Genomic DNA, 55245 nt, shown 5'->3' on the forward strand with positions numbered 1-55245 from the left:
GGCAGCGGCTGCAGGCACACCACGGTGTGCAGGAGTGCGGCGGCGCGCCAGGCGGGGTCGGGGTCGGCAGTGGTGGGTCGGGGGATGCGGGTCTTGTGGCGGGCGACGGCGGCGACGAGGGCGGAGTAGTCGGCGACGCTGACGTCTTCGGGGACAGCCTGCTCCTGGACGTCCAGGAGCCAGGGGACGTCGATGTGGAGGATCATCAGGCTGCGTCCGCTCCCTGATGGCGCGCGGGAGGCGGGGCCTCGTCGGGAAAGGCGTCGTCGAATTCCTTCCGGTGCGCTTCGCCCCAGGAGACGGCGTATCGAACGAACTGGAGGCGCTGCTGTTCACGCAGGGGCAGGTCGTGGACGAACTGCTTGAGAGACTTGCCCTCGGCGGCCGCGGCGGCACGGACCGCTTCGAGTTCCTCGTCGGTGAAAGCGATGTTCAACGATGGCATATCCCCATGGTACCTACTAGGTACCTGAGCGGCCAGCAGCGGCGGCTGAGCAGGCGCAGACGTCCGCCCCGGCAAGTCATGGGGAAGCGTGGGTGTGGCAAGTGGGTGATTGCGTACATGCCGGTGACCCCAGACTGTCCGGAGTCCCGAGACGAGATGTCCGGCCTGGCACGATGAACGCCTATGAGTGATCAAGAAGCTGCGCCGGCTCAGGCTGCTCCTGGGGAGAGAGCTGCGCACCCAGCGGCTGCTTGCGGGAAGGCTGGTACCGGCGCGCGCGGCCTCCGCCATGACGAGATGGCCCGCCGGAGTGAATCGGGCAGAGGGCGGCTCCAGGCCGCTTCGCCTCCGGATGCGGGGGCATACGGAAGTCCCGCGGCCCGATTCGGCGGCCGCCAAGAGGAGGCGACGATGGGCAGAGTCTGGACCTGCCCGGCACAGCTGAACCGCGTGCTGGGTGACGACATGGTCGATTACACAGTGGAATGCCAGGACGGCAGTCTGGGCAGTGTCGTCAGGGTCTCGCAGGTGCCCGGCTTCGATCACCTGGTGATCGACGCAGGGGTCTGGAAGTTCGGCAGGAGCGTCGTCGTGCCGGCGGGCATGGTGGCCGCCGTCGACGACTCCGAACGAGTGATCAGGGTCGCGTGCACCAAGGACGAGATCATGGACGCCCCGCGCTTCGAGCGCGATCAGGACACCGGCGACCTCTTCTATCTGAGGTCGCTGGGCGCGTACTACACATCCCTGGTCACTGTCCCGGAGTGAGACCTGACACGGCGCCACCGACGGGAAGTCGGTGGCGCCGTTCTGCTGTTCTCACTCCGCTGTCGGGCATGCGCCCACCGGGGCCGCATGCCCGCCGGCAGCGGTATGAGGTGCCGGCCGCTCAGGCGGCCTGAAGGCGGTCGTCCTGCTGGGGACCCGCCAGGCGGCGGCCGCCCGAGGAGTCCGCGGGTCGCAGGCCGAGCATGGTGTCGGCCACGTGCAACGCCTGGGAGATCTCCCGGGTGCCGGTCATGACGCACAGGGTGTAGGTGGCGTTCTCGACCGCTCGGACCGTGGCATCCGTGGAATGGCGCGCGTCCTCGATGCGGGCGTCGGCGTAGCGTGCCAGAGCTACTCGCAGGTCCTGAGGACCGGGTGTCAGCACAGCAGGTTCTCCTCTGGTGTTCGATCCACTCCGGATGCGGGCCGCGCGTCGTCGCGTGTGCCGCGGCATGCGTGTACCCACTCGCGGACGGAGTACGCTCCCGACTGCGTGTACTGCAGCGGGAGTCGGCGGTCCGGGCGTCCTACCGCGCTGTGAGCGCTCCGCCGTCCGGCGGGCTCTGTTCTCCTCGGTGTGCGCCCGTATCGTGCGCGTCGGCGGCTCGACCGCCTCGGGGTGCTCCAGGTCCTGGTTCACGACCCGCCTCGTCGACGAGCAGCCCCCTGACCGCCCACGGCGCCGGCGGATACCGGGTGATGAAGTCGGCGCTGCTCGCGCTCGGGGCCTGCCATGCGGTCACCGCGTGCGGACGGCGCCTTGCCGCGTCCCTCCGGTGGGTGGCACTCGCGGGAGACGGGCTCGCCGCGAGATGCTCGCACTGTTGCCCGCGCCGAGCGTCGGACGCCGGCAGCCTGCGGGTCGCAGGCCAGTTGCCCGACGGCCGAAGGTGGTCGCCCCGGCCGCCGGTGCCGTAACAGGCCCTCTCGGCGACCACTCCGTGCACCGTGTCGCGAGGGCCCCCGCCGATCCGCACCGGATGACGGCCCAGCCCGCCATCCTCCAGCATGGGGACTACCGGGCCACCGACCGCCCGGCCGGCCTGGGTGGCGTTGGCCTTGGCGCTCGGCTTCTGTTCCGAGCGATGGCGCTCGGCCTGCCCTGGCAGCCGGACACTCTGTTCGAGGCATCCGACCGGCTGAACGCCCCGCTGCGCTGTCGCTGCCGCGTCGAAGGCGGACGTTTCCGGACCCTGGTTGAGCCCGGTCCCGAGTGAGCTCCGACCACCATCCGCACATTGGCCGCGGACGACGGTTCCGGATGCGACAACCGTCGGCGTACACAATTTCTCCGCTTCCTTCACCAGAAGATCACACTTTTCGGTAGGCTCCGGGACGCTACATTCGCACCAGCGGGGGGACTCCTCATGCACATCCGTCACGCCCTGACCAGCGCCGCAGCTGCCGCTTCGGTCATCGCACTCGGCTTCGTGGCCGCCGCGCCGGCCCAGGCAGCCGAGTACTCATCGGCCCTGAAGATAAAGGGTGTCCAGTACGACGCCCCGGGCCGCGACTCCAACAAGTGCTCGGGCGGCAACACCAAGGACGAGTACCTGACGATAAAGAACTACTCGCGCACCTCGACCGTCAACCTCAAGGGCTATGTGGTCAAGGACGCCGTCGGTAACAAGTTCACCTTCGCGGCGTCCCACAACCTGCAGCCCGGCGACTACATCAAGCTGCGCGGCGCACGCGGCACCGATTCCGACGCCAAGAACGTCGTCTATCGCCAGAACTGCAACTTCATCTGGAACAACGACAAGGACACCATCTACCTGTACAAGCCCACAGGCGCCCGCGCCGACGTCCACTCGTACACCAAGAAGACCAACGACCGGGACGGCAACGGCTACATCACCTACCACGGGTGACATTCCGGGCAGCTGACGGCACGGCTCCCATGTGACGCCGTCCGCATCGCCGCAGCCGGCCGCCGGGTCGCTCCACGCCGGAGTGCGTGGAGCGGCCCGGCCACCGGGGCGATGTCCGAGATCACCTGGCGTCCTCATGCGAAGTGTGTCCGGTTCTGGCGGCGGGGACGATCCGGTGCGACGCCCGCTCCGGACCGATCCCGTCGTTCCGCACGACGCCCGGCCTCTCCCCCACCAGGTGGAAACGCGGTGGCCCGGCAACGGATGACGACAGCCGACGCGGTGCTCCGGCACGACCTGTACGATCTGCCGCGGGCGACGCCGCGTTTCGCAACGTCGGTGCTCGGCCCGGCCGCGCCCGGTGACCGGGTCGACGCGACGGGGAGCGAAAGCGACTGATGCCGGACTGGACGTATCACCCGCTGCGCGGTCCGGCCGCCGCCGCCCTCGGCAAACGTCGCTCGCAGCGAACCGCACTGCGGTTGCTGGCCTCTGTCGGCTCCCGTCCCGCGGGCGCGCGGCTGATCGCCTGGGTGGTCGGCCACCGCCCCACGCCGAAGCGGCTCGCCGGCGAGATCGCCGGCGTCCCCGTGGCCGTGCGTCTCGGTATATCCGTTCCGCCCTCGCTCGCCCGCGAAGCGGTACGCGTCATGCCACCGCTCGGGGCCGGTGTCGTCGAGGTGGCGCCGGTCTCGGCGGCCGACGCGGAGACCATACGCGAGGCCGCTGCCGGCCGGTCGGTCCCGCTCGTTGTCCGCGCCTGCGATCCGGAGGCCGAGGCCACACTCGAGCCCTATGTCGACGGGTTCACCAGGAGTGACGACCCGTACGTGGTCCATGTGTCCGCCCCATCGGTCACCGCCCCGGCCGCGGCACTCACGGAGCCGGGCATCGTCGTACTCGCCCGTCCCGGAGTGCTCGTCGCGGCCGGACCCGGCTGGTTCCAGCGGGTCACCGAGGCAGCCATGCCCACCGAGCCCCCTCCGGTGCTACGGGACGTCGGCCGCGATCCCCGCCGCTGGCCCGCCTGGTGGTGGGCGCTGCTCGTCGGGCTCGGTATGACGGGCGCCGGACTCGGCGCCGCGGCGATCACGCTCGGGCCGGTGCTGCTCTCGTACGACCGCGACTACCTCGACATGACGGTGCACGAACTGCATGCCGCCAACCACCACCTCGTGCACTTCATCCAACACGACCGGATCACCATGGCGGGCACGATGGTAGCCATCGGCGCCCTCTACACCGGCCTCGCCGTGGGCGGGATCAGACGCTGCTGGCCCTGGGCCCGCGAGATCTATCTGCTCTCGGGGGCGATCGGCTTCCCCACCTTGTTCTACTTCCTGGCCACCGGCTTCGTGGAACCTCTGCACACGGCCACCACCATCGCGCTGTTCCCGATGTTCGTGGCCGCGGTCCGTCGGACTCCGCGCACACCCCGGTGGCGCCCGGTGCCCGAGGGGCCGGAGCCGGAGCGCCGACGGGCTCTCATCGGCCAACTACTGCTGATCACCACGGGAGCAGGGCTCTTCGTCGGCGGAGTGGTGATTTCGGTGGTCGGTCTGACCGGCGTCTTCGTGCCGACCGACCTGGCCTTCCTGGGCGCCAGTGCGCAGACGCTGGAAGTCGTGAACCCCCGGCTCGTGCCGTTCGTCGCCCACGACCGGGCGGGGTTCGGTGGCGCCCTGATGGCCGCTGCGGTGGCCATCACCCTTCTCAGCGCGTGGGGCTGGCGACGAGGTGAGGCCTGGGTGTTCTGGACCCTTTCCGCGGCGGCAACGGCCGGCTTCCTGCCGCCTGTGCTGATACACGGCGCGATCCACTACACCGACCTCTCTCACCTCGCGCCTGTCTACTTCGGCATCGTCACGACCGGCACCGGCCTGCTGCTCGCGCGTCCGTACCTCTGCGCCGGAAGATCGGCGAGGCCGAAGGGCTGACGAGCCGTCCCGGCAAGCGCTCCACCAGGAGCGCATGGACGCCTCGGAAACCCTGAGCCTGCGATCAGCTGTCGCCGGGGCCGGACAGGCGACCGTCCCGCCTTCGTCCTCTTCGTCCCCTTCGGCGACAACGGCTCCGACACACCGCCCCCTGCTCGTCTCCGGGTGAGCGGCAGTCCGGCAGGGTACGTGCTCACGAGCGGACTGTCCGGCCGCCCCACCCGCTGTGGGCATCGCGTCGGGTGGCATGGGCTCCGTACTCTTGCACGGCCGACACCACTCGGCCTCTCATCGAGCAGTCCGCTCGGGGATCGTCGGAAGCACCGCGTCTGCGATGTCGAGGAGAACGCCGTCGTCCGGGAGGGCTCCGGACGAACTCCATACGGTGATGTCGTAGTAGCCGCCCCGGTCCTTACGGTCGAAGGCCACGGACAGCGTCCTGGCGAGGGGACCCTGCTCGACCGGTCCGCTGGATCCTTCACTCCCCAGGTCGAGCTCGAGCCGCATGGTGTGTTCCGAGGAGAAGAACGCGGGCCGGCCGAGGACCGTCAGCGTCTTGAGGTTTTCGCCCCCGCTCTTCATCAGCTGCACGTACTGGGCAGTCGACAGCTCGTTGTAAGTGGCCGAAAAGTTCACGGTGTAGGTGTCGAACGTGACCTCGGCCTCAGGCTGTGCGACGTTCCCGTCGGTCAGGGGCGCAGTGTTGCTGGTGCCGGAAACGGTGGTCGCGGCTTCTTCAGGCGTTCCGAGGAGCTGGGCCAGGTCGGGCCGGTTGAGTGCCTCGCACAGCTCGTCACCCGTGACAGCCTGAGGCGTCTTGGTGTAAGCCTTCGGCAGCTTCTCGTGTTCCCCGCCCGGACACGAGACGGGCTGCGGTGTGCTGTCGTCGGATGGCAGCACGCGTGGGCCGAACCACAACGCGGCTGCGAGCGCCCCGAACACGGCTACGGCCGCGACGGCCTGACCCCATGCGTTGGGCTCCTTCACGGGAGTGTCAGGGCCGGGGCGCGGCCCGGCTCCCGCGGGGGCCGGGGCTTGGACCAGGGCTTGGACCGGGCCTTGGACCTGAGCTCGGGCCGCGGCCGGCATATAGGCCGGAATGTGGGCCGGGGCCGGGGCGTGGGCCGGGGTCACAGTATCGACCACCGCCCCGTCCGGGGAGGCGGCCGGACTCTGCCTCCTCCGGCGTGCGCGCAGCGCACGGACCACCGTGTGGACGCGGATCGCGGTGAACACGAGGAACACCACGCCGAGGCAGGCCGCCGTCCCGTTGTGCTCGCTGATGGCGAGATACGTGATGCGTACGCCGAGGACGGACCCGACCAGGATGAGTAGGGGCTCACGGACCCAGAAGGGCAGGAGACGAAGGAGGAAACCGAGCACCCGGTGATCTCACCAGAGCAAGACCGCAACCGCCGTGACGGAAGCCACAGTTCCGGAAGACTCGGCAGACGCTTGTCCTGCCCCCCCCCCAGGACCATGCAGCGCAAGACCACACGGTTCGTCGGTCAGCCCGAACTCGTCGCCCCCGCAGAACAGGTCGTCAGCGGCAATCCACTATCGAATGGGCCGCCCCCAATCGAGCACGCGCGGGGGCCGGGCTCCCCCGAGGGAGTGCGGTCGGCCGACGAAATCTGAGGCCACGGCGACACGAGCGTGCTGCCGGTCGAGAACACGGGCCATTCGCTCCCACCGGAACTGGTGCCGACCCTCACCGAACCCTTCCGGCGCGGAACGGAACGCGTACGCACAGACGAGCACGCCGGCGTGGGCCTCGGCCTGGCCATCGTGCACAGCATCGTCGGCGCCCACGACTGGACCCTCGAGCTCGCCCCCCGCACCGCCGGGGGTCTCCTCGTCACGGTCGGGCTCGCCGGCACGCTGTAGGCGTCATTCCCGTGTGGCGGGGCCGGTCAGCCGCGGGTCGTCCCGTTCTCACCCGCCGCCTTGCACCCAGGGCCCTGAATGTCGCTGCACCTGAAACCGCTCCGGCTCTCGGCGGACAACTGCAAGGCTGCGCTGAGCCGGCGGTCGGCCGTAGGAGCTGTCGGCACCCTGACGGCCATCCACCACGGCCGGAACGTGAGGGGCGCGGGAAACAAGGGTGTGCTTGTGGCCGGCCCTCGGTATCCTGCCTCGTCCTGACGGGCCAGAGAGGTACCCCACCATGAGCAGCACCACGTCGTCCTTTCCCGAGCGGATCGAACTGTCGGGCGAGGGCCTCGTCCTCCGCGACTGGACGGAGGCGGATTTGACCGCGATGCCGGAACTCTTCGACCACCCCGACATCGCTTACTGGACACCGATCGTCTCCCCCTTCGACGAAGCGGCCGCCCGCGCACGACTGCGCCGGGACCGGCAACTGCGGGCGGAGGGCGCTGCCATCTTGCTCGCCATCACCGTCGACGGCGCAGCACCGCTCGGCGAGGTGATGTTGCGCCGAGCCCCCGAAGGCACGGAGCTCGGTTACGCAGTCGGCCCGGCGCACCGCGGCCAGGGGCTGGCGGCACGGGCGGTGCGGGTGATGGCCGCTTACGCCTTCGAGCAGTTGGGGGCGGGGCAGGTGATTCTGGAGCTCGAGGCCGAGAACGCCGCCAGCGTTGCCGTCGCCACCAGGGTGGGCTTCGTGCCGCTGGACGTGCCGCTGATCACGGGTGAGGAGAAGGGAAGGCCCTACGCCCTGCAGACGTGGGGCCTGGACCGCCCCTGACCCCTGGGGCGCGTATCGAGTCGTGATCAATCGGTGGGTTTCGCCCTCGTAGATCTTCGTTCCGGTGGATCGCCTGGCGTGGGCGGTGCCTGGGACGCTCGCACCGGCCGGAATACGCACTCGCGGCAGCCGGTTGCAGCGCAACGTGCACCATCCTCAGGAGCCGCCCAGCGGCATACACCCATTGCTTGCCGGGCGCTTCAGCCCCTACCGGTTCGATCCGTCTGCGGTGGTCGACGACCACGCCCTCGGGCTGCTGCTGGAAGCCGCGCGGTGGGCACCGTCGGCGGGGAACTCCCAGCCGTGGGGCTTCTCCATCGGCCGGCCCGGTGAGCCGGAGCACGACCGGATGCTCCCTCACCTTGCGCCGAGCTCGGCCCGCTGGGCGACGGACGCGAGCCTGCTCGTCGTCACGGTGACGCGCCGGTACGTCGATGACACGCAGCTGCTCTACTCCGAGTTCGCGGACCACGACCTCGGCCAGGCCATCGCCCACATGACTGTTCAGGCCCAGGCCATGGGACTGGCCACGCACCAATTCCGGGCCTTCGACCTTGAAGGGCTCACCAACGAGCTGGACCCGAACCCAGGCTGGGTGATCGTCTCCATGGTCGCGGTGGGCACGGCGTCCGGCGGACCTCCGGAGGGCCGTGGCCGACGCAGCGTCGAGCACTTGCGCTCCGCTCCCTGGTCACCGGCAACCGAGTCGTGATCATTGACCGGCCCGGGTGAGGTCCCTGATCCAGATCATCGAGGCGCGCAGGTGGAGGCCGGCGAGCTAGCTGTCCGGGGTGGCCCTCCGGCAGGGCCTCGAAGACGCCGGCATCAGAAGCGGTTGTGGACGGTCGACCAGGCGCCGAACTCCTGCGGCACCTCCCGCCACTGCCCGTCGGTTCTGAACCGCCGGATGACACCCTCGAACTACTGTCCCAGCCGCTCGGGGTAAGGGCCGTACTCACCGATCGGAAGGTACGGCTTGATGAAGTAGCCACACGCGCTCAACTCCCCTCGCCTCCCTGTGGTTCCGGGGCAGCGGCAGGGCCGGTGATGCGGCTGGAGCAGGTGGACGATTGCCTCCGGGGAGTGGTGAGCGGATGCTGGTCCTGACGTGCACGCACGAATGAGGAGCTTGGCCAATGACCAGCGACCATCGCATAGGACCGCCGAACAGTGGAAGCGAACGTGACATGCTGCGGTCCTTCCTCGACTACCACCGCGCGACCCTCGCCATGAAGTGCCAAGGACTTACCGACGAGGAGCTGAGACAGCAGTCGATGCCGCCGTCGACACTGTCGCTGCTCGGTCTGGTACGGCACATGGCGGAGGTGGAGCGTGCTTGGTTCCGTCGGGTCTTCACGGACAACGACGCGCCCATGGTCTGGTCCGACGAGATCGACTTTCAGGCAGCGTACGACGCGAGCGCGTCCACCCGAGGCGAGGCGTTCGCAGCCTGGGAGGCCGAGGTGCACGAGTCGCGCCGTATCGAGCAGGAGGCCGGGTCGTTGGACCGGACCGGATATCAGCCGCGATGGAAGGAGGAGGTGTCCCTGCGGATGGTGATGTTGCACGTGCTCCTGGAGTACGGCAGACACAACGGGCATGCGGACCTTCTGCGCGAAGGTGTCGACGGAACCGTTGGCGCCTGAGTCCGCAGGTGCCACCGACAGCAGGCCACCACACCTGACCTGTGCAGGGTGCCGCCACCGTGCGGCCGGGGCTTCAGCTGTTGGTCAGGCTGCGTCCGAGGAGGGACAGCAGGCGGTCCCAATGGCGCTGCAGCGCGGAAGAATCGAAGGCGTCGGTGTCGGCCATGGTGAAGCCGTGGACGGTGCCGGGGTATGTCTCGGCGGTGTGACCGAGTCCTGCGGCGTCCAGAGCCCGGCTGAGCTCGCTGATGGCTGCGGACGGAAGGTCGTCGGAGAGGCCGAGGTGCACTTGGGCGGTGAGCTCGGGGACGAGGCGATGCGGGCTGTCGGGCGTGTCGGTCACCACGAAGCCGGGGTGGAATCCGGCGACGGCTGCCACCTGGTCGGGGTGGGCCGCTGCGGTGCGCAGCGCCAAGGCGGCGCCGATGCAGTAGCCGATCACTGCGACCGGTCCGGCGCCGACCTCGGGCCGGGTGGCGAGGAACGCGAGATAGGCGTCGGCGTCGCGCCGGACCCGGTGTTCGGTGATGTGCGCCTTGAGCAGGGGCATCAGCTGGGCGATGACTGCGGGCCGGATCTCCTCTCCGATGTGCTCGGGAAGCGGGATCACGGGTGCCGGGCCGTGCCGGTAGTAGAGGTTGGGGACGAGCACGTAGTAGCCGTGGTCGGCTAGTTCACCGGCCATTTCCTTCAGTACGGGCCGCACGCCGAAAGCGTCCGGGTAGAGCAGCACCCCTGGGTGCCGCTCACCGCCGTCGGGGAACGCGGCGAAAGCGTCGGCCGGGCCGTCCGGGGTGGGGATCTGCAGTGTCTTGGTGGGCAAGAGCTTCCTTCCTCGGCGCTCACACAACTAGCGTTAGCCGCACTAACGTTCACGGTGCGAGTGAACGTACATCGTTAGTCCCACTGTCGCAACGGTAGGCTTGGCGCCGTGACCAGAGCCGAAGCCACGGACATGCCCGACGAGACCGCGCTGAGGACGCCGGACAGGCTCAGGCGGCGGGCGAGCAGGCTGCTGTCGCAGCTGACCTTGCGGTCGGACCGGCTGGTCACCGAGGGCCTGGCCGGGGCCGACGCCCGCAAGTGGCACTACGCGGTGCTCGCCTCGCTGCAGGAGTACGGGCCGTGCAGCCAGGCCGACCTGAGCAGACGCTCCGGCATCTACCGCAGCGACATGGTCGGTGTGCTCAACGAACTGGTCGAGCGTGACCTCGTCGAAAGGGCACCGGATCCCGGCGACCGGCGCCGTAACGTCATCACGCTCTCCGCCCGAGGCCGCCGCCATCTGCGCCTCCTCGACGAGGTTCTGGACGACCTCCATGACCAGCTGCTCGCGCCGCTCCGTCCGGCCGAACGCGACCAGTTCGTGCAGTTGCTCACCCGCCTGTTGGACCACCACACCCAGGCCCCCTGAGGAGGAGTCCTCGGGATGAGGATACGGGGTGGTGGCACGGGCGATCGTGCGGAGGCGCAGACAGCCCTCGGCGCCGCTCTCGCATACTGCTGACGTAGGCCGGTCACCCACCCTTACGCACCCCGTTGCGTTCTTGTCCGAAAACGGTGCACGCCGCGGCGGGGCTGTTCGCCGACCGCCGCAGGTCGGCCTCGACGAGAGCGCCGCCTGACGCGAACAGGGGGCCCGCCGCCTGGGCAAGGAGCCGGCCGTGACCGACCCCTGGCCGACCTGCTTGCTCACGTACCGTGGGAGGGCGGCCGCAGGGTTGCGGTCGGCGCTACGCGTGTGGCACACCCGATGGGACGGTTCCGGCTCACAGAGCTGCGATGTCGAGCACGAGTTTGCCCGTGGTCGTGCCCGACTCGATGCGTCGGTGCGCCTCTACCACGCGTGCCAGTGGCAGGACCTCGGTCCGTACCCGCAGATCACCTGTCGCCGCGGCCGCCACCGCGCGGCGCAGCGCCTGCCCCGTCTCCGCGGGTTGAGCGGCGGAGAATGCGGCCAGGTTGAAGCCGGAGACGGTCTTGTTGGTGAACCACAGTTCATTGGCCGGGATTCCGACGTCTTCGGCGCCGGAGGCGTTACCCATCACCACCAGGCGTCCCATCGGGGCCAGCCGGTCCAGGCCGGCGCGACGTGCGGGGCCGCCGACCATGTCGACCACGATGTCGAACTCGCCGGCGTCGGCCATCTGGTCGCGCTGGACGACCTCGTCATAGCCGAAACGCTTGGCGATCTCGATCTTGGCCTCGCTGCCGACGGTGCCCACCACGCGGCCCGCACCCAGGAGACGGGCGGCCTGGCCGAGCTGGCTTCCCACGCCACCGGCCGCCGCGTGGACCAGAACGCTCTCTCCGGGCTCGACCCGGGCCACCCGGTCGAGCACGAGGAACGCGGTGGTGCTGTTGGAAGGCAGAGCCGCGGCGACGTCCAGCCCGATGCCGAGGCCGTCCAGCGGCGCGATCAGCTCGGCGGAGGTGACCACCACCTCGGCGTAGCCCCCACTTCCGACGATCGTGAGCGCGGCCACGGGCTGCCCCGCGGTCAGGCCCTCCACGCCCTCGCCGACAGCTCGTATCCGGCCCGCCACCTCGATGCCCGGCACGAACGGGAGCGGCACGTCGACCACGCCGCGCCGGTAGAGGATCTCGGCGAAGTTCGCGCCCGCGTACGCCACATCGATGGCGACCTGGCCCGGCCCGGGCTCGGGTATCGGCAGGGTGGCGGGGCGGAGCACGTCGGCCTCACCGAACTCGGGGACGATCACTGCGTTCATGTGCGTGCGGTCGCTGTTCATGTCCCCGATCCTGTGGCCACGGCGGCACGACGGGCAGTGTCCGCTCATCCTGGGTGTGGCACCACCAGTCTGTGCTGCTGCCGCATCAACGTCTGCAGCCGCTGCTGGGTGCCGGTGCCGGGACGTGGGCTGTGCAGGATCAGGTGGTGCCCAGGGTGCTCGGGCAGTGGCAGCAGCGTGGCCTCGAAGATCATCGTTCCGGCCTCGGGGTGATCGACCGCCTTGACCGCGCTGGTGTGCTCGGCAACATCGTGGCGGGCCCACAGTTCGGCGAACTCGGGGCAGACCGCGGCCAGATCGGAGGCGATGCGGCCGAACTCCGAGTCGTCCGGGTAACGTGCCGCGTCGGCCCGGAAGGCAGCGGCCACATCGGGGGCGGTCTCCGCCCAGTACCGGTGCAGGACCCGGTAGCGGGCGTTGGTGAAGAAGGAGACCAGGCAGTTGTGGTCGCTCTCGCGGTAGCCGAAGACCACGCGGGCCGCGTCGTTGACGGCGGTGAAATTCCAGTGGCGGTCGCGAACGTAGCCGGGCCTCGGTGCCCAGGCGTCCAGTAGCCGCTGCACCTCGGGTGAGGGGGCTGCCGAGGGCGCGGAGGTGACCTGTGGCGGGATGAGCCCGGCCAGACGGTACAGATGGGCGCGCTCGGCGGGGTCCAGCAGCAGAACGCGGGCGATCGCGTCGATGACTTGCGCGGACACCTTGATGTCACGCCCCTGTTCCAGCCACGTGTACCAGGACACTCCGACGCCTGCCAGCACCGCGACTTCCTCACGGCGCAGGCCCGGCGTGCGCCGTCGGCCACCGTCCGGCATGCCGACGTCGGCCGGCGAGACCCGGGCTCGGCGGCTGCGCAGGAACTCCCTCATCTCGGTGCGGCGGTCGTCGCGGGACAGAGACGAATGTATGGCGGCCATGGGCCAACCTTAGGCAGTCGCCCCGCACCACCGCGAAGGCCTTACCGCGTCAGCCCGCCGGTGCAGGAGTACAGGAGTACAGGAGGAGGCGCGGAGAACCGGCAACCGACCCCTTCATCGATGTTCGGGACCGGGCATCCCGGGACGACGAGGGGCTGCCGGACCATCCTGGTACGTCAATACCGCCCCGCTCCCGCGGCGGCATGCGGCGGCAGTGGTGCGGCGTGGGCCCTTCGGGAACAAGTTCGAGGTGGCGCCTGTCGCGGCCGTCAGTACCGCTCGCAGAGCCGCCGCACCGGGGTCCGGCCGGGCGCCGGAGTACATGCTGAGCTGCCTGGATTCACCACCGCCGCCATTTCGCGGCCTGCGGGACGCCGGTCAGCGGGTTCCTTTCGACGGAGGCGCGCTCCGCGCCGGACGGACGGCCGGTACCCCGGGTGCAACGGATGGAAGAGGGCTCACCGATACTGCAGTGGCACATGCTTCGCGGTGGGGTTCCCGCCGCCCGGCATTCCAGAGCCCCACAGTGGAAGGCTGTCACGGTGACCACCGTCGCATATCAGGGTGAACCCGGATCAAACTCGGCGACCGCAGGCCACGCCCTGTTCCCGGAAGGACAGGAGCTCCCCTGTACGAGCTTCGACCAGGCTCTGGACGCCGTCACACTCGGCACCGCGGACGTCGCGGTGATTCCGGTGGACAACTCTGCGGCCGGGCGCGTCGCGGACGTGCACCATCTGCTGCCGGAATCGGGGCTGTTCATCGTCGCCGAATACTTCCTCGCCATCCGCTTCGATCTGATGGGTGTCCCCGGCGCCGCCCTCGATCAGGTGGAGTGCGTACGTAGCCACGTGCATGCCCTGGGGCAGTGCCGGAAGGTACTGCGGGAGGGCGGTTGGCGCACCCTCGTCAGCGATGACACGGCCGGGGCGGCGCGTGAGGTGGCGGAACTGGGTGATCCGCGGCACGCGGCGCTCGCCCCGCCTGCCGCGGCTCGGCTCTACGGGCTGGATGTCCTGCGGTCCGAGGTCGAGGACGACCCGGAGAACACCACGCGCTTCGTCGTCCTCTCCCGGGACTCCTCCCTCGCCCCGGACACGGGCGAGGCGATGATGACGAGCCTGTTCTTCTGCGTGCGCAACATCCCCAGCGCCCTCTACAAGGCGCTCGGCGGCTTCGCCAGCAACGCCGTGAACCTCACCAAGATCGAGAGCTACCAGATCGGCGCCGGGCTGAACCCCAGCCGGTTCTACGTGGAGATCGAGGGGCACCCCGACGAGCCGCATGTGGCACTCGCCCTGCAGGAGTTGCGCTTCTTCTCGTCCGAGGTGCGCACCCTGGGGACGTACCCGGCGCATCCGCACCGGCTGCGGGGCCAGGCCGGCTGAATCGCCGAGCGTGCGGTTCGGTGGCGCGGAGCAGTCAGACGAAGTTCGAGGCGTCGAGCCATGCCGACCGCAGCGGTGGTTCCTGCCGTCACCCACACCGGCGTGACATCGGGCCATGCGCCGTGACGGGCCGTTTCGGCAGCAGTGGACGCCCGAATCGCATCCGCGGCGGCGACGGGCCGACGGCGCGGGTGCACTCGCGTGCGCGGGGCTGGGGACCGGCAGGTCCTGTGGCGCGCTGATCCTTCGGTGTCGTGCAGCGCCACGGCACGCGCATCGTTGCTCGGAGACGACGTGACCGGGCCTCAGGCGGTCGAGGGGCCGGACATGCCTGGGCGTAGTCGAAAAGGAACGATGGTTCGCGGCCTGAACCCGGCGGTTCGGGGCAGGAGCGATGCGACATTCGGGCTGGGCGGAAGCTTAGGCGGGGGACATGAACGCAACGACGACACTCGACAGGACCGAGCGGGACGAGCAGGAGTTCGGCAGCGGTCGGGTGGCGGCCGGCACGGCCTACGACATGGAGGCCGGAGAGATCGCCGCCGCGCGCTCTTTCACCCGGGAGTTCCTGACGGACGTGCAGGCCGCACACGGCGTGCGTGTTCCCTCACGGGCGTCTGAGATCGCGCAGCTGGTCGTCAGCGAGTTGGCCACAAATGTGTGCAAGTACGCGCCGGATCCGTGTCTGCTGGACCTCGAAGTGAGCGGCGGCATGCTGATGATCACGATGTGGGACTCCGGTCCGGTGCTTCCCGCAGCACGGCACACCGACCCCGGCCGCGTGGGACAACACGGTTTGGAGATCGTTCTCGCCGTCTGTCAGAGCTTCGAGATGCGACGCGAGCCTGTGGGAAAGCGGATTCGTGTGCAGATCCCGTTGCTGGACGAGCCCCACAACGAGCCGGTCGGCCGGTCTCCCTGGGGCCTTTCGTAATCAGCTCACCTGCCTTCGGGCCGGCGGGGCGACCGCGCAGCACGAAGGCAGGTGAGCCGGCACACAGCGCCTACCCCGGTGTGGTGGGCACTGTGGTGTCAGGCTGCGGTCTGCGGTGTCGAGGAGTGGGTGGCGCGGTGTTCGGCGTTGATGCGCTGGGCTTCCTCGAGCTGGTCCTCAAGGATCACGATGCGGCAGGCAGCCTCGATCGGGGTTCCCGCGTCGACGAGTTCCCGGGCCCGGGCCGCGATACGCAACTGGTAGCGGGAGTAGCGGCGGTGTCCGCCTTTTGAACGCAGCGGGGTGATGAGGCGGGCGTCCCCGATGGCACGCAGGAAGTTCTGGCTGGTACCGAGGATGTCGGCGGCGCGGCCCATGGTGTAGGCGGGGTAGTCGTCGTCTTCCAGACGGCCGAAGGAATCGTCTGCTGTCATTGCACCTCTCTGTGAAACACGCTGGAGGGGCCCCGGTGCCATACGGCACCAGGGCCCCGAAGGAACTGCTACACCATCTGCCGGCCCTCGTGCTGCGCCGGCCCATTTGCTCCGCAGACCCGACCTGAACGGCGTCGGGGGTACGGGGATCGCTGTTGCTCGACCGGAGACCACCTCACTATCGATGTCCTGCGGTACCCGGACATAGACCCTGCCCGGGCGATCCTGATGGTGTGTCACTCCTCCGTTTCTTCCTCTGGACCAACTACTTGCAACCAGTACTGCGAACTACCGAACTGCTGGTGAAACGAACTGCTCGGTGGCCTGCGGTAGCGCCACTCTTCGGCAGCCAGCCCCGTCGCCCGTCCTGCATCAGCTCTGGCTTGGAACCCCACTGCCGAACGTCCCGGTACGCGCGCCCCACAGCCGGCGCCTTTACCGAGGAACCACTTCGTACTGCACTGCGGGCACTGGATCCTGCGTGTGGCGGCCCCTGATCACCGCGGGCCACCCGGTCCGGTCGTCAGTCCCGTCGCCATCCTGCAACAACTCCGGCTTCGGAACTCCACCACCGCACCGACCTGCGAACTACGGGTACTGCTGCCCGGCAGTGCATCCCTGCCGGGCCCTGCTTTCCTTCTGGCTACGAGAGAAACCATAACCACACCGCCACCCAATGTCTACTCCCTGCGGAACAGATTTTACGGCCCCTGAAGAGGAGTAATCCACTGGCGGACTAGGGCGGCGGACAGAAGAGGGCCGCGCTCACGCCTCGCGACAGCCACCCGGCTCTCCTGACTTGCCTGCAGGTCGCCGCGGAAGCACAGTCGTCGGTCGAGGCCGCCACATCGGCCGCCGGCTGCCGCGAGACCCTCATGCCAGGTCGGCACCGAGGAATCCACCTGCCTGTCGTCCATCAAGTGCCTCTGTGACGGAGCACGGCATCAACCGATGGCCTCCCCCGTGCCCGGCGAACGACCGCATCCCACATCAAGGGCGAGACCGCGTTCGACACCCGATGAACAACGAGCTCAGTCGCCGAGGATCCGCTCCCACAGGAGCCCGTCCCGCCAGCTCCCGTCAAGAAAGATCGAGGAGTGCGCGACGCCGTACGGGCTGAACCCGTTGCGGCGCAGCACCCGCTGCGACGGCAGATTCTCCAGATTGGTGGACGCCTCCGCACGGTGCAGACCGAGTTCGTCCGTCATCACCCGGAGTACAAGCCCGACGGCGTGCCCGGCGTGCCCTTGGTTCTGGGCGACGCCGGCGATCCAGTATCCGACGGAGCCGCGGCGCAGGTGCGGCTGCGGCAGGATGCCTCCGACGGTCACCTGCCCGATCACCTGGTCGTCGGCGAGCACCACACCCGGCCAGACCGCGCCGGCCCGGTATCCGGCCAGCAGGCTGTCGATCCGCTCCGCCTGGCCCTCCGGGGTGAAGAAGCCGGCCGGCTGGGCCGGTTCCCACGGCCGGAAAGCCTCGAAGTCACGCACCCGGTGCGCGGCTATCGGGGCGGCGTCGGTGGGCTCGATCAGGCGGATCCTGGTGCTGCTGCGCATGGGCTGATCCTCGTCGCGGTACGTCGGATGAGACGGCAGCCTATGCGTGGGGGGCCTTCGTCGGCGCACTCCCACCCGCCGGAGGATCGAGACGATCGCGCAGCTCGGCGTCGCCGCGTGGAGCAGGCCCCGGCTGGGCCTTACTCCTCCTTTCCGTGCACGGCTCCAGACTCCTCCTTTCCGTGCACGGCTCCAGGCCCCGCTCCCTCATCAGCCTGATCGGCGAAAAACCCAGGCACGCACCGCAGGTCCCGCCGCCTTCCCTGAAGACACTGCCGGCTGAGTGAGGCCGCAGGTTCGGCTCCACAGGCTTTCGCCGTGATCCAGGTGATGTGCAAGCGGCCAAGTCTGCGCGATCAGGCTGCGGCCGGCGCCTCAGTACCCACCCTGGGAGCGAGCGCAAGACCTGGGCCAGGGGCAGCACGCACCCGTGGCAGCACGCACTCTGAAAGGTGCAACGCCGACAAGCGGTACGGCCCTCGAGCCCGTGACTCGAGCCGTAACCAAGATGCCATTGATGCGTTGACTCGGTCATGCACCTTCGACGCATCACTACTGCCCTGGGCGTGTTCGCGGCGTCAGCCCTCTTGGCCGCATCCGGGCCCACCTCTGCCTTCGCCGCTGAGGGTGTCCTCATCGTCAACGGCAACGCGTACGACGATCCGAGCGGCTGTTACCCCATCGACTGGTTCCCGACGAGCGTGACCAACCACACCGATGCCATCGCCGAGGTCCATGCGGGCCCAGCCTGCAGTGGCCAGGTGGAATGGCTGGTCCACCCGGGCGAGACGTACCACAGCGAGTCTGCCCAGAGCATTTTCGTCCTCTGACATCCGGGCGCCGCTTCCACGTGCAAAACGTGGACACGCGGCCGGGGGCAGTCCTCATGACAGTGCCGCCCTCCGCATACCCGGCCGGCCACCACGAGGGATGCAGTCGGACGGGCCGGCCGGCCGGGCATTGCAATTGCCGTACCCGACTCATCACTGTCGGCACACGACTGCAGCGGAACTGCAGCAGAAATGAGGCTCTTTCACGCGCTGAGGTCTGCGTATTCTCCTCGTGACGTCTTGGGCAGGCGACAGGAAGGGAAACTCAGATGAGCGGAAGCGGGGGCGGAGCCGGGGCGCCGTGGAATCCGTACGGAGGAGGACAACCGTCGCAGCCGGGTCGGCCACCCGACCCGCCGGCGGGCCCGTGGCCTCCGGATCCGGCTCGTCGGCTGACTTTGGGACGCCTGTTCAATCCGTTCGCCGTCGGGCGTGCGGTGTTCACTCCGTCCCGTCCGGACCGTGTGCACGACCCGGCGGTGAAGAGGGTGCAGGTCCTGCGGACGATCGTCGGCCTGGTCGCCGTCACGTGGATGCTGTTGTCCTACGGGCTGGCGTCGGACGCCGACGCCGTGGTGGATGACCGCTTCGACCAGATCCGTACCACCCTCATCGTGCTGGGGGTGACTTTCCCGGTCGCGGTCGCCGCCTTCGTCGTGGCGGCCCGCCCGCCCAACCGGCGCCTGTTCCTACGCCGCGTGGGCAAGCCCGCCGGGGCGCTGCTCGCGCTGGTCGTCGCACTCGCTGTGCCGCGACTGATCACAGGGCTGGGCTACGTGGACGAGGAGACGAACTGGACGGCGTCGGCGGGGCGGGTGGCACTGCTGTTCGCGCTGGGTGCCTTCCTGTTGTGGCTCGCACCTTTCGCTCTTTACGGCATCGCACAGTCGCTCGTGCACGTCTTCCGGACGGCGGACCTCCACGAGACGGTTCCACCGCTGCTCGCGACGTTGCTCGTTTGGGAAGTCGCCCTCTTCGACGTGTTCCGGGGCGCATACGACAGCGTGCCGTTCGGGGTGCGGGTGGCCTTCACCCTGGGAGCCCCGCTGTCCGTCACCGCCGTGGCGATGTGGGAACTGCGGCGGCTGCGTACACGGCACGGCATCACCCTGCGCCGAGCGCTGCTTCGCTAGGCCTTCTCGGTCGGGTCATTCCGGGCTCGCGTGCCCTGGAACCGCACCTCGTCCGACCGCCCGCACCGGCCCTGACGGTGTGTGGCGCCGGCGGTGCACGCCTGGGCATCACGGCCGGGAGAAGCCGCAGGAAGCGGGGCCGAGCCGGGCTCCTCCGGGGCTTGTCCCAGGGCGTGACCTCGTCGCCCACACCGGTTTCTCCTTCCTGCTTCCGACGTCGGCCGTGAGCCTCTGAGCGTGTGTTGCACTCCGACTCGTCGGGCAGTAAGTCTCTGGGACCGACCTGTGTCCGGCGGCTCACGGCCTCGTAGGCTCAAGAACATGCACAGCACCCTGACCGCGCACGCCCGGTGCCTCTACGGAGACGAGTACCGACCCACGCCGAGGTGCAGCTTCGAACACCGAGAGCACTACTTCGTCGAGGAACTCACCTTCGCCGACGCGGATGCAATCCTCGCCATGCTGCGTGAGTTGTGCCCGCACATGGTCGACGGCCGCCTGCCGGTCTGGGTCCGCAACCTGTCCTACCGGCTGGTGCTGTTGCAGCGACCCGAACAACCGGCGCTGATGAGAGAGGCTGCCGAGAGCCTGTGGCTGCACGGGCCCGACTGGGACGACATCGCCACGGATCTGAGGAGGCGGGCGGACGCTCTGGAAACGGGCTGATCACGGCGTGCGCCAGAGACGCGTCGCGCCACGGTGACCGTGGGAGGTCGGCCACCCCACGCCGTCACGTGCGCGGCCGGCCGGAGGATCCGCCGTGATCGCAGTCCGTGGTCGTGGGCACCGCCTGGGACCCGAGAACGGCCCGAGCGACTTGCAGGATCTGCCTGTAGCTCGCCGACAACGAGTGTCGGTGGCCCCGGATAACATGCAGCGCACGTCAAAGGGACGGTCAACGGAAGGGCCTTGTGATGGGTGGCAACGAGTGGACCTCGACCGGGCCGTACCAGGCGGATCTGGCAGTGGCGTTCCGCCAGGCGCAGGAGCAGGAACTGGCCAAGGACGACCACGGGTTCCCCGAGCGGAGCATCGTCGAGCTGTGGGAGGACGACGACTGGCTGGAGTACATCCTGACGGGTGGCACGTGCTCGGTGCTCGACTTCTACACACTCATCGATGCGGAGGCCGGGGACGAGTTCGCCATGGTGCGGCCGCTGACCGAGGTCGAAGTGCGTAGCTGGGCACGCGATGGCAGACCTACCCATGCGCAGTGGGACGCCGCTCTCCGCGCCGAAACCCTGCCCTTCCCAGGCCGTGGAACCGGCCGGTGCACGATCCTCTACCGCGACGGCGAGCCGACGGAGATCGGGTACTGGGGGTGTACGGCGGACTGAAGCTCGCCCTGGACGAGCGGGTGCGGAGCCAGGTCACGAGGGCCGCGATGGTGACGTCGGAGGTCGAGCGAACGGAGCCGCGCCTGTCGTAGCACGTGGCGGCGACGCGGGGGTACTTGAGCTTGTTGATCGTCCACTCGGCGATGTCACGTCGCACGTACCTCATGCTGCAGCCGGGTGGTCGTCCGCCGCGTGCACCGTGGCGCAGGCGGGCGGCGTGGCTGTCGGTGTTCTCCGGGGACGGTGTGCCGAGGACCGGGCGGCGCAGGTACGGTCGCACAGGCCCGCTTTCCGTCGACGTGTCAACCGCCTCGCACCCACGGCCGCAACTTCTCCGGATTGCGGACTGCCCAGATGCGGGTGACGCGACCGTCGGCGACATCGAAGGACGCCACGGTCGTGACGACACCGGCATGCTGAGCCACCAGGCCCGGCACACCGTTGACCGACCGCTCCAGGAGTTCGAGCCCCGGAGCCTTGCCGGCGATGGCGATCATGTACTCGGCGATGCGTGCGCCGCCTCCGATCGGGCGCAGGGCGGTGCCGACCATGCCTCCGCCGTCGGCGGTCATCACGGCGGCCGGGTCGAGGAGGCCGACGAGGGCCGCGATGTCCTTCGTCTCCCATGCCTCTTTGACATGCCGCACCACGTCGGCCTGCCCCGCCGCCGTCACCGGAGCGTCGCCCACGTGCACCCGCCGCCGGGCAGAGGCCGCCAATTGCTTACAGGCCGCAGGGGTCCGGCCGAGGATGCCGGCGATCTCGGCGAAGGGATATCGGAAGACGTCGTGCAGGACGAACGAGACCCGCTCGGCGGGTGTCATCGCATCCAGGACGACGAGGAAGGCCATGGCCACCGATTCATCCAGGACCATCTGGTCGGCGGGGTCTGTTCCGTGGCCGCCGCCCCACTCGGCGCGGTCGGGCAGCGGCTCGGGCAGCCACGCGCCGACGTAGCGTTCACGCCGGGCCCGCGCCGAGCCGAGCACGTCCAGGCATATGCGGCCGGTCACCGTCGTCAGCCAGGCGCCAGGGGACACGATTTCCGCCTGCCGGCTTCGCGGCAGCGCGTACCAGCGCGCGTAGGCCTCCTGCACGGCATCCTCGACCTCGGCCAGTGAGCCGAGCAGCCGGTAGGCGACGTTGATCAGTTGGCGCCGCTCATCGGCTGTCTCGCCGGTGCTCGTCTCAGCCGTGCCCATGCCCCGGCCGCCTCCTCGCCTTACCTTTCGCAGGCCCGCGTCGTCGGGCTGGTGAGACCTTACCGATCTACTGCCCCCGGGGCGGAAAAGGGGACCGTGACATGGCCACCCAGGCGACAGCACAGCGCAGCTTCTCGTTCCTGCGGATCGCGATCATGCTGCAGACCTTGACCATCTTCCTCCAAGCGGTCTCCGCCGGACTGCTGCTGACCTCGTCCTACGGGGAGACACTGCACAGCGTCGGGGCCCGTGTGATGTACGGGGCGTCGATGCTGTACGTGCTCGCGGCGGTGCTGGCGTGGAAACCGGGCGGCGGCTCGCCCCGGCCCGTCCGGCACGCGGCCGGCTTCCTCGTCCTCGCCTCCGTCCAGGTGGGGCTCGGCATCGCGCACGTACCGTCGGTCCACCTCCCCCTCGGTGTCCTGATGTTCGGGCTGAGCGTGCTTGCGCTGGCCCGGCGCTGAACGCGTCGCGGCCTCGGCCTGGTTGCGCGTCCGACGTCCGCCCTGAGGTCGGTAGGTGGTGAGCGCAGGTGCCCCGGTGTGTTCCGCAGGGGTACGTGAGCCGTGAGCCACCTCATGGTCCAGGGATGTGAGCCGCGCTCCCGGAGCGGAGCCCACCTTTCCCTCACCGGTGATCGCGAGGTGCGCAACAGCCTCCTGATGGTTCGGTCCATGGCGTGCTCCGGATACCTGGATTCGAATACCGGCCCGTGGTCTCCGTCGGATACGCGCCTGCTCGAGACGTGGGCGAAGCCGCCTCACCCGGCGCGTCAGGCTGCTTCGCGCACCTCACCAGGGCACTGGGCCGGCGTCTTCGGCGAACGTGCCGGTCGGACCGTCGTCGGGCAGGGTCGCGAGCTCGATGGCGATCGCCGCGCCCTGGTGGGGGGTACGCACGCCGCGGAAGCCGTTGAGGTCCGTCGCGACGAATCCGGGGCAGCCTGCGTTGATCAGGATGTTCGTACCGCTCAGCTCCCGGGCGTACTGAAGGGTGACGGCGTTCAGGAACGTCTTCGACGGCGCGTACGCCACGGCCACCGGGCCTGTCGTCTGCTCACCGGCCACTCCTGCCTGCCGGGTGAGGGAGCCGACGCTGCTGGACATGTTCACGATCCGCGGCGAGGGTGAGCGGCGCAGTAGTGGCAGCATCGCATTGGTGACCCGGATGACACCGATCACGTTGGTCTCCACGACCGTCCGGATCGTCTCGGGATCGACCCGGGTGGGCTCCTGCGGCATGTCACCGGTGATGCCGGCGTTGTTGACGAGCACATCAAGCCGCCCGGCATGCTTTTCGACCAACCGTGCGGCGGCGGTCACGCTCCCGTCGTCGGTGACGTCCAGCGGTACGCCGAACGCGTCGATGCCGGCGGCGCGTAGTTTCTCCACCGCAGCTTCCCGTCGTCGACCGTCACGGGCGCCGACGCCGACGCTGAAGCCGAGGGCACCCAGTCCCGCCGCGATCTCGTACCCGATGCCTTTGTTCGCGCCTGTGACCAGCGCAGTCTTCCGTTCATTCATGGGCACCATCCTGATCCGGACCTCGGCGTGGGGTCCAACACCGATCAGGTGTTCAGCCATACCGACCAGGTATCGATCCCGGGATAGCATGACTACGTGGAAACCCGGGAACTGCGGTACTTCGTCGCTGTCGCGGAGGAGTTGCACTTCGGGCGCGCCGCACAACGGCTCGGGATCGCGCAGCCGCCCTTGTCGCGGGCGATCCAGCAGCTCGAACGACGGCTCGGGATGGCGTTGCTTAACCGCACCAGCCGCACCGTCACGCTGACCGAGGCCGGCTCGGTCCTGCTGACCGAGGGACGGGCAGCCCTCGACGCGGTCGATGCCGCCGAGCGCCGGACCCGCCGCGCCGCCTCCACCGGGGCCGGCCGTCCCGGTCTGGTCCTGGCCGCAAAAGCGGGGGCGTCCAGCGAGCTACTGGCGAAACTGCTCGACGCCTACGCCGCCGAACCCGGCGCCGTGCCCGTCGACGTCACGCTGTGCGGCCCGGCCGAGCAGGAAGGGCTTCTGCGTGACGGGCGTGCCGACGTCGCCCTGCTGCACCGGCCGTTCGACTCGACAGCCGGTTTCGACACCGAAGATCTCAGTTCGGAAAGTCAGGTCGTCGTCCTGCCGGCCGGACATCCGCTCACCGTCCGGGCCCACGTGCACATGGCCGACGTCACCGCCCTGCCGGACCTGCCCCTGCCGCGCTGGCCCGACCCCGACGGGACCTACCCGCCCGGTCCCGGCCCGCGGGTCCGGGACCACGCACAGCTGCTGCAACTGATCGCGCTCGGCCGCGCTTGCGCGATCTCACCGGACTCCTGCCGGGCCCAACTGCACGGTGACCTCGCCGCAGTGCCCGTCCTGGACGCGCCGACTGTCACCACCGTGATCGCCTGGCCGCCGCACAGCCGTTCCAGGGCTGTGGCGGAGCTCATCCGGACGGCGACACGTCTCCGGCATTCCAGCTCAAGATCGTGATATTCGACAATGCGATGCGCGACTTGCCGGTGGTCATCGCTTGCGTCGGCCCGGGCAGCTTGACGGCGGTGTCACCAGGCCGGGCCGACGACCCGCACCACCGCGGCGAGCGGTACCGAGGTGGCTGACCGACACCGGTAGCAGGCGAGTACGCCGGTGGCGCGGTGGCGGATGAGAAGATGGTGGCTGCCGGAGGGTGTCACGCCCGAGGCTGCATGCCACCCGGGCCGGCCTGCCCGGCCCACGCTGTGACCGGAGCCGGCCTTCTTCTCATGCCGATGATCAGCGGTGGCCACGACGGTCGTCCCCGCAGCCGGTCCCCCGGCACGATCGCGCTCTACGGCCGGAGCACCAGGTCGCGCTGGTACCAAGTACCTGGCTCGCCGCCGAGGTGGGCCGGGTCGGCGGGGCCTACGGGGACGAACCCGGTCTTGGTCAGCACCTTCCGGGACGCGACATTGCGTTCGGCTATGGCCGCTCGCAGTGTGCGCAGCCCGTGCCGGGCCGCCGCCAGTCGGCACAGTTCCAGAACGCTCGCGGTCGCCGTACCGCGGCCGGCGACATGCTGCGCGACCCGGTAGCCGAGTTCAGCGCTGTGATCCTCGATGTCGACCAGGTTGAACCTGCCGAGTACCGAGCTGTCCTCGGCGACGAGCACGTGGAATGCGCAGATGCCCGCCTCCTGCTCAGCCAACAAGGCGTTGTACCGGCCGGTGAACCGGGCGAAGAAATCGTCACCGCGGTCGGGTACCGAGGCAGCGAAGTAGGCGCGGTTCGCCAGCTCGAAGGCCAAGACCGCCGGGGCGTGGCCGACATGCAGCCGCTGCAACTCGGGCATCCCCCGACCTTACCCAGGCGATCGACCCGGGTCACCTGGTATGCGCCGGTGGCAGACAGCTCCGAACCCAGGAACGTTACGCGCTACGCCGGCGGAACCGGGGCCCGGTGGATCACGGGCGGATCCGTAGGCCGGGATGTTTCAGTGGATCCGGGCAGCCGGCGTCCGAATAACGGCATCGCGCCGGGACACCCGCTGTCGGCGACTCCGTCGGCCGGTGCGTCAACTTCCGTCCGACCCTCTGCTTCGACCGGCCACGGTCTCACGCGGCCTGCTGCGGCCCGCCAGAACGTCGGCGGCCCGGCCGCGGTACGTCCGGAAACGGCGTAGGTACGAGCGAGCCATGGGGCCGGGCGGGACCCCCCGGGCGAAGGCGCGCATGTTGCGTTCACCCGCGTTGTAGCCCAGCGCGAGGAGTTCGTCGCGGGTGTAGCGGCTCACGTGCCGCTTCGGGAGGCTCCGGTCGAGGTCCTTCAGATGCAAGGCCGCCGCGTGGACGGCAAAAGCCGGATCATCGCGGAGGTCTTGCCACCGCTGGTCCAGGTCGTGTGTTCGACGTACCTGTTCGAAGGTCGCGCGGTGCATGTTGGCCAACCCGAAGGAGGCCCCCGGCTTCCACCACTGCCACAGCCGCTCCAGCAGCGGATGGTGCGGCTTGTACGCCTCCAGGTGGAGCACGGTCATCACGAGCAGGGGCGGCACTCCGGCCTCCCCGGCGCTGTCCACCACGTACGCGGTGTAGTCGGCCGGGTCGTAGTCACCCGGCCGCAAGGGTGGCCTTCGCACGCCACCGTGGTCCGCCGATGGGGACCGGTGCTTCGTCGCCGTCGAGCGCTCGGCCATGTCACTCACCTTTCCCTGCCTCCCGCCCTTGCCCGGACGACAGGACGTCCATCAACTGAGGTGCGCATGCCCTCGCGACCAGGGCTCAATCCGACGCGTATCGGCCGCCCGGCGAGCGCGGGGACGCGCGATCCTCGCCTTTTCACGCCAATGGCGACGCCCGGCCGCCGCCGACCGGGGAGCGGTGATCGCCACCTGATCACCGCCCACCACCGCGACCACGGGAAGAGGTATCCACACACCCGAGGCCGGAAGCGCAGCGCTCAGCCCCAGGCGGGGGCCGAGAAGACGCTGGCCGAGTTGTACCCCGAGTGCGGGAGGGCGGGCCAGCCGGCGGGTTCGTGCTGGGTACGGTGGAAGTCCGCGGCCACCAGCGTGGCCAGGTTGAAGTACGCCTCACGGGTCTGCGGCCTCATCTTGGCCAGGTCGACCTCCGCCCCCGCAGAGAGGTGCTCGTCGAAGGGGACGACGACCACGCCACGGCAGCGAGCACGGAAGTGAGCGACGACGTCGTCCAGCTTGATGATCTTGCTCATCTTGCGGGCTTCGGACACCACGGTGATGCTTCTCTGGACCAGGTCCGCGTAGCCGTGGGCGTTGAGCCAGTCCAGGGTGGTACTCGCACTCGCGGCGCCGTCCACGCTGGACGTGGCGACGACGATCAGCTGATCGGCAAGGTCGAGCACGCCGCCCATGGCGCTGTGGAGCAGACCGGTGCCTGAATCCGTGAGGATGATCGGGTAGTGCTGTCCGAGGCAGCCGACCACCTGGCGGTAGTCCTCGTCGTTGAACGCGGTGGAGAGGGCGGGGTCCACATCGTTGGCGAGGACCTCCAGGCCGCTCGGTGCCTGCGACGTGTAGCGGCGTACCGCCATGTAGTTGGGGAGGTTGGGGATATCCGCCACCAAGTCGCGGATGGTCGCGCTCGTCTCCCTGCGCACCCGGCGACTGAGCGTGCCGGCGTCGGGGTTGGCGTCGATGGCCACGACCCGGTCCTGGCGCTCGGTCGCGAGCATCGAGCCCAGGGCGGTCGTGGTGGTGGTCTTGCCCACTCCGCCCTTCAGGCTGATGACGGCAATCTTGTAGCAGTCCATCACCGGGGTGCGGAGCACGGCCAGCTTCTGCTGCCGTGCCCGTTCGGCGCTTTTCCCGCCGATACGCAGCTTCTTGAGACTGCCTCGTACGCCGCCGTCCTGGTTGCGGAGGAGACGGTCGGAGGAGAGCTCGACCGAAGAGCTCTGCCCCAATGCGCCACCCTGCCCTGCGGAAGGCGCATAGGCGGCTCGCGGCCGGTGGTTGACCGGCGGACCATCGACGAACCGTGACGGCTGGTGTCCCCCGGCGTACGGGCGTGACGAACCGGCCTCGCCTGTGGCGTAGGCTGCCGACGCGCCGGCAGGCGCCTGTGGCCGGAATTCACCGGGCATCATGTCGTCGGCTGTCCGTGTCAACGGCCGCGCGTCCCTCGGTACGGCGTTCTCGGACTCGTTCACGGCATACCGGTCCTGTGCTCTGTGGCCTCCGGAGACATCCATACCGTCCCGGCTCCCCTCAGGCACAGGGCCACCCATGCTGAATTCACTGCCGTTCGTCATACTGTTCGATCCTTTCGATGATCTTGAGGAGTTCTTGGATACGGCCTCGGCGCGTCGGTGACTTGATGCTTCCGCCATCGATCTACCGTGTTCCTGTGGTCGGCGGCTCGAGTCCTCGCGGGAGCGGGCCTGGACGGCAGACGCAGAAAACTGGGGCTCGTCGGCAGTGAGCCACTGCTGGGCTTCGGAGACCACACCGTTCGACCTGCCGGTCCCAGCCGGAGGGCCGTCGAAGGGCATGACCTCAAGCCTGCGCGGGCGACTCAGTGGTCCGTGCCCGGAGGGGAGCAGCTCGGGAGCGTCCACCCTTTTCGGCCAGGGAGGCTTGACGCTCTGCAGTTGCGGCGGCTTGGCGACTGCGCGGACGTCGCCTCGGACCAGCATGCCGCTGCTGTCGACCGAGAGTTCGTGCTCTATGAACTGTTGCACGGTGAGCACCCGCTTACCCGTGCTCGAGGGAGACGGTGGTCGCCTCAAGGTCATGGCCTGTCCGTGGCCGCCCCACTCGCGTGCCGCCAAGGCGCGGCGCTCGGCGGTCTCCATGGCGTGCTGGACGTCAGGCGGGATCTCGATCCGGCTCCTCACCCGGTACCGCCCGGTCGCCAGGTCGTCCGAGCACTGCAACTGGACCTTCAGAGGGCCCACGAAGGAGTAGTGCTGAGACTCGGTGTACTCGCGCACCTTCTCGACCAGCTCTTCACCGAGCATCAGCAGACACGTACTGTGCAAGGCGTGATCGTCGGGGTTGAGCTCGATCACGAAGCTGTTGGGCACAACAGTGCGGTTCTGGTTCCAGATCCTGGCGTTGACGTCACACTCACGCCGGAGCGCACCGACGAATTCCAACGGCTGCACCGCAGACTTGAACGCTTTGGCGAAGGCGCCGTTGACCCACGCCTCGAAGCGCTGCTCCAACTTGTTCAGCGTTCCCACTGTCAGCCTTCCAGTACGGATCGCCCGCCATCTGAGCGAAAGTGCATTCACTGACTGGGTCTCTTTAGCCAGGTTTCGCCCATTTCTGCGGTGTGTCTGCGAGATTCACTCATTCGTCTCCGGAGTCGCCCTCTTCGGCCCATGCGAATGCCGACGAACCGACACCTGAGCGAACACGACGCGCGCAGCCCAGGCGGGGTCACCCGGATCGCAGGAGCGACCGTCAACCGCCCGTAGCACCCGGCCGGCACGGCCTCACCCGAAGCCCGGGCCCGGCCGTGCCACCGAGTGGTGGACGCGGCGCGGCCGGGGCCCGAGGTGAGGCCTGTCTTCTTTCCCCGAACCGCCGTGGCACCACGTGGCGCCATTTTGCGCGGGATGGCGCCAGCGGGCGCCACTCCGCGCATCCAGGGGGCCCTACAGCCTGCTTTGCATCACAGCGGACGCGGCTCTTCTCATCGCGTTTTCGCAGATGAGGAGACTCGCTGGGGCTCAGACCCCCACCTGCGAGCCACCCGGGGCTTGCATGTGGCGTCACACTGGTGCCATTATGGCGTCATGGACCTCACCCCGTATGTCGACACCCTCCGGCGGGAACTCGCGGTGGCCGCCGAGGCCGGCGGAGACGATGCCCGCGCGCTGGCAGAGCGGCTCACCGCTCCCCTGGAGTCGGCGGCCCGGCTGACCCTGCTCAATGTGCTCTCGGCCGCTATGGACGAGGTCACCCGCGAACTCGCTCCCGGGTCGGTCGACGTACGGCTGCGCGGGCTCGACCCCGATTTCGTGGTGACGCCGCCGCCCACCGGCGGCGACGCCCCCGCGGAGCCGGCCACATCCGTCGAACCGTTCAGGGCCTCGGCCCCGGCCGATGGCGACGAGGGCGGCACGGCCCGCGTCAACCTGCGTCTGCCGGCTCACCTCAAGGCCCGCGCCGAGGAGGCCTCGGCCCGCGAGGGTCTGTCGGTCAACGCGTGGCTGGTGCGTGCTGTGTCGGCCGCGGTCGACGGTGACACCCGGCCGCGTACGACGGAGAAGGCCCGGACCGTCGGACAGAGCTTCACGGGCTGGGTGCGCTGACCGCGCGCCCGTCCGCACCACTTCCCCTGTACGCGTTCCCTCCGAGCGGGGACGCCCTGAAGACCCAAGAGGACGGGACAGCCATGCCTTCTTTCGACACCCCCGAACCGATCTCGGCAACGGCGCACGTGGAAGCCGGTTCGATCCAGTTCACCGCGGGCGACCGTAGCGACACCGTGGTCGAGGTGAGGCCCCGCGACCCGAAGCGGGAGCTGGACGTACGGGCGGCGGAACAGACCGAGGTCGCCTGCGCGAGCGGCGCCCTGACCGTCAGGACGCCCAAGCCCAATCTGTTCGGCCGCACCGGCATCGTCGACGTGACGGTCGAACTGCCCACGGGCTCGCGCATCGACATGACCGGCGCCTGGGCCCAGGTGCTCGGCGAGGGCCGGCTCGGCGAGGTCCGTGTGAAGACCTCGTCCGGCGACGTCCGCTTGGAGACGACCGGGCCGTTGAAGCTGACCGCGTCGCACGGCTCGCTCAGCGTGGACCGGGTCGAGGGCACGGCCGAGATCACCACCAGCTCCGGCAGCCTGCGCGTCGGCCTCGTGAACGGCCCCGCCGTCCTGAAGAACTCACACGGCACCACGACCGTCGGCGCCGCGACCGGTGAGCTGCGGGTGAGCGGCGCCAACGGTGACATCGAGATCCGGCGAGCCGAGGACTCGGTCACCGCCACCACCGCTCACGGCGCCCTGCGCGTCGGCGAAGTAACCCGGGGAACAATCCAGTTGGAAACGTCCTACGGGGCCATCGAGGTCGGCGTCCGCGAGGGCACGGCCGCCTGGCTCGACGTCAGTTCGGGCTCCGGCCAGGTCCGCAACACACTCACCGCGTCCGAGCCCCCGACGAGGACCGCGGACACCGTCAAGGTGCGCGCCCGCACCCGGCACGGCAATATCGACATCCGCCGCGCCAAGGCCTGAGCGCCACACCCCCCGACCGGCCCGTTCCCACCCACTTCAGCCCTCGAAACGGAGAGCTCCGTGCCCCTTTCTGTCATGCCCACATCCAACCAGGGCGAGGGTCACCAGTCACCGGCCGCCGTCTCGGCCCTCGGTCTTCGCAAATCCTACGGTGACAAGACCGTCCTCGACGGCATCGATCTGCGCATCCCGGCCGGGTCCGTTTTCGCGTTGCTCGGACCCAACGGTGCCGGCAAGACCACCGCCGTGAAAATCCTGTCCACTCTCATCACCGCCGACGGCGGCCAGGCCCAGGTCGCGGGTCACGACCTGGCCGCCGACCCGCAGGCGGTGCGTGCCGCGATCGGTGTCACCGGCCAGTTCTCCGCCGTCGACGGACTGATCACCGGCGAGGAGAACATGCTCCTCATGGCAGACCTGCACCACCTGCCCAAGAACGAGGGACGCCAGGTCACCACCGAACTCCTGGAGCGCTTCGACCTGACCGAAGCAGCGAAGAAACCCGCCTCCACCTACTCCGGCGGCATGAAACGCCGCCTGGACATCGCCATGACCCTCGTCGGCAACCCGCGGATCATCTTCCTCGACGAACCCACCACCGGCCTCGACCCCCGCTCCCGCCACACCATGTGGCAGATCATCCGCGCCCTGGTCTCCGAAGGCGTCACCGTCCTCCTCACCACCCAGTACCTCGAAGAGGCCGACGAACTCGCCGACCGCATCGCCGTACTCCACAACGGAAAGATCGCCGCCGAAGGCACCGCCGAAGAACTCAAACGACTCGTCCCCGGCGGCCACGTCCGCCTGCGCTTCACCGACCCCACCACCTACCGCGACGCAGCCCGCACCCTCACCACCGCAACCCGCGACGACGAGGCCCTCTCCCTCCAACTGCCCAGCGACGGCAGCCAACGCGACCTGCGCACCATCCTCGACCGCCTGGACACCACCGGAATCGAGGCCGACGAACTGACCGTGCACACCCCCGACCTCGACGACGTCTTCTTCGCCCTCACCACCACCACCCTCCCCAACCAGCCCAACCATCCCAAGGAGACCGCCCGATGAGCACCCTCCCCCTCGCCGTGCGCGACTCCTCCACCATGCTGCGCCGCAACCTCCTGCACGCCCGCCGCTACCCCTCCCTCACCCTCAACCTGCTCCTCACCCCCGTCATGCTCCTGCTGCTCTTCGTCTACATCTTCGGCGACACCATGAGCAGCGGCGTCGGGGACGGTGCCGGCCGCTCCGAGTACCTCGCGTATCTCGTCCCCGGCATCCTGCTCATGACCATCGGCGGCACCACGATCGGCAGCGCGGTGTCCGTCGCCATGGATATGGCCGAGGGCATCATCGCCCGCTTCCGCACCCTTGCCATCCACCGTGCGTCGGTACTGATCGGGCACGTCGTCGGCAGCGTGCTCCAGTGCGTGATGAGCGTGATCCTCGTCGGGACCGTCGCCGTGGCCATCGGCTTCCGGTCCACGGACGCCACCGCCCTGGAATGGATTCTCGCGGTCGGGCTCCTCATGCTCGTCTCCCTGGCATTCACCTGGATCGCGGTCGGTATGGGCCTGTCCAGCGCGAACGCCGAGGCAGCCAGCAACAATGCGATGCCGTTGCTGGTCCTGCCGCTCCTGTCCAGCGCCTTCGTGCCGGTCGACGCGATGCCGGGCTGGTTCCAGCCGATCGCCGAGTACCAGCCCTTCACCCCCGCCATCGAGACCCTGCGCGGCCTGCTCCTCGGGACCGAGATCGGCAACAACGGGTGGCTCGCCCTCGCCTGGTGCCTGGGCCTGACCGTACTCGGCTACCTCTGGTCGACCGCACTGTTCAACCGCGACCCGAAGTAGAAGCCAGGCCGGCGACAGCCCTCGGGCCGCGGTCCCCGTCTCGCCCCACCAGGGCGGTGTACTCCGACGCCGGACGTAGACGTACGCCGCCCCTCGGCATGCGGCGAATGCCCAGGCGGTGTCCGCCACGCGCCGGTCATACCGCTGGGACGGAAGGCGCAGCAGGGGCGGCGCCGTCGACGGTGAAGGCGGGGAGTGGCGGTCTCTTCCGTACCCTGGGGGCATGCGTATGCGCCCCACCCTCAGCTGGACCCCTACCGAGGTCCTCCTCCCGGGCACCACGGATCTGGGGCCGGTCACCGACGCCCTGGGCGCCGGCGGTGTGCTGGTACTCAGCGGAGCGGGCATCTCCACGGAATCAGGCATCCCGGACTACCGGGGCGAGGGTGGGAGCCTGAGCCGGCACACCCCGATGACCTACCAGGACTTCACCGGCGGTGCCCAGGCCCGGCGCCGGTACTGGGCACGCAGCCACCTGGGCTGGCGCACCTTCGGCCGTGCCCGCCCCAACGCCGGGCACCGGGCCCTGGCCGCGTTCGAGCGCCACGGCCTGCTCTCCGGGGTGATCACCCAGAACGTCGACGGCCTGCACCAGGCCGCCGGCAGCGAGGGCGTCGTGGAGCTCCACGGAAATCTGAACCGGGTCGTGTGCCTCTCCTGCGGCGCCTACAGCCCACGCCCCGAACTTGCCCAGCGGCTGGAGAGGGCCAATGCGGGATTCGACCCGGTGGCCGCCGCTGTCAACCCGGACGGTGACGCCGACCTCACCGACGACCAGGTCGGGGACTTCCGCGTCGTGCCCTGCGCACTCTGCGGTGGCATTCTCAAACCGGACGTGGTGTTCTTCGGCGAAGCCGTACCCCCGCAGCGTGTCGAGCACTGCCGCGAACTGGTCCACGAGGCGTCCTCCCTGCTGGTCCTGGGGTCCTCACTGACCGTGATGTCCGGGCTCCGGTTCGTCCGCCAGGCTGCCCAGGCCGGAAAACCCGTTCTGATCATCAATCGGGACCCGACCCGGGGTGACCGGCATGCCCTCACCCGCATCACGCTCCCCCTGGGCACTGCGCTCACCACCCTGACCAGCCTGCTCGGCATACCCTGCGACGACGAGGCAGCAGAACCCGGATGAGGTCGGCTGCGGAAGGGTGCCGCCGGGGAGTCCGTCCCCGCTCCTCCCCGGGCCGACGTGATCCGAGGCACCGAGCCTGACCCGCTCGCAGCGCCTGGTCCGTCCCGACCCGCCTTCCTCTACGAGGGGGACGGGGTCGGAGACGCCCCGGATCCGGCACGGCTGCACTTCTCCGGGCACGCGCTCTCCCCCACGCCGAGCAACAGCCTGGGGCCCCGGCCGTCCCGCGGGTGGTGGCCTGACGCCGGTCCGAGGTGGCACAGGGCGGTCCGTCGACCCGCGGGCCAGTCTCGTCGGAGGGCTGCAAGGTGCCGTCGGCGTGCTGCTGCTCCAGGTCCTGGACGGCGGCGGGGGTGACGGGCCAGGACTCGTGGCCGCGGAGGCCGGTGGCGGTGGCCACGGCGATGAGGGTCGGCTCCGCTCCGGCCGCGTGCTTGCCTGTGTCGGTCAGGGCAGCGCTCCACGTGCGGCCCGCGAACGCCGGTGATTTCACCGATGGCGTCCGCGCCACGCCCCCCGACTCTTGTGGGGTCAGGCACCCGCATCCCCGCATCCCCCTCAGGAGTGCTCCATGCGTCGTCGTTCCCCCCGCCGGCTTCTCGGCGTTCTCGCGACGAGCCTCGCGGTCGCGTTCACCCTGTTCTCCTCGGCATCGACGGCCGGCGCAGCCCAGACGACCACCGCCACGGCCGCCTCGACGTCACGGGCCGCCGACGCTGCCGCTCAGCCGCTGTCGACCAGCACGCCGGTCGTCTTCGTCCACGGGTACACCGGCAACGCCTCCAACTGGGTCACCGCCATGAGTGTCTTCCAGCTGAACGGCTGGTCCAGCTCCAAGCTCTTCGCGTACGAGTACAACTCCTACGGCAACAACATCACCAACGCCCAGGGCCTGGCCTCCTTCGTCAACAACGTGAAGTCCCGGACCGGCGCGAGCAAGGTCGCGATCGTCAATCACTCGATGGGCGGCCTCGTCAGCCAGTACTACCTGAAGGTGCTGGGCGGCAACACCAGCGTCAGCCACCTCGCCTCGATCGCGGGCGCCAACCACGGGACCACGTTCGCCGGCGCCTGCCTGATGTACACGACCTGCCAGCAGATGTACCCGGGCTCGTCGTTCATCTCCCAGATCACCGCAGGTGACGAAACGCCGGGAGCCACCAAGTACGCGACCTGGTACTCGGCGTGCGACGGCGTCATCCTCCCGTACACCAGCACCCGGCTGAACGGCGCGACGAACAACAACGTGGTCTGCCAGACCCACATCGGGTACCTGGCCGACACGCTCGTGCTGGGCCAGGTCGCGCGCTTCGTCGCCTCCTGACCATCGCGCGGCACCCACGTGTCCCGTCCCCGGCATCACACATGCCGGGGACGGGGCATGTATGACGCCCGGGCACCGCTCGGCACGGGGCAGGTGCGCGCGACCCCGGCCCCGTCGTGATGCCGCCCGACCCGCGTCACGGCCATGACGTGGGACGGGCAGGCCTCATGTGCCGGCGCCCGCTCCGCGCGCGTCGGAACCGGTGCCTCTTCGAGGTACGGAAAGGGCTGCCAATTGCGCACGCACCCGCCTGCCTACTGCGGCTCGGTCGCGATCTGGATCAGGTTGCCGCAGGTGTCGTCGAGTACCGCGGTGGTCACGGGGCCCATTTCCAAGGGCTCCTGAGTGAAGTGGACACCCAGGCCACGCAGGCGCTCGTACTCCGCCTTCACGTCATCGACGGCGAACTGGGCGAGCGGGATGCCGTCCTCGACGAGCGCGTCGCGGTAGGTCTTGACGGCCGGGTGGCCCGCGGGTTCGAGGAGGAGTTCGGTGCCGTCGGGCTCGTCGGGCGAGACGACGGTCAGCCATCGGTCCTTCTCGCCCAGCGGGACGTCGTGCTTCTTCACGAAGCCGAGGATCCCGGTGTAGAACTGTTCGGCCTTGGCCTGGTCGTCGACGAAGACGCTGGTCAGATGGACTTTCATGGGGCGCTCTCCTCCGGTTCGGATACGTCGGGCACAGGCCATCGTTCGGCGATCTGCCGCAGCGGGGCCGTGTTCAGGTCATGGAACTTGTAGCGGCCCTCTCGCCTGGTCCCCACGAGCCCAGCGGCCTCCAGAAGGGCGAGGTGCTGGGAAACCGCCTGGCGCGAGATGCCGAGCTGGTGCTTCATGCTCAGCCGCGAGCAGATCTCGAACAGCGTCTGTCCGGACTTCTCCGCGAGCTCGTCGAGGATGGTGCGGCGAGTGGGGTCGGCCAGGGCTTTGAAAAGGTCGTCGGCCACCACCTCATGATAGGCAAGCTAACACTTGCCTATCAAGTGGAAGCGCTGTGCGCCCCGACCTCTGGTTGATCGTCCGGAAGCATGCTCTCGTGCCCGCGTGCCCGACGGAGCCTGTGAGCCGTCAGGACGCGCGGGCACCTGGGTGCACTCACCGCTTCGGCCTCACCTACCTGGCGTTCTCCGGTCACGCCCGCTTCCACCGGCGGGCATTGAGCCGGGCGGCCTGGCGGGTCAGGTGGTCACGCTCGGCAAGGTCGGGTGCTCGCCGAGCCGCCTCGGCGTACAGGCGTGCCGCCGTCACCAGGTCACCGTCGCGCTCGCGGAGGTACGCCGCCACAGCGGTGTGGCGGGGCAGTGAGTCGTCCAGTGCCGCGAGCGCCGCGAGGCCGGCGCGTGCTCCGTCGGCCTCGCCGACGGCCACCGCGCGGTTGAGCCGGACGACCGGGCTGTCGGTCAGGCTCGCGAGCTCGTCGTACCACTCGACGATCTGCACCCAGTCGGTCTCCTCGGCGGTGGGCGCGTCGGCGTGGAGTGCCGCGATGGCGGCCTGGGCCTGGAACTCGCCCAGCCGGTCGCGGGCGAGGGCTGCCTGCAGAATGGTGACGCCCTCGGCGATCGACTCGGTGTCCCACCGGCCACGGTCCTGCTCGGCCAGCGGCACCAGACTGCCGTCGGCCGCCGTCCGGGCGGCGCGCCGGGCGTGGTGGAGCAGCATGAGTGCGAGCAGCCCCGCCGCCTCGGGATGGTCGACCTGGGCCGCGAGCTGCCGGGTGAGCCGGATGGCCTCGACGGCGAGATCGACGTCACCGGAGTAGCCCTCGTTGAAGACCAGGTAGAGGACCCGCAGCACGGTGGCGACGTCACCGGGCTGGTCGAACCGCACCCCGGAGACAGTGCGCTTGGCCCGGCTGATGCGCTGCGCCATGGTCGCCTCGGGCACCAGGTAGGCCCGGGCGATCTGGCGGGTGGTCAGCCCGCCGACGGCACGCAGCGTGAGCGCGACCGCGGACGACGGCGTCAGCGACGGGTGGGCGCACAGGAAGTAGAGCTGCAGCGTGTCGTCCACCGCGGGCGCGGGCCCCGGGCCCGGCTCCTCGTCGACGAGGTCCTCCCGCCGACGGCGGGAGGCGTCCGCGCGGGACGCGTCGAGGAACCGCCGCCAGGCCACGGTGATCAGCCAGCCCTTCGGGTCCCGCGGCGGATCGGCAGGCCAGACGCGGACCGCCTCGACCAGCGCGTCCTGCACCGCGTCCTCGGCCGCCGCGAAGTCGGCTCCGCGGCGGACGAGGATGGCGAGGACGCTCGGCGTGAGTCTCCTCAGCAGAACCTCGTTCACCTCGGACTTCACTCCGTGACGGTGGGCGGCGCGGACAGGAACGGGCGCACCTCGAGCCACTCGTGGATCGGCTTCCCGCCTGCTCCGGGGGCGGCCGAGAGCTCTCCGGCCAGCTCGACGGCGCGCTCGTAGTCGTCGACGTCGATCACCATCCAGCCGGCGATGAGGTCCTTGGTCTCGGCGAACGGGCCGTCGGTGACCGGCGGGCGCCCCTCACCGTCGTACCTCACCCACGCCCCCTCGGGGGCGAGCGCCTGAGCGTCGACGAACTCGCCGGTGCCCTCGAGCCGGGCCGCGAAGTCGTGCATGTACTGCATGTGCGCCGAGATCTCCTGCGGCGTCCACCGGTCCATCCGCACGTCGTTCACCGCAGCCGGGGCCCCACGGTAGTGCTTGAGCAGCAAGTACTTGGCCATCGTGGTTCTCCTCGGTGGTGGCGCGACCCCTTGTGGTCGCGTTCACAGCAGGGACGGAGCCGGCAACGGGTTCTCGACATCTCCGCCAGAACTTCTTTCACTCCCTCGGCCCGCCCTGGGTGGGCGTCCCGCAGCGTCCCGGTCCACGGCGTGACGCGAGGCCGAAAGGAGCGAGACCTTCCCCGGATCAGCAGCGGCCGAGCGTCTGATTCAGGCATCGTCCTCGCCTGCGTCACTGTACGTGCGGTGCTTGTGGAGCGAGGTGCACTCGGGCCGACCGGTGGGTTGTTCGGCGCACCTCTCGACGCCGCCCGCGCTTCACAGGTTCCTCAGCTCGGGGGCGCGTTGCTCGCGCAAGGCGCCGGTGCGAGCGTCGTCGGAGCCGCGCCCGCCGAACGAGCGGCCGTGTGCCATCGCTATCGTGTGCGATGCGACGTACATGGCCGTCAGAGCTCGCGTCGAACAGTGAAGTGGTGGGTGCCATGAGCGATATGTGGAACGGCGAGAAGGTACGCCTGCGAGGTGTCGAGCCCGATGACTGGGTAGGGTTTCGCGACCTCGCCCAGAACACCCTCGACGTGCGCAACGCCGGCGTCGTCGACCCTCCGCGCTCTGCCGAGAGTTTCCGTTCCTGGACCGCTGAACGGGCCGGGCGTCCGCCAGGGGGTGACGCGTTCCGCCTGGTGGTCGAGACGCTGGCTGATCACGCGTTCGCAGGTGCTGTGACGGTCGGAGAGACCGACAGGCGTGCGGGGCGGTTCAGGACCGGTATCGAGATCGTCCGCGATCACCGCCACAAAGGTTATGCAGCCGAGGCAACCGAACTCGTCCTCACCTACATGTTCGCCGAACAGCGCTACAACAAGTGCGAGGTCGAGGTCTACGCCTTCAACGACGCCTCCCTGTCCCTCTACCGCCGGCTCGGCTTCGTCGAGGAGGGACGGCTTCGCCAGCATGAGTTCTTCGCCGGCAACTACCACGACGTCGTGCTGCTGGGCATGACGGCCGCCGAACACTGGGCCACGCACCAGCAGCCTTCGGTGCGGTGACCCCTCGTCACTCCGCGGGCGCTCCGTGCACACGCTTCCCAGGCGCGCCCTGTCACTCGGGGCGGAGGCCGGCACGCGGCAGCTAGCGGTGGCCACCTTCGCGTAGGACGCCAACTCGTATCGGTGCGTGGCCAGGTGCAGCTCCAGGCACCCGGCCCCCGTGCCTTCTCTGTGCTCCCTCAGCCGGAGTGGAGGACCCTAAACCGATCAGGTGCCGCTGGATCTCGGTCGACGACCTGGATCGGCGCCCACACCCACTGCCACACGCTGATGCCTGGCGTGCGGGAGAACCGGATCTGCCCACGGGTACCCTCGACGGCGACGCGCGGCCATTCGGCGGTGCGCGCCTGGTCCGCGCCGTGGGAACGCAGCACATCGGCGAGGACGGCGACCGTGTCGTAGCCCTCGAAGGCCACGAAGGAGGGCGCTTCGGCCAGCCGCTCGCGGAGGGCCTTCCCGACGCGCGCGCCGAGTGGGGTGAGGCGCTCGGGCAGGTAGCGCAAGAACGGGATCGCGGCACCGTCGGCACCCAGCAGCGTGGCCCATTCGGCGAACTCGGGTTGCCCGGCCGGAGCACCGATCATGAGGTCGGCGAGGCGCTGGTCGCTGCGGACGGACGTGACGATCGACACCGCCGGCTCCGGGTGGCCGACGAGCAGGAGGAGGGCTGTCGCGCGATTGTCGGCGAGTGCGTCGCACACGCCCGTGGGGGCGAGCGCACTCATGTCGAGTTCGACGACGGTGCCACCGCGTGGAGCGAGGTGGTCCCGCAGTATGCGTACCCCTGACGCCCAGTAGACACTCGGCTCGACTGCCACGGCGATGCGCGTGTGACCCGCGCCGAGGAGGAAGTCCGCGTAGATCCGCCAGCCTCGGGACTGCGCCGGGGCGAGGCGCGCGACCCATTCCGTCGGCTGTTCGGTGAGCGCGTCGAGAACCGCGGACGAGCAGAGGAACGGCAGGCCGAGGGCGTCGGCCCTGGCGGCGACGGCGCGGGCCACGACGCTGTGATACTCCCCCGCCAAGGCAGCCACGCCCAGGCGTGCCAATTCGTCCACGGCCGCAGCGGCCCTTCGTGCGTCAGCCGCGGTGTCCCGGACCACCAGCTCGAGTGGTCTTCCGGCGATCCCGCCGGCGTGGTTGACCTCGCGAACGCCCAGCTCGAGGCCGGCGAGCAGGTGTCGGCCTGCCTCGACCCAGCCGGGCCGGGTCAGCGGAACGAGGGCGCCGATCCGGACGGGCGGCCCGCCGGGCCGGTCCACCCCTGGTTGCGACGGTGACGTATTCACGCGTCGGCGTTTCCCGCCCGACGCTTCGGCTCCCGTGCGTCCGGATGGCGGAGTGCTGATGCCGGGTCGTACGCGTTCGTCTTGTCCCGCCGCGGCGGGCGCACCTGAGTGACCATGCCTGATATTGCATCCACCTCCGCGGCACCAAGGCAACCGATTATCCGTTCGCCGAGTTGCCGGACCGCAGGCCGCCGCACGGTCACTGCCGCAGCGTGTTCGCAACTGACGGCCGCGGTCCGCTTCGTGGAGCACGATGACCCCATGGCCCACATCGCGTTGTTCCACTCCGTTCTCGGCCTGCGCTCCGCCGAACTCCTTGCCGCCGAGCGGCTGCGTCGCGCCGGGCACGAGGTCGTCACGCCGGACCTCTTCGGCGGCGAGACCGCCTCCACACTCGACGAGGGATTCCGGCTGGCCGACCGGATCGGCTGGGCGGCGGTGATCGAGCGTGCGCGCCGGTCCCTCAGGGGTATGCCGGACGAGACCGTGCTCGCGGGTGTGTCCATGGGAACGAGCGTCGTCGCCGACCTCTGGCCCGAGCGTCCCGCTACCGGGGGTGTCCTCCTCCTGCTCGCTGCTGTCGACCTACCCGTGACGCCCGTAACCGTGCGCCCGGGTCTCAGGGCGCAACTGCACGCCGCGGAACCGGACGACTTCGCACCACACGAACGCGTTGGCGCCCTCTCCCGGGCGGCTCGGAATGCGGGTGTCGACCTGGAGGTCTTCCGCTACCCGGGCGTCGGCCACTTCTACATCGCCCGTGACCTGCCCGACCACGACCCGGTCGCAGCCGAACTGACCTGGCGCCGTGTGCTGGAGTTCCTCGGCTGAGGAAGGCCGGCAGGAGGCGCCTGGTGCATCCGGCCCCTTGCCGGCGGGAGCGCCGGCTGCCGCGTCAGCGTCTAGCATGCGTGCCATGCCGGACGCACTGCCTCACTTCGAGCCGTTCACCCTCCGGACCGCACCCGCAGCGATCGAGGACCTCCGCACTCGACTGAGCCTGACACGCTGGCCGGATGCGCCCGAGGACGCCGGATGGTCGCTCGGTACCGACATCGCCTACCTTCGTGAGCTCGTCGCCTACTGGGCGGACGGGTTCGACTGGCCGGCGCAGGAGGCGGCACTCGCTCGGCTGCCCCGCTTCCGCGTCCGGCTCGGTGGCCTCGGGGTCCACTTCGTGCACGCCCGGGCTGTCGCGCCGGCCGCCCCCGCACTGCCCCTCGTACTGTGCCACGGCTGGCCGGACTCGTTCTGGCGCTACTCGAAGGTCATTCCTCTCCTGACCGATCCCGGCGGGCACGGCGCCGACCCGGCGGACGCGTTCGACGTGGTCGTACCCGACATGCCGGGCTACGGGTACTCCGACCGTCCTACCGGCCCGCCGCTCGACTCCATCGCCGTCGCCGGTCTGTGGGCCGAGCTCATGGGTGCCCTCGGCTACACGCGCTTCGGCGCGGCGGGCGGGGACGTGGGCAGCCACGTGAGCCGCTACCTCGCACTCGACCACCCCGGCCGCGTCGTGGCTGTCCACCGCATGGACGGTGGCCTGCCCGTTCCTACCGGCGATCTTGCCGATCTCTCGCCCGACGAGCGCACCTGGTTCGAGGATGTGACGGCCTGGGGCGCGAGCGAGGGGGCCTACGGCGCCCTGCACCGCACGAAGCCCCAGACCGCTGCCGTGGGGCTGACCGACTCGCCGGCCGGTCTCGCCGGGTGGATCGTCGAGAAGCTCCGGGCATGGAGCGACTGCGGCGGCGACGTCGAACGGAGTTTCACGAAGGACGAGATCCTGACGAACGTCACGCTCTACTGGCTCACGGAGACGATCGGCTCGTCGATGCGGATGTACCACGCGAACGCCGCGATCCCGCGCGAGCAGCTCGCCCGCCGGGTCGAGGTGCCGTCCGGATTCTCGCTCTTCCGCGGTGACATCCTCCGCCCGCCGCAGGCGTGGCTGGAGCGCACGGCGAACGTCGTCCACCTGACGGAACCCGCTCGCGGTGGGCATTTCGCGCCGTTCGAGGAGCCCGAGCTCTACGCGGAGGAACTGCGTGCGTTCTTCCGCCCCTACCGTGCGGCGGCCAAGGGCTGAGGGAGAGGATTACCAACAGCTGGCCGAATTCGGCCGGGAGTTCCGCCCCGTCCCCGCAGGGGTCGACGACGTCCACGCGAACCTGAGCGTCCGCAACCTCGGCTTCGAGGAGTACGCGGCCTGTGGTCACGGTGATCCCGAGGGGGTCCCACCGGTCAGTGTGTGCCGGCAGGCGACGGCGTAGCGCGTCAGGCGCAGGAAATCGGGTGGCGCTCGTCGAGGCGGGGCGTTAACTTCCGCCGAGGCACGGTGAAGTCGGGGACGCGACCGCGAGGAGTACGAGGCATGAAGACCGAGGACGCGTCGACCGGCCGTCTACGCTTGCTGCTGGACCAGTTCGACCAGGCCCGGGAGATGGCCCAGGTGCGGCTGACGGGGCTCTCTGACGAGGAGTACCTGTGGGAGCCGGTGGCCGGTTGCTGGTCGGTCCGGCGCCGGGGCGAGGCGGCGACGCCCAGGGCGTTCGGGCCCGGCGAGTGGGTACTCGACAAGGGAGCCCCGGACATCCCGGCGAACGAGTACGCCGAGGTCGCACGGCAGGCCGCCGACGGTATGACCGTCGCCAAGATCGCCGACGACTGGAGCGTGGGCGTCGAGCGGGTGGAGCAGATCCTCGCCCACACCGGTCCGCCCGACCCCGATGAGACGCCGGTCACGACCATCGCATGGCGGCTGGCGCACCTGCACTCCTGTTTCGCGGGCCAGTGGGAATGGACCTTCGGTGAACGGCGGCAGGACCCGCACCTGCTCGTCGACTTCACCCCGTCCGCCTCCCAGGCACTCGACCGCTTCTGGGTGCTGATCGACCGCTGGCGCGCCGACGTCGGCGACGTCACCGACGAGCATCTCGACACGGTCGGCTTCTCGCAGTACCCGTACGGCTCCGACCCCGATGATCCGTTCGTCGATGTGCTGGCGGGGGCCAACCTCGAATTCATTCACCACATGGCCGAGATAGCGCTGCTCCGGGACCTGCGGCGGTCCCGCTTCGCCGCTCCGGGCTGACGGCGCGGGCGCCCTGTTGAGGGCCGCGCCGGGACTCCGTCCAGGGAACCGTGTGCCCCATTGCGATCGACGTGAGCGAGGACCCTCTCACGTCGACTGACGGAGGCCGGGGCGGGCCTGCCTCGCCCCGTCCGCGGGTTCGAATCCCGTCGGCACCGCAGCCGACCGGTACGCCGTGCGGCGCTCGCCGACCTGACCGACGGCACGAAAGGTGCCAGAGGCCCACCCTCAGCACCGCCCTCCCGCGTCGGCCGTTGCGCGCCGACAGGTCTCGGTGCGTACCGGGACACCTGCCCTGCCCTTCACCGTCGTCCGGGAGCAGGGCGGTCATGACCGCCCTGCTCCCTTACGCTCGCGCACCGTGTGCCGCCTCAGGACACGTTGTCGCCCTGGGTCAGCGTCTCCCAGGCTACGAACAGGTTGTTCGTCCCCATCGGGCGCCGGGCCAGGGTGTACGCCTCGGTGTTGCTCATGGCGTTGCCGAGTCGGTTGTGCATCGCGTTGTAGCCGACCTCCGTGACCGGCCCCAGACCGCGATTGACACTGCCGCCGCACAGCCAGGACGGCGGGGTGTTCAGCTCGTACGTGGCGTGGAAGCCCAACGCGTGCCGGATCCGCTCCCCGAACTCCGGGTAGAGGTCCTGGCCCTGGATCCGGGAGGTCTCGGCGACCTGAGTCATGGCCGCGATGCCGTAGCCGGTGTGGACGAAGTCGCGGCACGTCTCCTGGGCGAGCCCGTTCACGAAGGTGGTCTGGTTGTGCCAGTAGCCGATGATCTCGTCACGGGTGTCACGCCCGTCACCCGGCTTGGTGCGCGGCAGGGGGCCGTCCGAGGTGAGGTAGACGAAGGCGGGGACCCGGTCGCGGTAGAGGGAGACGGCCCGGTCGTAGATCCCCTTGTCGTCCAGGAAGACCCCGATGCCGATGACGGCCTGGGTCATGCTCAGCTCCCAGTTGCCGTTGGAGTCGGAGCCGTTCTGGATCTCCGGATAGTAGACGTTGCGGAGCATGGTGCCGAAACGGCCGGAGTTGGGCCAGTTGCCGTGGACGTGCTTGATGATCTCAGCGGCCTTGGGCCAGGAGGATGCGGCCCAGGCGGTCTGCAGCGGGGCGTTGCTGTTGGTGTGGTCCCGGACGGTCGCCGACCATGCGTCCATGATCTGGATCGCCTTGTCGGCGTGAGCGGCGTTGCGGGTGACGTACCAGGCAAGGGCGTGGGTGTACGCGGCGATCGCGTCCTCGCGCTCGTCCGTGCAGCCGTAATCGGGGTTCGAGTACGACCCGCACTCGACGACGGCACGCGGGTGGGGGGTGTACGAGAGGGAGGCGTACCGCGAGCCCATCATCTGGCTGTAGGCCGCAGCCTGCGGAGCGGTGCCGGCGTTGACCCGGGAGCGCATGGTGTCCAGCTGGGTACGGCTGACGCCCACCCCGGGGTGGGTGAACACGGCGGGGGCGGCCTGCGACGGCGGGACGGCGGCGACGTTCGCGCGGACGGCCGCGTTCGCGGTGCCGGCGGACGGCGCGGCCGAGACCGGCACGGCGAGGACGCCCGCCAGCAGCGCGCCAACGGCTGCGACGAGTACGGATGTGAGGGATCTGCTGTGCATGGGGGTTACCTCTCCACCGACGCGAGTTCCTGTATGTGAACACTCTCCGCGGACATGAATCGGAGGTCGTTTCAGGAAGTTAACGGCGCATCATGCACACGTCAAGGTCTAGACCTGGCCGGGTACGGAACCTCGGGCTGGGGAGGGGCTGTTCACCGACATCCTGGCGTCCAACGGCCTGGCCCGTGCGCTCTACAGCGACGTGGACGCCGACCCGCACAACCGGACGAACCTCGCGCAGCTCAACTTGTCGTAGGCAAACTCGTCCTGGCCTACGAAGGCCTCGAGATGGCAGCCGAACCCGGCCTCACCCTCACCATCCACACCGCCGAGACGGGCTCCCCCTCCGCCGAAGCTCTCCGTCTCCTCGCCTCCTGGTGGGCCACCCGGGAAGCGAGCCCGTCCCCCACTTCGCAGCCGGGCCGGTAACCAGGTCGGACGAACGGCGTCAGTCCCTGTTGCCCAGGATGTCGCGGGCCTCGACGCGGATCTCCCTGACCGCCCGGTGCAGGACCCGTGGCCGTCCGGCGGCAAGGGCCATGCCCACGGCTTCGCCGGTGGTGTCCCTCACCGCGTGTGTCGGGGTTGTCTGCACGGCATCCCCGTCCACCGTACGGACGGGGATGCTCGCCGCATCGCCCTGTGCCTCCGTACGGATGAATCCCCGACCGGGCGGGAATAGCGGGCGCGGAACGCTGTTGATCACACCATGACTTCTGAGACGCGCGAGACATTCGGACGGATCGGCATCTGGAGCGGTGCCCTGCACAGGTCGCGAGTGGACGACGCGGGCAAGGGAGCGATCGCGGAGGCGGTCGCGGAGCTCGAAGAGCTGGGGTACGGCACTCTGTGGATCGGGGGCAGCCCCTCCCCCGACGACGCCGCGGCAGTCGTCGCCGCCACCCGTACGGTCACCGTGGCCACCGGCATCCTGAGCATCTGGGACCACCCCGCCGAGGAGGTGGCGGCGCGCATCGCCGCCATCGACGCCGCTGCGCTTGGGCGCTTCGTCCTCGGCCTCGGGGTCAGCCATGGACCGATGGTGCCGCAGTACACGAGGCCGTACAGCGCGATGGTCGCCTACCTCGACGCCCTCGACGCCGCCACCCCGCCCGTGCACGCCGGACGACGGGTCCTCGCGGCGCTCGGCCCGAAGATGCTGAAGCTCGCGAGCGGCCGGGCGCTGGGCGCGCACCCCTATCTCGTCACCGCCGAGCACACGGCGGAGGCGCGTGAGGCGCTCGGCTCCGATGCGCTGCTCGCGCCGGAGCTGTCGGTGGTGCTCGACGCCGACCTCGACCGTGCCCGCACCACCGCGCGGAACATGCTGGAGATGTACCTCCAGCTGCCCAACTACACCGACAACCTGCTGCGCCTGGGGTTCGCGGAGAGCGACTTCCAAAACGGCGGCAGCGTCCGGCTCCTCGACGCCCTCTTCGCCCTGGGCGACACCGAGCGTGTGAGGGCCCGGACGCGGGAGTACCTCGACGCGGGCGCCGACCACGTCGCACTCCAGGTGCTCACCGCGGACGAGGGCGGTGCCGGTCTGCCGCGGTCCGAGTGGCGTGAGCTGGCCGGGGCGTTCGCCGACGAGCTGTAGTCCTGGTGGGCCTCGGGGCGATGCCGGGAGGTGCGGCGGTCCCCGGCGCGAGCGGAGTCACCAGCTCGTCGCCGGGGACGGCGCGGGTGCGGCCGGGCACTCGTCATCGCCCCACGGCCCGGAGGCGCCGGCCGGCGACAAGGCCGGCGACAAGGCCGGCGGCCAGCGTGGCGCTCACGGCCAGGCCCATCCCCAGTACGGCGCCGCCGAGTCCCACGGCCGGTGCGCCGAAGCCCAGGGCGAGCACCACGGTTGCTCCCGCGACCACCACCAGGGCGTGGCCCACGGTTCCGGTCGCGGTGAGCCGGTGCAGTGCGGCGAGCGTGAGCAGCGCGATCGCCACGGGCACCGCGACCGCCAGACCGGCCCCGCGGGTGGAGAGGTGTCCGTGGTGTTCGGTGGCGTCCAGGGCCGTCTCCAGGCCCGCGCCGATCGCTGCCAGCGCGGCATAGACCGCGTAATGGCCATAGCCCCAGGCCAGGGCCGTCCGCAGGGTGGTCAGTTCCGCTTCGCTGCCGGTGAAGTAGAGCCACCACAGGGCGAAGACCAGCAGCAGCCCTCCTACGGCGATCAGGAACACGGGTGCGGACAGACCATGGCCGGCCACGGCGGTCCGGACGGCGGCGAGCGAGCCGAGAATCACTTCGCCGAGCACGATGATGGTGAAGAGGCCGTAGCGCTCGGCAATGTGTGCCGGGTGCCAGGTGGTCGGACTGCCCCGGTACTCGGCCCAGGCCGGCACGGCCAGCTCCGCCAGGACCAGGACCAGGAAGGTGGTCCAGGCCCATGCGTCAGGCGTCCACAGACGGGCGATCCACCCAATCTGCACCACGGCGATCCCGGCGGCGTACCTCAGGGCGGCGCCGCGTCCGTCCGGATGCTCGACGGCGGCCCGGAGCCACTGGGAGATCTGTGCCGCCCGCATGATGACGTAGCCGACCACGACGACGGTGAAGTCGTAGTCCTCGAACACGGCGGCCACGCCCGAAGCCAGGACGAGCACGCCGGCCATCTGCAGCAGTGTCAGCAGACGGTAAGGCACGTCATCGGTGTCGTACGCGGAGGCGAACCAGGTGAAGTTCATCCACGCCCACCAGATCGCGAAGAACACCGCCGCGTACGCCGCGAGGCCGGGACCGACGTGGCCCTCGGCCAGTGCGTGGTGAAGCTGAGCCGCAGCCTGGGAGACGGCGACCACGAACGTCAGGTCGAACAGCAGCTCCAGCGGCGTCGCCGCCCGATGTTCCTCACCAGGGTCCCGTCCGCGCATGATCCGCCGCAGCGGTCCGGCCGGGGCGGTATCGGCACCGTGACCGCTCATCGCGCCTCTCCTTCCTGTGCACGCCGGCAACCGGGTTCGGGCGGTTGCACGCGAGCTTCTCCCCCGGCAGGGCGGACCGAACTGAAGGGACAGCAGTCGGCACCGGTGGTGCGCGACGACGAGGAGGACGGGGCACCACCGCACCGGAGGCCACTGTATCCGGACGGGGGCAGAGCGGTTCGGGCGCATGCCACGGCCTGAGCGGTGGTGCCTCGGAGGCCGCCGGGACGGACGGACCGGGCGGCGCCTGTTCGAGCAGAAACCCGGCACCTCGCCGACGCCCTGCGCAGCAGGCCGCTCCGGGATCGTCACCTCGGTACACCGGCCCGCGTGCACGTCTCGGTACGGGCGTCGGTACGTGGGCGAGGAAGAGGAAGAGCGGGTCGAGGGGATGAGGCCGGCGGGCCGAGTCACTTGCGCGCCTGCTCAGCTCTTGAGGAAGTCCAGGAGTTCCCGGTTGAACCTCTCCTTGTCACCCTGGACCATGGCGATGCCGTGCGAGCCGCCCTCGTACACCTTGAGGGTGGCGTTGCGGACGAGCCCTGCGGTCTTACGGCCGGTCGCGTCGATGGGGACGATCTGATCGTCGTCGCCGTGGACGACGAGTGTGGGGATGTCGAACTTCTTCAGGTCCTCGTGGAAGTCAGTGGCTGCGAAGGCGTCGACGCAGGCGACACCGCCCTCGATGGTCTCCTGCATGGCCATGGCCCAGAAGGCGTCCTTGTTGCCCTGGGTGACCTTGTTCCCTGGGCGGTTGGCGCCGAAGAAACCCTCCGCGGTGTCCTTCCAGAACTGCGAGCGTTCGGTGACGATGCCCTGCTTGATGCTGTCGAAGACGCTCTGGGGGACGCCCTCAGGATTGTCCTGGCCCTGGAGCATCAGGGGCGTGATGGCCGACAGCAGTACCGCGGACCTGATCCGGTCCGTGCCGTGACGGCCGATGTAGCGGGCCAGTTCGCCGCCGCCCATCGAATGCGCCACGAGCGTCACCTCACGCAGGTCGAGGGCGTGGACGAGGTCGTTGAGGTCGTCGGCGAAGGTGTCGAAGTCGTAGCCGTCCCATACCGGGGTGGAGCGTCCGTGACCGCGCCGGTCGTGGGCGATCCCGCGGAAGCCGTTGTCCGCGACGCACTTGAGCTGGTCCTGCCAGGCGTCCCCGTTCAGCGGCCAGCCGTGGACGAAGACCACCGGGCGTCCCTGGCCCCAGTCCTTGTAGAAGATCTCGACACCGTCGCGCGTGGTGACCGTGGGCATGGGTGGGTCCTTCCGGATGGTCGGGGCCGGACCGGTCCACGGCATGAGTGGGTCGGCCCGGTCGGACGGAGCCTCGGGCGGCACGCGGTCCCGGACCCCTCAACCATGTTGGAGGCGGACCTGCACACCGGCAACACGAACCATCGGGCGTCCGTACCGACTCCGTCAGCCGCGACACCACCGGCTTCCTCGCACCGGAACGGCAGGAGTGGGACGCGAGGCAGACCTCGGCCACGGGGTGATACCGGATGCTGCGGTGATCGGCTGCTGCGGCTTCCCGGAGCAACCACCCGACGGATGATGGGAGCGGTCGGGAAACGGCGTACGAGCCGGGCGCGGGGAGCTTTCACGTACGCGCGTCCTGTCCCCGCAGAGCGGTATCAACGGTTCGGTATCACTTGCACCCCGTGGTGCGAGCCGTCGAGTTCACGCCATCGAAGCCCCGGTCAGGGGCAGTTGCCCCGAGCCATCGGGTCCATGCGGTGAGGAATGACTGTGTCGGAATGGTGTCCACTGGGGCCCTGCCTTCGTTGATGTGGGTAGCATCAGCCGCTATACCCGTTTCACACACATCGAAGGACGAGGCACTCATGGCCAAAAACGCTCCATCGGCAGGCGTCACCGCAGACTACGCGCAGAGGGTCGCCGATGATCTCGCGGCGAATCGGAGCGACCAGGAGCGAGTGCGCGCGGAACTGACCCGGCTGCAGGACGAACTCGTCCAGCTGCAGGACAGTGAGCAGGTGCTGAGCAAGATGCAGGAGGTACTCGGCGGTTCCGCGAAGGCTGCCCCGACGGCCCCCAAGGCCCGCAAGTCCGTCTCCGTGCCCGCGGCACGCCGCCCCAAGGGCAAGTCGGCGCCGCAGAAGGTGTCGCGCACGGCGAAGGCCGAGGCCGAGACGGAGCGCAAGACCGCCACGAAGAAGAAGGCGCCGGCCAAGTCCGCCGCCGCTGAGCCGACTTGGCGTGAGCTGATCGCCGACCACCTGGCCGCCCAGCGGGAGCCGAAGTCGGCCTCCGAGGTCGCCGCCGCGCTGACCGAGTCGCACCCGCAGCGCAAGGTGCAGGTGACGGTCGTGCGAAACACCCTGGAGCAGGGCGTCGCGCAGGGTCTTCTGGAACGCTCCAAGCAAGGGCGCTCCGTCTTCTACAGCCCGGTCGCCCCGGCTGCTGCCGCCTCCCAGGACGAGGCCCTGGCGCCGGCTCAGTAACAGAGGCCCAGGCTCCTCGATCACGGTCGGGGGCTGTTCGGCAACGGACCCGTCCCGCGTTCCGCGGCCGGGTCGGCACCCGTGGCACGGCCCGGCTCTGTCCGGGGCGGGCCGCCGGTCACCGGCACCGGAGCATCGGCCCGGACGGACGCGGCCGGACACCTCCGCCCGCCGGCCTGCGCGCAGCGGCGCGCCGGCTGCCCGACCGCTGCTCGACCGGACACGCGGGGACACCGGACGAGTAGCTGGGACGCACGGTCACCTCATGGGCTGTCACCGTCCCAGTCGAACCGGCGCGGGTCATCGGTGCGAGGCCCGTACAGTGCCCGCCCGCCGGCGTAGCGGCCCAGTTCCGTGCGCAGGGATGCGCCCTCATGCAACTGCTCCGCGCTCCAGCCGGTGACGTCGAGGAGCAGGCCGTCCAAGGGACCACCCACGAGTTCGACGTAGAACCGCCCGGGCCGCGGGCCGGGGTCGGGATCGTCGTGGTCGCCTCCGTAGACCCTCTTGCGCATGATCTGCTCGTCCATACCCCGTAGCTTCGCACCCGCCACTGACAACCCGGCGAACCTCGCAGGCCGGCCGGGACGGACCTGGGCGTGGACGGGCTCCTCCCCCGGGCTCGCACGGGCGCAGAAGCCTTTCGTGACTCGGCCACGACGGCCGCCGGATGTGTCCCCTGTTCGCGGGCGGGCTGCGCTCACCGCCCGTACGCGCTGCGGCACAGGCCCACGACATCGGCGGAGGCGACTCCACGGCCGGCCGCGCAGACGGTCTCCATGTCGTACGTCCGCTCCGGCCGGGCTCGCCGGAGCGATTCCGGCCGGTGCGCCTCCGGGCGTGCGGTGGCGTATCGCCGCGGCCCCACACGGGTTTCACGAGGGGCGGGCGTCACGACTGCGGCGTCGCTCCGCCCTGGGGCACGCCTCGCCTCCTTCTTCCGCCTGTGCTCCTTCCGCCGCTCCTCGGCGCTTCCCAGGGCGTCGTGGACGGCAGGGGGCGCGCCCGGAGCGGCCGAGCCCTGTGCGGCGGGCACCGGCCGGGGCTGTGCGGAGGCGACCGCGCCGGGCGTGTGGGGTGGGGCCGGCACGGACACACAACCGGTCGTGCACGCGAGGACAACGACCATCAGCACCATCGACCGCAGTTTCATGCCCTGGTCAACGACGCTTCGCCCACCCGGACACGTCGCAGGGGCGGGTCCCCCGGGGCATCACTCGGTCGGGCAGGCCGGCTTGGGCGATGCGCAGTGCGTGGGCGATCGTGCGGGTCACGGACTCCTGCCGCGTGTGCGTGCGCCACGCCCACTCCTCGACCGCTACGCGCAGCACTCCGTTGAGGACGGTCGCCTGCACGCGCGGCTCGAGATCGTCCGCAGGACGGTGTCCGGGGCGACGTCAAGGCGTTGGGCGCATCGCGTCGCGAAGCCGGCCAGTAGTTCGTCGGCCGGTGGGTCCAAGCTCCGGGGGCAAGGAGTGATCACTGGGTACCCTCCTGCGCTGTGCTGAGGGGGTCACGGTCCTCGAAACGGTATTCTGGCTGCGGCGAGAGCGCCGTCGCGGACGGGCTTTTCGGGAACGTCGGGGATTTCGCCGGCATCGCCGTCGCGCGGGTCGGTGGTGAGTGCTTCAGGACTTCTTCGTCCAGGCGTTCCCGGCCGGTGTCGATGACCTCGCGGCATCCGTCTTCGATGGAGTTCGTCCAGGAATCCGACGCCGGCGGTGTGGTGGTGCGTCGTGCCCTCGGAGGGCATGCCGGGGCCTGCGGTGTTCAGAAGCCGCCGACCGCTCTGGGCTCCGTGCAGGGGCTGAGCCATTCGGACCTCTGTCGCGCAAATGAATCGCCCCCATCCCGCTCTCGTCGACCACCCTCCTCTGCCCGCTTCCGAAGCCTCAGGGTACGACGTCGGAAACAAGTCCTGCAGAGAGCTTCCGTCCGGTTGCCCGGCGCGTCTACGCTCACTGCCTATGGGAGCGCTCCCATAATCGTCGGAACAGCGTTATGCGCAGTATCGAGGGTCATCCAGCCAGGTAGAGGCGCATTGCCCACTGTGTAACCGCCTGCGAGGCCGGTCTCTCGCCGGGCGGTCCCATATGGAGTGATCGGTCATATACGTGCGTTGAGGGAGAGTGCGATGAACATGCGAAGAGCCTTTCGGGCTTTCGGCGTTGTCGGAATGCTTATGGCGGGTTCGGTGGCCGGATTCGGCGGCCCGGCCTCGGCGGTCACCTCGCCGGCGGCCGGTCAGTCCGCCGCAGACGGCAGGACATCGGCGGTCGCCGCGGCGCCGGAACTGCACGTGTCGGGCAACCGCCTGGTCACCGGGTCCAATTCCACGTTTCGCCCACTGGGCGTCAACCGGTCCGGCGGGGAGTTCGGCTGTGTCCAGGGCAAGGAGATATTCGACGGGCCGACGGACCAGGCGGCCGTCGACGCGATGAAGGCATGGAAGATCAACACTGTCCGGATCCCGCTGAACGAGGAGTGCTGGCTGGGCACCGGGAACTTACCTCCGACAGCGCCCAGCGCGGCGGCGTACCAGCAGGCGGTCAAGACCTACGCGGACCTCCTGGTGGCGAACGGCATCAACGTGATCCTCGACCTGCACTGGACTTGGGGCGAGTACACCGGCCCCGGCGGAGGCTGCCCGGACGTCGCGGCCACCTGCCAGAAGCCGATGCCGGACGCGCGCTACAGCCCCACGTTCTGGTCCGAGGTGGCCACGATGTTCAAGGGGAACGGAGCGGTCATCTTCGACCTGTTCAACGAGCCGTACCCGGACGCGGCCAACAACTGGTCCGACGCCACGGCCGCATGGACCTGTCTGCGTGACGGCGGCACCTGCGCCGGAATCACCTACCCGGTCGCCGGCATGCAGACCCTCGTCAACGCGGTACGCGCCACCGGTGCCACCAACGTGATCATGTCGGGCGGTCTGGAGTGGACGAACAACCTGAGTCGGTGGCTGGAATTCAAGCCGGCCGACCCCACCGGCAATCTGATGGCCTCATGGCACTCCTACAACTTCAACGGCTGCGTGACCACCTCGTGCTGGGACAGCAACATCGGAGCGGTCGCCGCCCAGGTGCCGGTCCAGGCCGGCGAGATCGGTCAGAACACCTGCGCCCATGACTACATCGACCAGGTGATGGCCTGGGCGGACGCCAACAAGGTCGGGTACACGGCCTGGACCTGGAACCCTTGGGGTTGCAGCGGTGGCAATGTGCTCATCGAGGACTGGAACGGCACACCGACCAGCACCTACGGTGAGGGGTTCAAGGCGCACCTGCTCAGCCAGACCCCCGGTGATCCCGGCGGTGACACCGCTGCGCCCACCGCTCCGGGGACTCCCACCGCCTCCGAGGTGACGGCCACCTCCGCGACCTTGAGCTGGGCGGCCTCCACGGACAACGTGGGTGTCACCGGCTACGACGTCGTCCGTGTCACCGGCGGCACCGAGACGCGGGTGGCCGGCTCGGCGTCCAACCGGGTCACGGTCACAGGGCTGTCCGGCAACACGGCCTACACCTTCGCCGTTTACGCCAAGGACGCGGCCGGCAACCGCTCCACCCGCTCGGCCACCGTTACCGTTACCACCACCGGCACCCCGGCGGGCACCTGCTCCGTCGGCTACCGCCTGGTGGGGGACTGGGGAAGCGGCTTCCAGAGCGAGATCACCATCCGCAACACCGGCGCCGCCGCTGTCAGCAACTGGAAGCTCGGCTTCACCTTCGCCAACGGCCAGACCATCAACAACATGTGGGGCGGCACCCCCACCCAGACAGGCGGCTCCGTGAGCGTAATCCCCGCCTCCTACACCGACACCATCACCGCCGGCGGTTCCGTCACTCTCGGTTTCATCGCCAACAAGGGCGCCACGAACACTGCCCCGACCACCTTCACCCTCAGCGGCAGGACCTGCACCACAGCCTGAGCACAGCCGCTGCCCCGCAACCGACATCAGTTGTGCCCCCGCAGTTGCCCCACCGCAACCCCCGGAAACCGAGGCCCGGCGGTATCGGACAGGGCGCACCCGCCGGCCCGGCCACAACCGCCGGGCCGGCGAATGCTCCCTGTAGGGTGCCGAAATTGCAGCACGGCCGGGGTGGCGTGAGCGTGCTGGAGGCCTGCAAGGAGGGCCCGAAGACGTCTCCACGGCTTCTACAGCCACGGCTTCCCCAAGCTTCTTCCCTCTCGGGCCGCTGCAGAACGCGAGCGCCGTCAACTACGTCCACATCCTCGACGAGCAGGCCACTCACGTCGCCGAGGTGGTGGCGGAGTCTCGCAAGCGCCTGGCCCGGTGCGTCGAACCGACCGTCGAGGCCCAGGAGAAGTGGGCGGCAACGATCCGCCGGAAGGCCGCGGCCCTGCACGACTTCCACGCCGAGTGCACCCCCGGTTACTACAACAACGAGGGGATGCCACGCCTGCACAGCGAGTCGTACGGCGAGGGGCCGGTCGCCTTCCACGATCTGCTCCGGCGCTGGCGCGCGGGCGACGGTATGAACGACGTCATGGTCGAGGCACGATGACCGGGGCGCGGGACGGGAGCGGACCGGTGGGAGGGGCGGCCATGCGCACCGGAGGGGACGGCGCACTCGTCCTTTCGGCCAACGCGAGGGAACCCTGCTGCGGCTCATTCCTTCCCGGCGCGGATAGGGATGGCCGCTCTCCACCGGTACGTGACCGGGTCGCGGCGGTGCGTCCCCGACCCGGGGACGGCGGTTGCGCGCCCCGGCCGGAGGAGCGGTTGTGCGTGCCGGGTGCCGGGTACGCCCGCGCCGCCCGGCACCTACGGCCGTGCGGTGACGCCGTCTTCAGGTCCGGCGGGAGTGGGCCTTCACGTCCTCGCCGGGAGTGGGTGCCGCAGCAGGTAGACGGCGGCGGAGGAGACCAGCACGGCCATGCAGGCGATGAACACCAGCCCCGCTCCTTCCAGACCGACGGGGCCCACGAGGATCCCCACACCGATCACCGGTACGGAGATGCCCGTGTAGGCCACCACGAACAGCGTCGAGATCACCGCCGCGCGCCGGTCACCGGGAGACGCCTCGGCCACCGCGGACAACGAACCGCGGAACGCCAGCCCCTGCCCGGCGCCCCCGACGAGCGCGCTCAGCACCACCAGGGGCAGCAGTTCCCACCACAGGGCACCGGCGAGCAGGGCCAGCCCGGCCAGGAGCAGGGCGCAGCCCAGCGGCAGTGATCGCCGTACACCGAGGGGGCCGACGGCGGACTGTCCGGCGAT

At 69.7% G+C, this 55245-nt stretch carries 56 protein-coding genes and 4 pseudogenes (2 of these 60 only partly in view); 33 read left to right on the top strand and 27 right to left on the bottom strand.

Going from position 1 to position 55245, the window contains the following annotated elements; all coding sequences use genetic code 11:
- Together QFZ58_RS03375 and QFZ58_RS03380 are read right to left on the bottom strand one after the other, a co-directional pair.
- Positions 1-206, bottom strand: partial view of a toxin Doc gene (locus QFZ58_RS03375; RefSeq protein WP_307123391.1) — the 5' portion only. Its footprint begins 169 nt before the window's first position; 206 of the gene's 375 nt are visible here — the first part of the coding sequence; its start codon is at positions 204-206; the stop codon falls past the left edge of the window.
- The gene (locus QFZ58_RS03380) at positions 206-445 is read right to left on the bottom strand and encodes a hypothetical protein (protein WP_307123392.1); all 240 of its coding nucleotides are present in this window, start codon (positions 443-445) and stop codon (positions 206-208) included. The genes QFZ58_RS03375 and QFZ58_RS03380 overlap by 1 nt, the downstream gene beginning before the upstream one ends.
- Positions 446-856: 411 nt before the next feature.
- Here QFZ58_RS03380 and QFZ58_RS03385 point away from each other — a divergent pair, with 411 nt between their 5' ends.
- On the top strand, positions 857-1213 hold the full coding sequence (locus QFZ58_RS03385; protein WP_307123393.1) for a hypothetical protein: 357 nt from the start codon (positions 857-859) through the stop codon (positions 1211-1213).
- A gap of 121 nt (positions 1214-1334) precedes the next feature.
- Here QFZ58_RS03385 and QFZ58_RS03390 read toward each other — a convergent pair whose 3' ends face one another.
- A complete protein-coding gene (locus QFZ58_RS03390) occupies positions 1335-1598 on the bottom strand; it encodes a DUF5133 domain-containing protein (protein ID WP_307123394.1) in 264 nt (87 codons plus the stop codon).
- A 982-nt stretch (positions 1599-2580) separates the two neighbouring features.
- Between QFZ58_RS03390 and QFZ58_RS03395 the strand changes: the two genes are divergently transcribed.
- From QFZ58_RS03395 to QFZ58_RS03405, 3 genes are all read left to right on the top strand, one after another.
- On the top strand, positions 2581-3084 hold the full coding sequence (locus QFZ58_RS03395) for a lamin tail domain-containing protein (RefSeq protein ID WP_307123395.1): 504 nt from the start codon (positions 2581-2583) through the stop codon (positions 3082-3084).
- A gap of 264 nt (positions 3085-3348) precedes the next feature.
- A complete protein-coding gene (locus QFZ58_RS03400; protein ID WP_307123396.1) occupies positions 3349-3483 on the top strand; it encodes a hypothetical protein in 135 nt (44 codons plus the stop codon).
- Positions 3483-5021: a hypothetical protein gene (locus QFZ58_RS03405; RefSeq protein WP_307123397.1), complete on the top strand. Its 1539-nt coding sequence runs from the start codon at positions 3483-3485 to the stop codon at positions 5019-5021. The genes QFZ58_RS03400 and QFZ58_RS03405 overlap by 1 nt, the downstream gene beginning before the upstream one ends.
- Before the next feature lie 288 nt (positions 5022-5309).
- Here the strand turns inward: QFZ58_RS03405 and QFZ58_RS03410 are convergent, their stop codons facing one another.
- A complete protein-coding gene (locus QFZ58_RS03410) occupies positions 5310-6404 on the bottom strand; it encodes a DUF6215 domain-containing protein (RefSeq protein WP_307123398.1) in 1095 nt (364 codons plus the stop codon).
- Positions 6405-6671: 267 nt separating this feature from the next.
- On the opposite strand from QFZ58_RS03410, the pseudogene QFZ58_RS03415 reads away from it, so the two are divergent.
- The 3 genes and pseudogenes from QFZ58_RS03415 to QFZ58_RS03425 all read left to right on the top strand — a co-directional run.
- Positions 6672-6908: pseudogene (locus QFZ58_RS03415) on the top strand (ATP-binding protein); the annotation flags it as partial.
- 280 nt (positions 6909-7188) lie between these two features.
- A complete protein-coding gene (locus QFZ58_RS03420; RefSeq protein ID WP_307123399.1) occupies positions 7189-7731 on the top strand; it encodes a GNAT family N-acetyltransferase in 543 nt (180 codons plus the stop codon).
- A 145-nt stretch (positions 7732-7876) separates the two neighbouring features.
- On the top strand, positions 7877-8443 hold the full coding sequence (locus QFZ58_RS03425) for a nitroreductase family protein (RefSeq protein ID WP_307123400.1): 567 nt from the start codon (positions 7877-7879) through the stop codon (positions 8441-8443).
- 61 nt (positions 8444-8504) lie between these two features.
- On the opposite strand, the pseudogene QFZ58_RS03430 reads toward QFZ58_RS03425, so the two are convergent.
- A pseudogene (locus tag QFZ58_RS03430) lies at positions 8505-8733 on the bottom strand (transposase); the annotation flags it as partial.
- Between the two features lie 134 nt (positions 8734-8867).
- On the opposite strand from QFZ58_RS03430, the gene QFZ58_RS03435 reads away from it, so the two are divergent.
- Complete coding sequence (locus QFZ58_RS03435) at positions 8868-9377, top strand: DinB family protein (protein WP_307123401.1); 510 nt, start codon at positions 8868-8870, stop codon at positions 9375-9377.
- Positions 9378-9450: 73 nt separating this feature from the next.
- Here the strand turns inward: QFZ58_RS03435 and QFZ58_RS03440 are convergent, their stop codons facing one another.
- Positions 9451-10200, bottom strand: coding sequence for a dienelactone hydrolase family protein (locus QFZ58_RS03440; protein WP_307123402.1), 750 nt, complete (start codon positions 10198-10200; stop codon positions 9451-9453).
- A 108-nt stretch (positions 10201-10308) separates the two neighbouring features.
- Between QFZ58_RS03440 and QFZ58_RS03445 the strand changes: the two genes are divergently transcribed.
- Positions 10309-10791 (top strand): MarR family winged helix-turn-helix transcriptional regulator, encoded by a 483-nt coding sequence (locus tag QFZ58_RS03445; protein WP_307123403.1) that lies wholly within the window; start codon positions 10309-10311, stop codon positions 10789-10791.
- Between the two features lie 355 nt (positions 10792-11146).
- Here QFZ58_RS03445 and QFZ58_RS03450 read toward each other — a convergent pair whose 3' ends face one another.
- Together QFZ58_RS03450 and QFZ58_RS03455 are read right to left on the bottom strand one after the other, a co-directional pair.
- Positions 11147-12130, bottom strand: coding sequence for a zinc-binding dehydrogenase (locus QFZ58_RS03450; RefSeq protein WP_307123404.1), 984 nt, complete (start codon positions 12128-12130; stop codon positions 11147-11149).
- Positions 12131-12174: 44 nt separating this feature from the next.
- On the bottom strand, positions 12175-13044 hold the full coding sequence (locus QFZ58_RS03455) for a helix-turn-helix transcriptional regulator (RefSeq protein WP_307123405.1): 870 nt from the start codon (positions 13042-13044) through the stop codon (positions 12175-12177).
- 542 nt (positions 13045-13586) lie between these two features.
- Here QFZ58_RS03455 and QFZ58_RS03460 point away from each other — a divergent pair.
- Together QFZ58_RS03460 and QFZ58_RS03465 are read left to right on the top strand one after the other, a co-directional pair.
- Complete coding sequence (locus QFZ58_RS03460; protein WP_307123406.1) at positions 13587-14432, top strand: prephenate dehydratase; 846 nt, start codon at positions 13587-13589, stop codon at positions 14430-14432.
- Positions 14433-14865: 433 nt separating this feature from the next.
- Positions 14866-15366 (top strand): ATP-binding protein, encoded by a 501-nt coding sequence (locus tag QFZ58_RS03465; protein ID WP_373428512.1) that lies wholly within the window; start codon positions 14866-14868, stop codon positions 15364-15366.
- A 98-nt stretch (positions 15367-15464) separates the two neighbouring features.
- Here the strand turns inward: QFZ58_RS03465 and QFZ58_RS03470 are convergent, their stop codons facing one another.
- On the bottom strand, positions 15465-15800 hold the full coding sequence (locus tag QFZ58_RS03470; protein ID WP_307123407.1) for a MerR family transcriptional regulator: 336 nt from the start codon (positions 15798-15800) through the stop codon (positions 15465-15467).
- 1031 nt (positions 15801-16831) lie between these two features.
- Positions 16832-17359 (bottom strand): GNAT family N-acetyltransferase, encoded by a 528-nt coding sequence (locus tag QFZ58_RS03475; RefSeq protein ID WP_307123408.1) that lies wholly within the window; start codon positions 17357-17359, stop codon positions 16832-16834.
- A gap of 533 nt (positions 17360-17892) precedes the next feature.
- Between QFZ58_RS03475 and QFZ58_RS03480 the strand changes: the two genes are divergently transcribed.
- From QFZ58_RS03480 to QFZ58_RS03495, 4 genes are all read left to right on the top strand, one after another.
- On the top strand, positions 17893-18189 hold the full coding sequence (locus QFZ58_RS03480) for a hypothetical protein (RefSeq protein ID WP_307123409.1): 297 nt from the start codon (positions 17893-17895) through the stop codon (positions 18187-18189).
- Positions 18190-18668: 479 nt separating this feature from the next.
- Positions 18669-19322 (top strand): hypothetical protein, encoded by a 654-nt coding sequence (locus tag QFZ58_RS03485; protein WP_307123410.1) that lies wholly within the window; start codon positions 18669-18671, stop codon positions 19320-19322.
- A gap of 321 nt (positions 19323-19643) precedes the next feature.
- Positions 19644-19988 carry a hypothetical protein gene (locus QFZ58_RS03490; RefSeq protein WP_307123411.1) on the top strand — a complete coding sequence of 115 codons (345 nt, stop codon included), beginning with the start codon at positions 19644-19646 and terminating at the stop codon, positions 19986-19988.
- A 248-nt stretch (positions 19989-20236) separates the two neighbouring features.
- Positions 20237-20659, top strand: coding sequence for a hypothetical protein (locus QFZ58_RS03495; RefSeq protein WP_307123412.1), 423 nt, complete (start codon positions 20237-20239; stop codon positions 20657-20659).
- Positions 20660-20961: 302 nt separating this feature from the next.
- Here the strand turns inward: QFZ58_RS03495 and sigJ are convergent, their stop codons facing one another.
- Positions 20962-21861 carry an RNA polymerase sigma factor SigJ gene (sigJ, locus tag QFZ58_RS03500; RefSeq protein ID WP_307123413.1) on the bottom strand — a complete coding sequence of 300 codons (900 nt, stop codon included), beginning with the start codon at positions 21859-21861 and terminating at the stop codon, positions 20962-20964.
- 101 nt (positions 21862-21962) lie between these two features.
- On the opposite strand from sigJ, the gene QFZ58_RS03505 reads away from it, so the two are divergent.
- Entirely contained in the window at positions 21963-22325 is a 363-nt protein-coding gene (locus QFZ58_RS03505; protein WP_307123414.1) for a hypothetical protein, read from the top strand.
- Positions 22326-22652: 327 nt separating this feature from the next.
- Here the strand turns inward: QFZ58_RS03505 and QFZ58_RS03510 are convergent, their stop codons facing one another.
- Positions 22653-23384 carry an SDR family oxidoreductase gene (locus QFZ58_RS03510; RefSeq protein WP_307123415.1) on the bottom strand — a complete coding sequence of 244 codons (732 nt, stop codon included), beginning with the start codon at positions 23382-23384 and terminating at the stop codon, positions 22653-22655.
- Between the two features lie 96 nt (positions 23385-23480).
- Between QFZ58_RS03510 and QFZ58_RS03515 the strand changes: the two genes are divergently transcribed.
- Positions 23481-24350 (top strand): LysR family transcriptional regulator, encoded by an 870-nt coding sequence (locus tag QFZ58_RS03515; RefSeq protein WP_307123416.1) that lies wholly within the window; start codon positions 23481-23483, stop codon positions 24348-24350.
- Between the two features lie 337 nt (positions 24351-24687).
- On the opposite strand, the gene QFZ58_RS03520 is transcribed toward QFZ58_RS03515, so the two are convergent.
- The 3 genes from QFZ58_RS03520 to QFZ58_RS03530 form a co-directional block, all read right to left on the bottom strand.
- Entirely contained in the window at positions 24688-25188 is a 501-nt protein-coding gene (locus tag QFZ58_RS03520; protein WP_307123417.1) for a GNAT family N-acetyltransferase, read from the bottom strand.
- A gap of 222 nt (positions 25189-25410) precedes the next feature.
- Positions 25411-26031 (bottom strand): lytic transglycosylase domain-containing protein, encoded by a 621-nt coding sequence (locus tag QFZ58_RS03525; RefSeq protein WP_307123418.1) that lies wholly within the window; start codon positions 26029-26031, stop codon positions 25411-25413.
- A 263-nt stretch (positions 26032-26294) separates the two neighbouring features.
- Complete coding sequence (locus QFZ58_RS03530; RefSeq protein ID WP_307123419.1) at positions 26295-28559, bottom strand: FhaA domain-containing protein; 2265 nt, start codon at positions 28557-28559, stop codon at positions 26295-26297.
- 558 nt (positions 28560-29117) lie between these two features.
- Here QFZ58_RS03530 and QFZ58_RS03535 point away from each other — a divergent pair.
- From QFZ58_RS03535 to QFZ58_RS03560, 6 genes are all read left to right on the top strand, one after another.
- Positions 29118-29636, top strand: a complete 519-nt coding sequence (locus tag QFZ58_RS03535; protein WP_307123420.1) for a hypothetical protein — start codon at positions 29118-29120, stop codon at positions 29634-29636.
- An 83-nt stretch (positions 29637-29719) separates the two neighbouring features.
- Positions 29720-30562 (top strand): DUF4097 family beta strand repeat-containing protein, encoded by an 843-nt coding sequence (locus QFZ58_RS03540; RefSeq protein WP_307123421.1) that lies wholly within the window; start codon positions 29720-29722, stop codon positions 30560-30562.
- A gap of 75 nt (positions 30563-30637) precedes the next feature.
- The gene (locus tag QFZ58_RS03545; protein WP_307123422.1) at positions 30638-31630 is read left to right on the top strand and encodes an ATP-binding cassette domain-containing protein; all 993 of its coding nucleotides are present in this window, start codon (positions 30638-30640) and stop codon (positions 31628-31630) included.
- Entirely contained in the window at positions 31627-32415 is a 789-nt protein-coding gene (locus QFZ58_RS03550) for an ABC transporter permease (protein ID WP_307123423.1), read from the top strand. The genes QFZ58_RS03545 and QFZ58_RS03550 overlap by 4 nt, the downstream gene beginning before the upstream one ends.
- A 223-nt stretch (positions 32416-32638) precedes the next feature.
- Positions 32639-33544 (top strand): NAD-dependent protein deacetylase, encoded by a 906-nt coding sequence (locus tag QFZ58_RS03555; RefSeq protein ID WP_307123424.1) that lies wholly within the window; start codon positions 32639-32641, stop codon positions 33542-33544.
- A 571-nt stretch (positions 33545-34115) separates the two neighbouring features.
- Entirely contained in the window at positions 34116-34868 is a 753-nt protein-coding gene (locus tag QFZ58_RS03560) for a triacylglycerol lipase (protein WP_307123425.1), read from the top strand.
- A 254-nt stretch (positions 34869-35122) separates the two neighbouring features.
- Here the strand turns inward: QFZ58_RS03560 and QFZ58_RS03565 are convergent, their stop codons facing one another.
- From QFZ58_RS03565 to QFZ58_RS03580, 4 genes are all read right to left on the bottom strand, one after another.
- Entirely contained in the window at positions 35123-35515 is a 393-nt protein-coding gene (locus QFZ58_RS03565) for a VOC family protein (protein WP_307123426.1), read from the bottom strand.
- Positions 35512-35814 carry a helix-turn-helix transcriptional regulator gene (locus tag QFZ58_RS03570; RefSeq protein WP_307123427.1) on the bottom strand — a complete coding sequence of 101 codons (303 nt, stop codon included), beginning with the start codon at positions 35812-35814 and terminating at the stop codon, positions 35512-35514. Before QFZ58_RS03570 ends, QFZ58_RS03565 begins: the two co-directional genes overlap by 4 nt.
- A gap of 184 nt (positions 35815-35998) precedes the next feature.
- Positions 35999-37150: an RNA polymerase sigma factor gene (locus QFZ58_RS03575; RefSeq protein WP_307128757.1), complete on the bottom strand. Its 1152-nt coding sequence runs from the start codon at positions 37148-37150 to the stop codon at positions 35999-36001.
- 8 nt (positions 37151-37158) lie between these two features.
- A complete protein-coding gene (locus tag QFZ58_RS03580) occupies positions 37159-37566 on the bottom strand; it encodes a YciI family protein (RefSeq protein ID WP_307122979.1) in 408 nt (135 codons plus the stop codon).
- Between the two features lie 482 nt (positions 37567-38048).
- Here QFZ58_RS03580 and QFZ58_RS03585 point away from each other — a divergent pair, with 482 nt between their 5' ends.
- Positions 38049-38615 carry a GNAT family N-acetyltransferase gene (locus QFZ58_RS03585; protein ID WP_307128758.1) on the top strand — a complete coding sequence of 189 codons (567 nt, stop codon included), beginning with the start codon at positions 38049-38051 and terminating at the stop codon, positions 38613-38615.
- A gap of 179 nt (positions 38616-38794) precedes the next feature.
- Here QFZ58_RS03585 and QFZ58_RS03590 read toward each other — a convergent pair whose 3' ends face one another.
- Complete coding sequence (locus QFZ58_RS03590; protein WP_307123428.1) at positions 38795-39904, bottom strand: ABC transporter substrate-binding protein; 1110 nt, start codon at positions 39902-39904, stop codon at positions 38795-38797.
- Positions 39905-40165: 261 nt separating this feature from the next.
- Here QFZ58_RS03590 and QFZ58_RS03595 point away from each other — a divergent pair, with 261 nt between their 5' ends.
- The 4 genes from QFZ58_RS03595 to QFZ58_RS03605 all read left to right on the top strand — a co-directional run bounded on the left by QFZ58_RS03595 (position 40166) and on the right by QFZ58_RS03605 (position 43001).
- Entirely contained in the window at positions 40166-40735 is a 570-nt protein-coding gene (locus QFZ58_RS03595; protein ID WP_307123429.1) for a dienelactone hydrolase family protein, read from the top strand.
- A gap of 85 nt (positions 40736-40820) precedes the next feature.
- Positions 40821-41996: an epoxide hydrolase family protein gene (locus QFZ58_RS03600; protein ID WP_307123430.1), complete on the top strand. Its 1176-nt coding sequence runs from the start codon at positions 40821-40823 to the stop codon at positions 41994-41996.
- Positions 41977-42180, top strand: coding sequence for a hypothetical protein (locus tag QFZ58_RS34415; RefSeq protein ID WP_373428513.1), 204 nt, complete (start codon positions 41977-41979; stop codon positions 42178-42180). The genes QFZ58_RS03600 and QFZ58_RS34415 overlap by 20 nt, the downstream gene beginning before the upstream one ends.
- Before the next feature lie 101 nt (positions 42181-42281).
- The gene (locus QFZ58_RS03605) at positions 42282-43001 is read left to right on the top strand and encodes a DinB family protein (protein ID WP_307123431.1); all 720 of its coding nucleotides are present in this window, start codon (positions 42282-42284) and stop codon (positions 42999-43001) included.
- A 371-nt stretch (positions 43002-43372) separates the two neighbouring features.
- On the opposite strand, the gene QFZ58_RS03610 is transcribed toward QFZ58_RS03605, so the two are convergent.
- Positions 43373-44611 (bottom strand): alginate lyase family protein, encoded by a 1239-nt coding sequence (locus tag QFZ58_RS03610; RefSeq protein ID WP_307123432.1) that lies wholly within the window; start codon positions 44609-44611, stop codon positions 43373-43375.
- Positions 44612-44863: 252 nt separating this feature from the next.
- Between QFZ58_RS03610 and QFZ58_RS03615 the strand changes: the two are divergent.
- Positions 44864-45040: pseudogene (locus tag QFZ58_RS03615) on the top strand (transcriptional regulator); the annotation flags it as partial.
- A gap of 19 nt (positions 45041-45059) precedes the next feature.
- On the opposite strand, the gene QFZ58_RS03620 reads toward QFZ58_RS03615, so the two are convergent.
- The gene (locus QFZ58_RS03620) at positions 45060-45206 is read right to left on the bottom strand and encodes a hypothetical protein (protein ID WP_307123433.1); all 147 of its coding nucleotides are present in this window, start codon (positions 45204-45206) and stop codon (positions 45060-45062) included.
- Between the two features lie 114 nt (positions 45207-45320).
- Between QFZ58_RS03620 and QFZ58_RS03625 the strand changes: the two genes are divergently transcribed.
- Positions 45321-46211 carry a TIGR03620 family F420-dependent LLM class oxidoreductase gene (locus QFZ58_RS03625; RefSeq protein WP_307123434.1) on the top strand — a complete coding sequence of 297 codons (891 nt, stop codon included), beginning with the start codon at positions 45321-45323 and terminating at the stop codon, positions 46209-46211.
- A gap of 103 nt (positions 46212-46314) precedes the next feature.
- On the opposite strand, the gene QFZ58_RS03630 is transcribed toward QFZ58_RS03625, so the two are convergent.
- Together QFZ58_RS03630 and QFZ58_RS03640 are read right to left on the bottom strand one after the other, a co-directional pair.
- Complete coding sequence (locus tag QFZ58_RS03630) at positions 46315-47532, bottom strand: low temperature requirement protein A (RefSeq protein WP_307123435.1); 1218 nt, start codon at positions 47530-47532, stop codon at positions 46315-46317.
- Positions 47533-47958: 426 nt separating this feature from the next.
- Positions 47959-48786 (bottom strand): alpha/beta fold hydrolase, encoded by an 828-nt coding sequence (locus QFZ58_RS03640; protein WP_307123436.1) that lies wholly within the window; start codon positions 48784-48786, stop codon positions 47959-47961.
- A 590-nt stretch (positions 48787-49376) separates the two neighbouring features.
- On the opposite strand from QFZ58_RS03640, the gene QFZ58_RS03645 reads away from it, so the two are divergent.
- A complete protein-coding gene (locus tag QFZ58_RS03645) occupies positions 49377-49997 on the top strand; it encodes a hypothetical protein (RefSeq protein ID WP_307123437.1) in 621 nt (206 codons plus the stop codon).
- 263 nt (positions 49998-50260) lie between these two features.
- Here QFZ58_RS03645 and QFZ58_RS03650 read toward each other — a convergent pair whose 3' ends face one another.
- Positions 50261-50527 carry a hypothetical protein gene (locus QFZ58_RS03650; RefSeq protein ID WP_307123438.1) on the bottom strand — a complete coding sequence of 89 codons (267 nt, stop codon included), beginning with the start codon at positions 50525-50527 and terminating at the stop codon, positions 50261-50263.
- Positions 50528-51157: 630 nt separating this feature from the next.
- Complete coding sequence (locus tag QFZ58_RS03655) at positions 51158-51352, bottom strand: hypothetical protein (protein WP_373428514.1); 195 nt, start codon at positions 51350-51352, stop codon at positions 51158-51160.
- 827 nt (positions 51353-52179) lie between these two features.
- Between QFZ58_RS03655 and QFZ58_RS03660 the strand changes: the two genes are divergently transcribed.
- Both QFZ58_RS03660 and QFZ58_RS03665 read left to right on the top strand, forming a co-directional pair.
- Positions 52180-53931 (top strand): cellulase family glycosylhydrolase, encoded by a 1752-nt coding sequence (locus QFZ58_RS03660; protein WP_307123439.1) that lies wholly within the window; start codon positions 52180-52182, stop codon positions 53929-53931.
- A gap of 161 nt (positions 53932-54092) precedes the next feature.
- Positions 54093-54529, top strand: a pseudogene (locus QFZ58_RS03665) (monooxygenase); the annotation flags it as partial.
- 308 nt (positions 54530-54837) lie between these two features.
- Here QFZ58_RS03665 and QFZ58_RS03670 read toward each other — a convergent pair.
- Positions 54838-55245, bottom strand: the 3' portion of a protein-coding gene (locus tag QFZ58_RS03670; protein WP_307123440.1) for an MFS transporter. The gene runs 783 nt beyond the window's last position; 408 of the gene's 1191 nt are visible here — the last part of the coding sequence; the start codon falls outside the window, past its right edge; its stop codon occupies positions 54838-54840.

Source organism: Streptomyces sp. B1I3, from assembly GCF_030816615.1.
Taxonomy (GTDB): Bacteria; Actinomycetota; Actinomycetes; order Streptomycetales; family Streptomycetaceae; genus Streptomyces.

Excerpts from the sequence above, each read along its gene's own strand:
- QFZ58_RS03380 (WP_307123392.1), bottom strand. The coding sequence starts at position 445 with ATGCCATCGTTGAACATCGCTTTCACCGACGAGGAACTCGAAGCGGTC.
- QFZ58_RS03385 (WP_307123393.1), top strand. The coding sequence starts at position 857 with ATGGGCAGAGTCTGGACCTGCCCGGCACAGCTGAACCGCGTGCTGGGT.
- QFZ58_RS03395 (WP_307123395.1), top strand. The coding sequence starts at position 2,581 with ATGCACATCCGTCACGCCCTGACCAGCGCCGCAGCTGCCGCTTCGGTC.
- QFZ58_RS03400 (WP_307123396.1), top strand. The coding sequence starts at position 3,349 with ATGACGACAGCCGACGCGGTGCTCCGGCACGACCTGTACGATCTGCCG.
- QFZ58_RS03405 (WP_307123397.1), top strand. The coding sequence starts at position 3,483 with ATGCCGGACTGGACGTATCACCCGCTGCGCGGTCCGGCCGCCGCCGCC.
- QFZ58_RS03420 (WP_307123399.1), top strand. The coding sequence starts at position 7,189 with ATGAGCAGCACCACGTCGTCCTTTCCCGAGCGGATCGAACTGTCGGGC.
- QFZ58_RS03435 (WP_307123401.1), top strand. The coding sequence starts at position 8,868 with ATGACCAGCGACCATCGCATAGGACCGCCGAACAGTGGAAGCGAACGT.
- QFZ58_RS03450 (WP_307123404.1), bottom strand. The coding sequence starts at position 12,130 with ATGAACAGCGACCGCACGCACATGAACGCAGTGATCGTCCCCGAGTTC.
- QFZ58_RS03455 (WP_307123405.1), bottom strand. The coding sequence starts at position 13,044 with ATGGCCGCCATACATTCGTCTCTGTCCCGCGACGACCGCCGCACCGAG.
- QFZ58_RS03465 (WP_373428512.1), top strand. The coding sequence starts at position 14,866 with ATGAACGCAACGACGACACTCGACAGGACCGAGCGGGACGAGCAGGAG.
- QFZ58_RS03470 (WP_307123407.1), bottom strand. The coding sequence starts at position 15,800 with ATGACAGCAGACGATTCCTTCGGCCGTCTGGAAGACGACGACTACCCC.
- QFZ58_RS03475 (WP_307123408.1), bottom strand. The coding sequence starts at position 17,359 with ATGCGCAGCAGCACCAGGATCCGCCTGATCGAGCCCACCGACGCCGCC.
- QFZ58_RS03480 (WP_307123409.1), top strand. The coding sequence starts at position 17,893 with ATGCACCTTCGACGCATCACTACTGCCCTGGGCGTGTTCGCGGCGTCA.
- QFZ58_RS03490 (WP_307123411.1), top strand. The coding sequence starts at position 19,644 with ATGCACAGCACCCTGACCGCGCACGCCCGGTGCCTCTACGGAGACGAG.
- QFZ58_RS03495 (WP_307123412.1), top strand. The coding sequence starts at position 20,237 with ATGGGTGGCAACGAGTGGACCTCGACCGGGCCGTACCAGGCGGATCTG.
- sigJ (WP_307123413.1), bottom strand. The coding sequence starts at position 21,861 with ATGGGCACGGCTGAGACGAGCACCGGCGAGACAGCCGATGAGCGGCGC.
- QFZ58_RS03505 (WP_307123414.1), top strand. The coding sequence starts at position 21,963 with ATGGCCACCCAGGCGACAGCACAGCGCAGCTTCTCGTTCCTGCGGATC.
- QFZ58_RS03510 (WP_307123415.1), bottom strand. The coding sequence starts at position 23,384 with ATGAATGAACGGAAGACTGCGCTGGTCACAGGCGCGAACAAAGGCATC.
- QFZ58_RS03520 (WP_307123417.1), bottom strand. The coding sequence starts at position 25,188 with ATGCCCGAGTTGCAGCGGCTGCATGTCGGCCACGCCCCGGCGGTCTTG.
- QFZ58_RS03525 (WP_307123418.1), bottom strand. The coding sequence starts at position 26,031 with ATGGCCGAGCGCTCGACGGCGACGAAGCACCGGTCCCCATCGGCGGAC.
- QFZ58_RS03535 (WP_307123420.1), top strand. The coding sequence starts at position 29,118 with ATGGACCTCACCCCGTATGTCGACACCCTCCGGCGGGAACTCGCGGTG.
- QFZ58_RS03540 (WP_307123421.1), top strand. The coding sequence starts at position 29,720 with ATGCCTTCTTTCGACACCCCCGAACCGATCTCGGCAACGGCGCACGTG.
- QFZ58_RS03545 (WP_307123422.1), top strand. The coding sequence starts at position 30,638 with ATGCCCACATCCAACCAGGGCGAGGGTCACCAGTCACCGGCCGCCGTC.
- QFZ58_RS03550 (WP_307123423.1), top strand. The coding sequence starts at position 31,627 with ATGAGCACCCTCCCCCTCGCCGTGCGCGACTCCTCCACCATGCTGCGC.
- QFZ58_RS03555 (WP_307123424.1), top strand. The coding sequence starts at position 32,639 with ATGCGTATGCGCCCCACCCTCAGCTGGACCCCTACCGAGGTCCTCCTC.
- QFZ58_RS03560 (WP_307123425.1), top strand. The coding sequence starts at position 34,116 with ATGCGTCGTCGTTCCCCCCGCCGGCTTCTCGGCGTTCTCGCGACGAGC.
- QFZ58_RS03565 (WP_307123426.1), bottom strand. The coding sequence starts at position 35,515 with ATGAAAGTCCATCTGACCAGCGTCTTCGTCGACGACCAGGCCAAGGCC.
- QFZ58_RS03580 (WP_307122979.1), bottom strand. The coding sequence starts at position 37,566 with ATGGCCAAGTACTTGCTGCTCAAGCACTACCGTGGGGCCCCGGCTGCG.
- QFZ58_RS03585 (WP_307128758.1), top strand. The coding sequence starts at position 38,049 with ATGAGCGATATGTGGAACGGCGAGAAGGTACGCCTGCGAGGTGTCGAG.
- QFZ58_RS03595 (WP_307123429.1), top strand. The coding sequence starts at position 40,166 with ATGGCCCACATCGCGTTGTTCCACTCCGTTCTCGGCCTGCGCTCCGCC.
- QFZ58_RS03600 (WP_307123430.1), top strand. The coding sequence starts at position 40,821 with ATGCCGGACGCACTGCCTCACTTCGAGCCGTTCACCCTCCGGACCGCA.
- QFZ58_RS03605 (WP_307123431.1), top strand. The coding sequence starts at position 42,282 with ATGAAGACCGAGGACGCGTCGACCGGCCGTCTACGCTTGCTGCTGGAC.
- QFZ58_RS03610 (WP_307123432.1), bottom strand. The coding sequence starts at position 44,611 with ATGCACAGCAGATCCCTCACATCCGTACTCGTCGCAGCCGTTGGCGCG.
- QFZ58_RS03625 (WP_307123434.1), top strand. The coding sequence starts at position 45,321 with ATGACTTCTGAGACGCGCGAGACATTCGGACGGATCGGCATCTGGAGC.
- QFZ58_RS03630 (WP_307123435.1), bottom strand. The coding sequence starts at position 47,532 with ATGAGCGGTCACGGTGCCGATACCGCCCCGGCCGGACCGCTGCGGCGG.
- QFZ58_RS03640 (WP_307123436.1), bottom strand. The coding sequence starts at position 48,786 with ATGCCCACGGTCACCACGCGCGACGGTGTCGAGATCTTCTACAAGGAC.
- QFZ58_RS03645 (WP_307123437.1), top strand. The coding sequence starts at position 49,377 with ATGGCCAAAAACGCTCCATCGGCAGGCGTCACCGCAGACTACGCGCAG.
- QFZ58_RS03650 (WP_307123438.1), bottom strand. The coding sequence starts at position 50,527 with ATGGACGAGCAGATCATGCGCAAGAGGGTCTACGGAGGCGACCACGAC.
- QFZ58_RS03660 (WP_307123439.1), top strand. The coding sequence starts at position 52,180 with ATGGCGGGTTCGGTGGCCGGATTCGGCGGCCCGGCCTCGGCGGTCACC.